Genomic DNA, 41,908 nt, shown 5'->3' with positions numbered 1-41,908 from the left:
AGTTTATAATCTAAAAAAATCGCCAATAAGAATAAAAGATGTCAATTAATATGAAATTAGGGAACTATTTATTATTTTTTGCGTATTTATCTTATTGAATGACAAAAAAATCGTTGTAAATCAATAAAATAATTTATAGATAATTACATAAAATCCCATAAAGTAAAAACTAGGAGAATATTAGTTATCTCTCGTGCAAGGAGAACAGAAATTCTGTTTAAGCCGCATCGGAAATGCAGTCGAAAAAATATGTAGGAGGTCGCGATAAGACAGAAAAATGTAATTCATATCATGGAAGAACATTCCTTGTTTCAAGGAGGGACTGTTTTTTACAAAACGTTAATAAAAAAATCATGTCATTACAAAAAAAGACGCATATCAGAAAACAAAACGGCGAGTCAGGTGGTAACAATAAGCATACCGTGAACGGTAATAAATCCGTCAAGGCAGGCTCTATTTTACAAGCTACTGGCGGAGCAAAAATCCAACTAATTTTAAGCTCCGGCAAGTCTCATTGATGACGCCATAACTTACTGATTAAAAAGGATAAGATATGGACGATGCAAATCTATCAGTCGGGAAACGCATTCAAACCAAGAGGAAAGAACAGGGTATCACTGCAACAGCATTAGCGAAGCAGATTGGTATCAGTCAACAACAACTTTCACGTTATGAAAGGGGAACAAACCGAATTAATATAAACCATCTTGTTGATATTGCTAGAATATTAGATACTCAGATAGATTGGTTTTTCCAAGATTGTATAGAAGGTAAAAAAGAGGACAATACTGTTAATAAACTCACGGATCAATTTACTCCCATTGCTGAAACAACTATAGGGAAAAATGGTTGTTAAATGGGACAAGATAAATTCGTCAGAAGCCTATTGTGTCATTGATTTCAATTACCCAATCCGGCTTCTGACTCTTGTCAAATATCACTGTAAAATTATGCATTTCATTATCGGGTGTGTCCCATCATATCAGCGATATCGACAATAAATCGCTTAATGGTCATCAGCTCTTCCGCCGAGTAGTTTTCCAATAGTTTCAACCACCTTGCTTCTGCTTGCTGATGCAGTTTTTCATGAGCAGCAAAGATCCGCTTTCCATCATCAGTCAAACTAAAATAAGTTTCTTTCTGATTATCTGCCATTTTCAGTTTTTCAACGATAGAACGTTGGAGAAGTTTTGCACAGATTTTTGAGATCGCGCCCTTGGTCATCCCCATTGCTTGGCTGATACTCGTGATATTTAATAATCCCGATACCCCGATACTCTGAATCACATGTAATTCAGACAATGAGTAGTCACTGAGTCCATATTCACGGAGTGCCTCTTCATGATGTCCCCTCTTAGTACTGCCTCTTAAGTGTATCAAGTGGTTAACAGCAGTAAGAATCTCGCGTTGGTAAACTGTTCGGTTATTCATTTACAACGATTTCCAAGGAAAATATTTCGAACATCATACCCAAAAAAGATAAAAAAGATCTTTACAAAATCTACCCATTTATTAACCTCCATATTGTTTCCTTGGAAACAATATGGAGAAAAAAGATGAATAGATGTAGCTCAATCCGTAATATAAAAGTGATCTTCTACCTAGTGTGCTTTAGTGCCCTACTCGGCTCTCTCGCTCAAAATATCTATGCTCCCGTTATCCCTACTATAAAAGAGTTATTCAATACGTCCCTGCCTTTGGTAAACCTAACAGTATCAGCATTCACATTTGTTTTAGCTGTTATGCAAATCGTGTACGGCCCATTAGCTGATAGTAAAGGTCGAAAAGCCATTTTACTTCCTGCCCTTGCTATCTCCGTCATTGGATCTATTGGTTGTGCGATGACTTCCGATATTTATTGGCTGATTGCCTTTCGAATTGTTCAATCCATTGGAATTGCAGCTATTCCTGTTATTGCAGCGACAATCATTGGCGATCTGTATGAAGGTCAGCAACGTGCTAAAGCCATCAGTACTTATCAAATGTTGTTAACACTGTCGCCTGCTTCTGGGCCATTGATCGGCGGCTATTTAGCCGAATTAAATGGCTATGTTGCGATTTTCCAATTTATTGCTGTTATTGGCGGGTTAATGCTTGTCAGCAACTTGCTGTGGCTGCCAGAAACTAAGCCAAAAACCAAGCCGGAACAATCAGAACGTTCCCAAAGAATGTCCTTTCACTTCCGTGAAATTTTGTCAGACCGCATCGCACAATCCGTTTTCTGTATTGGCTTTATACTGTTCTATTGTTACTTCTGCTTTTTAACTTTTTTACCCATTATTTTAAATGAAGAATATGGCTTCAGCCCTGCCGATATTGGTTGGATGTACATTCCCATGTCATTGACAATGATTGTTGGCAGTTACAGTCACCGTTTACTTCATCATCGACTATCTGAGATAAATGGTCTTATTATCAGTAGCTTGTTAAATATGAGCTTCATTCTGTTATTTTCCATCACATATCGATTCGGTATTCCCACTTTAATCATTGTCACCGCTTTATACGGTTTCACTTTAGGGATATCGACACCTACACATACCTCTTTGCTGTTAGCAAAGTTTGTGGAAGAACGAGCAACTGTAATCGGGATGTATAATTTCATCAGATATATGGGAATGGCCGTTGGCCCAATGGTTGGCAGCCTCTTGTTATTTAATAATCGCTATGAATGGATATTCTTAGTAGGAGCACTGTTATTTACTGTATCTATTGGTTTTACTGTCATTATGACTCAACGACATGGTAAGACTGAGTAACCCAGTAATTAGGCATTTCTGACCGCTTTATTGGCTAGCAATGCCTTGCTTGTTCTTCCAAAACAATATGTCCGTTTTCGAGCATATAACCACAATCAGCTAGTTTCAGCGCTTGATTCGAATTCTGTTCAACCAGAAAAATGGTCATGCCCTCATCATGCAACTGCTGGTTGGTATCGAAAATCTGCATAATGATAGTGGGTGCCAACCCAAGAGATAGCTCCCCGCATAATGTACTGAGCAAGATAGACTGAAAAATCAAAAGAATTCAAAAATAGCATAGTATTCAACGAGAAATAGCCCAAACCGCTGCAATATTACGTGCTGTTACCTGCAAGTTATCAGCGCTATTGGCAAGGGCATCTGACAGGGAGCAAGCCTCTGGTATGATGGAAAAGACTGCATCCAACCCATGTTGATGCACAACGTGATAATCCCGGCTCATTCCCCCAACTAACGCAATGGTGGGAATACCAAATTTTTTCGCAACACGGGCAACACCAATGGGCGTTTTACCGTGTATGGTCTGACTATCTATACGGCCTTCCCCCGTAATGACTAGATCCGCGCCCTGAATGGCCTCTTCCAGCTTCAAGGTATCGATAACAATCTCAATGCCTGACTGCAATCTCGCCCCCAAACATCCCAATAAGGAAGCGCCCATTCCTCCCGCCGCACCTGCACCAGCAGTATCAATCACACTGTTCCCCGTTAGGGATTCTATTTTCATTCCATAGTGATGCAATGCAGAATCCAGCGATTTAACCATCTCCGGGGTCGCTCCTTTTTGTGGGCCAAACACCGCTGATGCCCCCTGTTCACCACATAATGGGTTATCCACATCACAAGCCACGGTGAGTTCAATTTGCCTGAGACGTAAGTCCAGATTCGTTAAGTCGATGCTTTCCAGACGGGTTAATGCTGCGCCGCCAAATGGCAGAATACGACCATCACCATCCGATAAATTCGCCCCCAGTGCCTGCATCATACCTGCGCCACCATCGTTGGTTGCACTGCCTCCAATGCCTAATATCAGTTTGCTCGCGCCGTGTTCCAATGCAGCCAGAATCAACTCTCCCGTCCCATAACTTGTTGTTACCAGAGGGTTACGCTGCTCCACAGGCACCAAATGCAACCCAGAGGCCGCCGCCATTTCAATTACTGCGGTTTTTCCGTCTCCAAGCAGGCCAAAAAATGCCTCAACAGGCTGTCCCAAAGGATCAGTAACAGTACATACGATACGTTGTCCTCCTGTGGCGGTGACCAGCGATTCGACTGTCCCTTCTCCTCCATCTGCCATGGGCAACTTAATATAGTCTGCTTGTGGATAAACTTCCTTAAAACCCTGCTCTATCGCCTGTGCCACTTGCAAGGCACTCAGGCTTTCCTTAAATGAATCAGGGGCAATCACAATTTTCATAATCAATTTCCTCGGCTCTCTGACGCATATTTTCTGGCGCCCCTAACCAGCAAAGCCAAATATTCCAAAGAGTAGCACTCAGAATTGGCAACAATGCCAGCAAGTGTTCCCGTTCCCAACAGCATAATGGCAACAGGTGACATACGGCTCAATCCATAAATAATAAATTTACACGAATTTGTACCACTACAATCTTCAAAAGAAGTCATCCGTGTCGCGGTATCCATAGCTCATCCGCTTAATGACTGTAATCCGATTGTTCATACCTCCCAAAACGCTTTAGTCATGATCATTGTCCGATTGCGGGCTACCAATTCCTCGTGACGCAAGGGCATCATGCTCTTCACTGTTCACTGCTAATATGAAGTCTGTTGGGATTAAAGCAGGACAGACAAAGCACTGCTGTTGCTAAGATTAAGCAATAAGCGATAATCGGCCAGGAAGTTGTGCTGGATAAAAGTGTAATGGCGAGTGTTCCGATGCTCCCTAACAATAACCCTCCCAAGCAGAAGTAGACTGCTGTAGCAGTCCCTGCTATATGATCGAAACCTCGAAGCGCACCATTAGGTGCCACAGAAACCGCAATAGCAATCCCAACACCGACAAGCCACATTGGGGCGATGAAGCCAAATACCGACTTAGGCATAAGTGTCTCTCCAGCAGCCAGCAACAGTGCTCCTGCTATCAGGCAGCACATTCCCGCCCGTAACATGTTGAGGCTTCCCCACCGGGCAATCAGACCTCCCACGATTCGTGAAGTAACTATCATTGCGATGGCCACTGTTGCAAATAGCAAGCTGAAGTTAAGCTGCGATAACCCTTGTCGGCCCATCATTAGCCAAGGGGCTGTCGAAAAAAAGACGAAGAAACTACCCATTCCTGCGCTGTAGCAGAGCGTATACAGCCAAAAATTCAGGCGTTTTACAGGAAAAAGTAGCTGCGACCACTGAAAGTCTGCCATCCGTTGCCGTCGAGTCTCTGGCCAAAGTTTCCAGGCTACAATAACAGTTACTGTCATTACGCCCCCTAGCAAACCAAAGATTGCTCGCCACCCCAGCCAAGTATCAACCAACACTCCTAGCAGTGGGCCTACTGCTGGAACCATCGCAAGCATAGAGCTAAGTAAGCCATAGATGATGTTGCCTTCCTCACGACCCGAATAGATGTCGCGTATAGTCGCGAAAGTGGTTACGAGGCATGCCGAAGCACCACAGGCTTGAATAACCCGGAAGCTCAGAAAAACTTCTGGTGATGAAGCTACAGTGAGGCCGAATGAAGCCGCAATGTAAGCAATCCCCCCACCAAGTAAAACAGGGCGACGACCAAGCCGATCTGACAGCGGGCCGAATAGAAGCTGACCGGCTCCTAACAGAACCAGATATGCCGTCAACGTTAGCTGGATAGTCCCAGCTCCTGCACCAAGTACATCGGCTATAAAAGGCACTACGGGTAGATACATATCCATGCCCAGTGATGCCAGTAAATCGAAAGGTGATAACAGTAATATTGTAGCGGTAAGAGAATATTGCCAGGAAAAATCTTTTGAGTGCATGAGTCCATCTCCTCAAGTTAAGGATTTGGCGGCGATCTCGTAGCTATGTGGTTCCTGAGAACGCCGCAACAACCGAAAAACTATGGTTGCTGCGGCTTATTTAATTGCTTTCTCGGTGGTACTCATATGCGGGGGGTCTCTCATGAATGAATCCATATCGTAACAACCTTCACACTAAGATGCGAAGAACCTAATAAAAAGCGATAAAACAAATTATCGCTTTTTAATCTAGCAAGTTTTACTCAACTCATTATATGCAACTAAATGGCATGCCATTAATAAGTCTAAGCGTTTACGCCTCAATAGCCAGTCGCAACTTCTTCATTGCATTTTTTTCTAGCTGTCGAACACGCTCGGCAGATACACCATATTTATCTGCCAATTCCTGCAAAGTGGTTTTGCTGTCATCATCCAACCAACGGGAGCGAATGATGTCTTGGCTACGCTCATCCAGTCCTTCCATCGCCACAGAAAGTTTATCCGCAGCGTGACTTTCCCAGTTATCTTCTTCAATGCCATCGGCAAAGTCAGAAGCTTTGTCTTGCAAATACAGCACCGGCGCCACCGGATGGCTATCGTGATTGTCATCATCAGAGGACATATCAAATGCCATATCCTGCGCTGACATGCGAGATTCCATTTCTCGGACATCTTTGCTGGTCACACCTAATTCTTTGGCGACCAGATCAACTTCATCCTGATTGAACCATCCCAGACGTTGTTTAGCCTTGCGCAAGTTAAAGAACAGCTTGCGCTGAGCTTTTGTTGTTGCAACTTTCACAATACGCCAATTACGCAATACATATTCATGGATTTCTGCCTTAATCCAGTGAACCGCAAAAGAAACCAGACGCACGCCTACTTCTGGATTAAATCGACGAACCGCTTTCATCAGGCCAATATTGCCTTCCTGAATTAAATCCGCTTGCGGCAGACCATAACCGGCATAACTGCGGGCAACATGAACAACGAAGCGCAGGTGAGAAAGAATCAGCTTTTTCGCTGCATCCAGATCTCCCTGGTAATGCAGCCTTTCTGCCAGTTCCCTCTCTTCCTCTGCGGAAAGCATAGGATAAGCATTGGAGGCACGGATGTACCCTTCCAAACTACCTTGTGGAACTAATGCCAAAGTTTGCATTTCTTTTGTCATTCAAATTCTCTCAAAATTAGATCCAAATTGATGGCTTTCAGATTTGCCTGAATTAACCAATGAGATTTATTTAAGTCAAAGATACGTCTATTTTACCACCGTAAAGATCATATTCAAATCGTCTCAATTGTGTGAATATCAGTACAAAGCCATAACTGTGAGTTAGGCAACGATTAAGCCTAAAAGTTCACTATCAGGCCTTGCAAACGCCTTTATTCCGGCCTAAAACGACGCAAATGCTGAATTGTCGCAAACCATGCCGCAGTCCAACCAATCATACCCGAAATAAGCACTAATAAGAGTGCTTCATCCCACCCCAAACCATACAGCCTAAAGCTTGTTCCAAAGACACTCGCGACTTCCGTAACCACATCAGAAAGTTTCCACACCAACAGAGAGGAAAGGATCAGCGAGAATATTGCCCCCAAAATCCCCAATAAGGCTCCACCATTAAGGAAAGGACGCAGAATAAAACCATCAGTTGCCCCAATCAGCTTCATGACGTTAATCGTCTCACGCCGGCTAAAGATGCTCAGCCGGACACTGTTACCAATGACCAAGAGCAATGCAACCACCATTAAAATACTTATCACAGCGGCAATTCTGCCAACAAGGGCGGTCAAGACAGTCAAGCGGGAAAACCAACTATCATCCATCCTGACTTCTTCAATACCTTTAATCTGCGCAACCTGATCTCGTAATGTCGTTAGTGTCTGAGTATTTTGGAAATTCAATTTGGGAGAAACGATGGCGACCGCCGGAAGAGGATTTTCCTCCAGCAGTTCCAGTGCGCTGGCAAACCCCGACCATGCACGGAATTCGTTTACAGCTTCTTCGCGGGAAAGATAATTCACCGATTTCACGCCATCCATGCCTTTCAACTGATCAATCACCTGTTTGGCGCTATTGTCATTCAGTGATTTATCCAAATAGACTGTGAGTTGTGGAACGGGATACCACTGTATCACTGCTTGGTTGACGTTTTTCCAAACAATATAAAACACACTCGGCAAGGTCAGGGAAATGGCTATCACCATAATGGTCAGCAATGTTGCCAGCGGTTGGCCAAACATATCAGACAGAGTGCTTTTCCATGCATAACGCCACTGTACACGCCACCCTCCTTTCAATGATTTGGACTTGGCTGTTTGGGACTGTGTTTTTTTCGCTGAATGACGGACATGCTTAGCCATGCTGTCTTCCTTGCATACGTCCCTGATTCAGGATCAAGGTACGGTAATTTCTTCGTTCAATATTTCTTCGTTCAATAAGAGCGATATCATGGGTAGCCATCAGAACCGTTACACCAACTCGGTTAAATTCTTCAAACAGACGCATGATCCCCTCTGATAATTCCCCATCCAAATTTCCCGTCGGTTCATCCGCCAACAGTACGGTTGGCTTGTTCACCACTGCGCGGGCGATCCCAACACGCTGTTGTTCTCCTCCAGAAAGCTGAATGGGGAAATTTTTCGCTTTGTCCAGCAAGCCGACCTTATCCAACGCCGCAGAGACTCGTCGACGAATGTCTTCAGCGCTTGCCCCTGAGATAATCAGTGGCATAGCAACGTTTTCGTATACCGTGCGATCCAAAAGCAGGTGATGATCCTGAAAAATCATGCCGATCTGACGACGCAGAAAAGGGATCTCCCGGGATTTTAGTCGGCTGATGTCATGACCAGAAAACCAAATATGGCCTGCGCTAGGGCGTTCGATACCACAGATAAGTTTCAAAAGTGTACTTTTACCAGCCCCTGAGTGACCGGTTAAAAATGCCATTTCTCCTGGAAGCAGATGAAAATCCACCCCTTGCAGCGCCTGCCGACCTCCAAGGTAGGCTTTACTGACCTGTTCAAAGCGAATCATTAATAGTTAATCCTCTCGGGCAAAAAGAGCCTCAATAAAGTCGTCTGCCTTAAATGGACGGAGATCTTCAATTCCTTCACCCACGCCAATGTAGCGGATTGGGATCTCAAATTGATCGGCAATAGCGAAGATAACCCCCCCTTTCGCAGTACCATCCAGTTTTGTCAGTGAAATACCCGTCAATCCCACAGCTTCATGGAATAGTTTAGCCTGACTTACTGCATTCTGACCTGTACTTGCATCCAGAGTCAGCATAATTTCATGAGGTGCTTCTTCGTCCAGTTTTTTCATCACCCGAACGATTTTTTTCAGTTCTTCCATCAGATGGGATTTGTTCTGCAAGCGCCCTGCGGTATCCGCAATCAGGATATCAACGCCTTTAGCCTTGGCTGATTGAATAGCATCAAAAATCACTGAGGCCGGATCTGCGCCCGTATGTTGGGCAACCACAGGAATTTTGTTGCGATCACCCCAAACCTGTAACTGCTCTACTGCTGCCGCACGGAAGGTATCCCCGGCCGCCAGCATGACTGATTTGCCCTGAGACTGATATTGACGCGCCAATTTACCAATAGTGGTCGTTTTGCCAACACCATTCACTCCCACCATCAAAATGACATAAGGCGATTTACCTTCAATTTCCAGCGGCTTATCAACTTTCGCCAAAATGTCTGACATCTCTTCTTTCAGTTTAGAGTAAAGCGCTTCTGCATCTTTCAGCTCCTTGCGGCTGGCGTGAGCTGTCAGGTTAGTAATGATCTTACGGGTAGTTTCGACCCCCACATCCGCAATCAGTAACTGCTCTTCCAGTTCGTCAAACAGATCATCATCAATTTTCTTACCACGGAATAGCCCTAAGAAACCAGAGCCAAGATTTTGACGGGTTTTAACTAAGCTACGTTTCAGACGAGCAAAAAAACCTTCTTTGGTTGGCCGTTCTTGTTCCTTCGGTAATGCTGCTTGTTCTTCTGCCTGACGGGTTGCTTCTTCCGCCAAACGTTGCTGCTCAGCTTCTTCAGCGGCACGATGGGCTGCTTCTTCCGCTAAACGCTGCTGTTCAGCTTCTTCCGCAGCACGATGGGCTGCTTCTTCCGCCAGACGTTGCTGTTCGGCTTCTTCCGCAGCACGGCGAGCCACTTCTTCCGCCAAACGTTGCTGTTCAGCTTCTTCCGCAGCACGGCGAACCACTTCTTCCGCCAGACGCTGCTGTTCGGCTTCTTCGGCAGCACGGCGGGCTGCTTCTTCCGCCAGACGTTGCTGTTCAGCTTCTTCCGCAGCACGGCGAGCCACTTCTTCCGCCAGACGTTGCTGCTCGGCTTCTTCCGCAGCACGGCGAGCCACTTCTTCCGCCAAACGTTGCTGTTCAGCTTCTTCCGCAGCACGGCGAGCCACTTCTTCCGCCAGACGCTGCTGTTCGGCTTCTTCGGCAGCACGGCGGACTGCTTCTTCCGTAGCTATTCTTTCTTGTTCAGCTTGTTCTTCTTGCTGCTTCTTATCTTGACGACCAAGTCCGAACCAAGAGAAGAAACCTTTTTTTTTCTCTTTTGCCATCGGCCACTACACTCCTCGCGGTTAATTATGGCGTTATAACAGCCTATCCCATGATATTTTCATCTTTCAAACCACAGCGCTGTTGGCTTCATGACAACCAGAAATCTATTAGATATATGCTGTTTTATCTACTGGGACAGGTTCTAACGGTGATAAAATCCAGTCTAACATTTTCATCACACCACAACACATATCTATAGCGGATTTCATGGTAAATTAATCAATGGATTTCTTCATTTTCACTCACTTTTTGTCTCCGCCAGATATTATTTAATAGCATCGGATGACAAATGATTAAGTTATGTAAATTATGATCAAAAAACCACAACGCGCGTCTTTGGGGCAAATTCGTATTATTGGCGGAAAATGGCGTGGGAGAAAATTGCCGGTTCCTGATAGTGACGGCCTGCGTCCAACAACAGATCGCGTCCGCGAGACTCTGTTTAACTGGCTGATGCCGATAATTCAAGAAGCTCGTTGCCTGGATTGTTTTTCCGGCAGCGGTGCTCTTGGGTTTGAGGCTTTGTCACGTTATGCAAGTCACGCTACCTTAATTGAATATGATCGCAATGTGGCGAAACAACTATCGGTTAACCTAGCCTCATTGAAAGCTGAAAATGCCGATGTGGTACAAGGTAGTGCACTACAATACCTCAACAAATCCCTTAACGGCGCAGAAACACCCTATGATGTGGTTTTCCTCGATCCCCCATTCCGTAAAGGAATGCTGGCTGAAACAATCAATTTATTGGAAGTCAATGGCTGGCTAGCAGAAGAAAGCTGGATTTATGTTGAAGCAGAAGCAGAATCTGCGGCAACAGAAGTTCCTCCAAACTGGAAACTGCATCGGGAAAAAATCGCTGGACAAGTTGCTTATCGGTTATATATTCGCCAGCGGTAAATATGACGTCTGAACAGTAAACATAATTTCGGAGTTAATGATGTTTATTCAATTAGGAAGAGTAATCATGATCTTGGTTTGGGGCATCATGATCTTCAATTTGCTTCATCCATTCCCTAAGCCATTGAAATATTTTATGGATATTGCAATGGTCTTTACAATAATCATGCATGCTTTTCAATTGCTTCTGCTGAAAAACTCCCAGCCTAAAGATCAAAAACTGCCTGCTTTTCTCCAAGCCAAGATCTTCTTTTTCGGCGTTTTTGAGCTATTGGCTTGGCAGAAAAAACAACACAAAGAGAAAGAAGGGGAGAAAAAGTAACGTCCCTTACCAAATGTTCCATTCTGTCTTCTTCCTATTGGAGGCAAACCAAATATCGTCAATGAGTAATTATGCTAATTACTCATTGACGTTCTTTGTTTTTGATAATAAAAATTATTTGTTCGTTAATAACGATGAATCAAGATACTCTCCGTAGCAACCCCATCAAAAATAAAATTGCCTGATAAAAAGGGCGTTAAACATATAGGAAAGGAAAAATATGAGTTGGCCGTTTCTTGCTGTGTTTTTCTCTGGATGGTTATATATTGATGCCGCCTATCGTGGCACCAACTGGCAGCAATGGGTTTTCCGCCCTGTCACTATGTTGCTCCTGTTATTATGGGCCTGGCAGGCACCCAATCTTGAAGTTTCAGGTTACTTCATCATTGCTGGCCTTCTTACTGCATTGCTCTCTGATTCACTCCGCATGCTCCCCAGTAAGTATTTACTCTTCTCATTCATCGCGTTATTTCTGAGTTACTTGTTATATACCATCAGCTTTGCTTTACATATGGGCTTCAATTTCTTCTTCCCACTCCCTTTGATCTTGCTGGTCGTAGGCATTATGGTCATGCTAACAATCTGGACTCGTCTGGATCATATGCGTTGGCGGGTGGTAGATAGCTTCGTTATGGTGCTGCTAATGGTTTGGGTTGCCGGAGAACAATATTTTTCATTCAGCAATGCAAGCCGGTTTTCTATTATGGCTGGTGCTATCCTGCTACTCCTTGCACATAGCATCAATATCATTACTCATTATCGCTTCCCTTTTAAACTGTCAAAAGCGATTGTTGCTGCCTGTGGTTTTATCGGACATTTTTTAATTATTCGTTCACTGTTCCTGTGATTGCTCGCTCTTATCGGGCAAAGGCTTAAAAAGCAGATAACATAAAGAGGGAGGAAGTTGATGATGAGAATCCACCTTAAATAGCACAAATTATCAAAAGAATTCCTCTTATTCGATTTGACTCTGGAGTTCACTCCAGAGTGTAGAGTGAATCTAAACTAATTTACCTTCACTCTCTCTAAGAGGTCGCCTATGTTATCCACTTCCCAAAAACATAAGCAATCACAGCACAGTTCTTCATCTTCCCAACGTTCTTTACCTTCCCAAAAGGAAGAACTTCAGGATGTCGCCAATGATGTAAGTGAGCATTCACATCAATGTCATGATCACAATCACGACCATCCGCATAGTTCCCATGAACATTCTTATGAAAATAGCTCTCATGAACATTCTCATAAACATAGCGGCGCACACTGTTCACACGATCATGCACATACTGTACAGGATAACACTCCCCCCGAATTAACCGCGAGACAGCGTTTTAATTGGATTATCCAAGGCATGGATTGCCCAAGCTGTGCAGGAAAGATCGAAAATGCTGTGAAAAAACTACCAGAAGCCAAGCAGGTCAAGGTTCTATTTACAACAGAGAAACTGGTTGTTGACGCTGATATTGATATTCGCGCCTCCGTCGAGCACGCGGTAAAACAGGCTGGCTTTGAAATCAAAGAGACGGATTCAACATCTAAACTGCCTCCGGCAGTCAATCACTGGAAAACATTCTCCCCAATTCTTATTCTGACTGCTTTGATGTTTGTCAGTTGGGGAATATCAAAGGTCAATGTTCCCGCAGGGCAGATCGCTTTCATCATTACTACGCTAATCGGGTTATATCCGGTTGCGACCAAAGCCATCAAACTGATTCGTTCCGGCACACCCTTCGCCATTGAAACGTTGATGAGTGTTGCCGCTATTGGTGCCTTGTTTATTGATGCCACCGCAGAAGCCGCGATGGTTATTCTTCTGTTCAAATTGGGGGAAATACTGGAATCCTACGCCGCCGGACGCGCACGCCGTGGCGTTAGTGCCTTGATGGCATTGGTTCCTGATCAAGCCCTGCTGATTAAGGATGGAAAAAAGAAAACTATATCAGCGGCTGATCTGCGCCCGGGCGATATCATTGAAATAGCTCCGGGTGCCCGCTTGCCTACCGATGCTGAACTGCTTAGCCCATTTGCCAGTTTCGATGAAAGTGCCCTGACCGGTGAATCTGTTCCGATTGAGCGGCAACAGGGAGAAAAAGTCGCCGCAGGCTGTCTTTCTGTCGATAGTGCTGTACAGATGAAGGTAATCTCTGAACCCGGACACAACGCCATTGATCGCATCCTTCAACTGATTGAAGAAGCCGAAGAACGTCGTGCACCCATTGAGCGTTTTATCGACCGATTCAGTCGCGTCTATACTCCGTTGATTATCTTGTTCTCAGCGCTGGTAGTCTTGATCCCACCACTGTTCTTTGCTGGCTCATGGGAAACTTGGATCTACCGTGGCCTGACTCTGCTTTTAATTGGCTGTCCGTGTGCGTTGGTCATCTCGACACCTGCCGCAATTACTTCCGCACTGGCCGCAGCAACGCGTCGTGGTTCCCTTATCAAAGGTGGAGCAGCATTGGAACAGCTTGGTGCCGTGAGTACAATTGCTCTGGATAAAACCGGTACATTGACCGAAGGAAAACCACAAGTTACTGAAATTGAACCCGCAGAAAATATCAGTGCAGAAACCTTACTGGCACTGGCGGGTGCTGTAGAAAGTGGCTCCCATCACCCATTAGCAAAAGCTATCCTGAATGCGGCAGAAAACAAAGGTGTGACAGTTGTTGAAGCTGAACATCGCAAGGCACTGGCTGGGATCGGCGTTGAAGGGCAATTGTCAGGACAGAAAATTCTCGTCGCAGCCCCTGGAAGATTGCCGGAAAATACCTTGTCCGAACAATGGAAACAGAGAGTCACTGAGTTGGAGAATGGTGGAAAAACAGCGGTTGCAGTCACTCGGGATAAGCAATTTGTGGGATTAATAGCAATGCAAGATACCTTGCGTCAGGATGCCATAGACGCTATCCGTCTCCTGAAAAAACAAGGTGTCGAAGCAGTGATGCTGACCGGTGACAACCCCCGAGCCGCAGCAGCCATTGCTGGTCAGCTAGGCATTGATTATCGCGCCGGATTGTTACCTGAAGATAAAGTGAAAGCCGTCACTGAGTTGAATAAAAAACACCGCACCATGATGGTCGGTGATGGCATCAACGATGCTCCAGCTATGAAAGCCGCCAGCATCGGAGTTGCCATGGGCAGCGGCACCGATGTTGCATTGGAAACGGCCGATGCAGCCCTAACACATAACCGACTGACTGGTTTACCTGAAATTATCGCTCTGTCTCGAACAACCCATTATAACATCCGTCAAAATATCACTATTGCATTGGGCTTAAAGGCGGTATTTCTTATTACGAGTTTATTGGGTATTACGGGGCTATGGATGGCGGTTCTGGCTGATTCAGGAGCCACTGCGTTAGTAACCGCGAACGCGATTCGGCTGTTGAGAGTCAAATCACAGAAGCAATAACAAAAACAATAAATGGAGTTTTAATCTACATCGCCACGGACAGGCAAATGGAAAAGTAATAAAGGAAATTAACAAACTGAAAAGGTGCAGAGCATTATCATGCACCTTTTCAAAATTATAACGACACAAGATTGCTATTTAAGGAAAAAAGAAACAAGGCATCCAGTAAGGTAATAGATAGCCAAACTCCATGCTAATAGCCTAGCATGACGCCTTTTTTCTGAGCAGATACCGATAAGGAGTTTGCTCTGTCTCTTGAGCGATCAATGCATGATCCATAAAACGACAGAATCCCGGAATATCACGGGTTGTGGCCGGATCATCCGCAATGATCAACAACGTCTGACCAGCAACCATATGGCGGACGGTCTTGCGCACCATCATTACTGGCTCCGGGCAACGTAATCCCAACGTATCAAGCGTTTTGTCGGGGTTGGTGAAAACATCGGACATAACAATCTCTGTAGGTTCAAACAATCTATGGCAATGGATTATATTACAAAATATCGTCAACTGCCGTACTTTACTTTTATTGCGCAACGCGCGTATGATCCGGCCACCTGATCTTCAGGTGCATTGATTTTTTGGGTTCCCTCACCCCATCCACCAAAAAGGTACAATATGTTCCGACTGACTGCGCAACAGCGGGCCACGGCATTGATCTGGCTTTCGCTTTTCCACATTTTGATCATTACTTCCAGTAACTATCTGGTGCAATTACCCATCTCCATTTTTGGTTTTCATACCACTTGGGGAGCATTTACATTTCCCTTTATCTTTTTAGCGACTGACCTGACTGTGCGTATTTATGGAGCACCTCTGGCACGCCGGATCATTATTTCCGTCATGCTACCGGCATTGCTGATCTCTTATCTGATCTCCGCTCTGTTTTTCCAGGGGACATGGCAGGGATTTGAAACATTGGGAACCTTTAATTTGTTTGTCGCCCGCATTGCGACAGCCAGTTTTATGGCTTATGTGCTCGGCCAGATATTGGATGTTGGTGTCTTCAACCGCCTGCGCCAGAAAAGTCGCTGGTGGATAGCTCCGGCTACTGCTATGTTTTTCGGTAATATGCTCGATACACTGGCCTTTTTCTTTATCGCATTTTACCGTAGCACTGATGCATTCATGGCAACGCATTGGGTAGAAATTGCTTTGGTAGATTATGCTTTCAAGCTGTTTATCTGCATGCTTTTCTTCCTGCCTGTTTATGGCATTCTGTTGAATTTAATCCTGAAATTTTTTTTCGCCCAAACGGCAGATAAAATCCCGGCCAAAGCCTAATGACGACTCTCCCTAATCGGGGGAGTCTTCCATTTTCCTCGCAATCATCCATTTCCTGCTTTTAACCATAACTTATCTATATATTTTGCCGTATAGTGTTGATGGGCAGGTAAACACAGACTTTGGTATGAAACTGTTCGTAGCCTGCTCCATGCCAGTATTGTGACACTCCATGCCTAATTTCCAGTGAAGAAGGAATATTTCTTATGCTGAAAGTGATCCAGTCTCCATCCAAATATATTCAGGGACCAGGTGCGTTATCTCACATTGGTCAATACACCAAAATGCTTGCTGATCACGTCTTCGTGATTGCTGATAATTTCGTCATGAGTCTTATTGGGGATACCGTCAGCAAAAGCCTAGAAGAACACGAAATCACCAGCCATTTCGAGCTTTTCAACGGTGAATGCAGCCGCAATGAGATCCATCGCTTGTCTGCCATTCTGTTGGAACATCAATGTCAGGCTGTTATCGGGATCGGGGGAGGAAAAACGCTTGATACTGCCAAAGCTGTTGCATACGAATCCAAAATACCCGTGATTATCTCTCCTACTCTTGCTTCAACGGATGCACCGACCAGTGCCCTTTCTGTCCTCTACACTGAACTTGGTGAATTTGATAGCTATCTGTTATACCCACAAAATCCCAATATCGTGCTGATGGATACCAATATCATCGCCAAAGCGCCGGTTCGTCTACTTGTAGCAGGCATGGGAGATGCACTCGCGACCTACTTTGAGGCGCGGGCCAACAGTGCAGCCCACAAACCGACCATGGCTGGCGGAGCAACCTCCACCACAGGTCTGGCATTGGCAAAACTGTGTTATGACACCTTACTGGCAGAAGGTTACAAAGCAAAATTAGCGGTCGAAGCAGGCGTCAGTACACCAGCAGTTGAAAATATTGTTGAGGCGAATACCTATCTCAGCGGCATTGGTTTTGAAAGTGCAGGCCTGGCAGCGGCTCACGCCATCCACAATGGCTTCACCGTGTTGGAAGAATGTCATCATCTCTATCACGGTGAAAAAGTCGCGTTTGGTACTCTGACACAATTGATATTGGAAAATAGCACAAGTGAAGAGTTGGAAACGGTACTCGATTTCTGTGTACAAGTAGGTCTGCCAGTCACGCTGGAGCAATTGGGCTTACGTGATAATGAAAAACTGAATCAGAAAATCATGCAAGTCGCCATCGCAAGCTGTGCCGAAGGTGAAACCATTCACAATATGCCATTTGCTGTGACACCAGAGCAGGTTTACGCCGCAATACTGGCCGCAGACCGAATGGGCAAGGATTGGCTGTATTAAGTAATTGTGAAAATAAATGATTGCGAAAATGATTCAGCGATTGCAGGGCGGGAAATTCTCGCCCTAAAGATTTCTCTCAATTCATCTTCCACTTTTTTATACTGCCGCTATTTTTTAATAATAGATTTAAATATGATGAATAATGTAACGTGTGCTACGACCACCAGCTTCAGTTTTTTCCAAGCAACTGAGTTCTATTAGATGATTTAAATGTCGGGTCGCAGTTGCACGACTAACTTTAGCAATTTTCTGATATTGACTACTATTGATACCTTGCTGAAAATCACCATCCAACATTCTATTCAATACTTTTATTTGTTCCTGACTCAATTGGCTTTGATCGACACGGCGCCAAAATCGGGTCTTCTTCACTGTACTCTCAATTTGCTGCAATTTATCAATAAGCGTGCTATTAAGTGTTTGCAGAAACCACACCATCCAATTGGTGATATCTAAGCCACTGCGCTGAGTTTGCTCCAGTATTTCGTAATATTGCTTACGACGTTCACAAATACTCACTGACATAGCATAAAACCGAATAGAACGGCTTTCTCCTTGTGCCAATACTAAATCAGTCAGGAATCGAGTAATACGTCCATTACCATCTTCCATTGGATGCAACGTAACAAACCATAAGTGTACGATAGCTGCGCGCAAGATTGGATCAAGATTGAATTCATGACGGGATTGATTGAACCAGACAAGAAATTTTGGCATTTCTTCCTGCAATTTTTCGGCAGGTGGAGCTTCAAAATGAACAATAAGATTATCTATTCTGCCGGAAACGACCTCTCTACTCACTTTATGAGGCAAATAACAACGCTATTCGCCTCACAAAATGAGGCGAATAGCATACCTAATTGACTCACTGGCTGAAATTATCTTGCTAAATCTAGCTCCGCCCGAGCAAACTTATCGAATACTCACATTTTTGGTGATCGGTATTGTTCACTTTAATCGGACAAAATAAACTTATCCCAATCCATTGAAAAAATTCATAACCTTCCACCTTAGATCCATACATATCACCAAATATCGCAACACTGGAGGTAAAAAATAATTAATTCAATAGGGTAGACTTGTAATGTTTATACGAACAACGGAAAATTTGGTTGACGGAGCCGCCTGAGGAGATAAAATCCTCAGAAACATCATTCTAGCCATATCCAAGATGAGCTGTTTAGTGACTATTCCTTCCGAAGCGGATAAAGCATTGTTGATCGTCCAGAAGCGATTAGCGGAATCGCTGATAGCTGTCTACCTTCATGGTTCGGCTGTGGTTGGTGGTCTTCGCCCCCTCAGCGACGTAGATTTGCTTGTGGTCATTGACCAACCGATGACGTCTGAGGTTCGGGAAAGTCTTGCTGCCGATTTAATGATGATATCGGGCCGATATCCTTTTGATCCTGATGGACGCCGCCCTGTTGAACTGATTGTTTTCTTGCGCGCCGATCTCACTGCATCGCTTTATCCTGCCCAGAGCGAATTCATTTACGGCGAGTGGCTACGCCACGAATATGAGATGGGAGAAATTCCCAAGCCTGTTTGTGACCCTGAACTTACCTTGGTGTTGGCTCAATCACGACAAGAAGCGATACCTCTGGTCGGTTCGAACGCAATCAGTCTTCTACCCGCTATTCCAAGATCAGACATTCGCCGGGCTATTAAAGATGCCCTACCGAATTTAATTGAGACGCTACAGGGAGATGAACGCAACGTTCTGCTAACGCTAGCGCGTATGTGGCGAACATTAGTTACTGGAGAATTTGTCTCTAAGGATGTTGCTGCCGATTGGGCTGCTGCTCGCCTTCCAGCCATACAGGCCGCAGTTTTAGCCAATGTGCGGGAGACCTATTTGAGAGGAGGTGAAGAAGATTGGCAAAATCGCCAGCAAGAACTTCAAATCACGGTAAATTCACTGCGCAATTATGTGCTAACGAATCTATGACATTCCAATAAAATGCAGAGCAAACGACAACGGTCGCAATCTCTCGCAATTCCTGCACTTGTCGCCCCCCGCCAATAATGATGACATCAGTTTCTGTTACAGGAGCGACATTCATTCAAGATGTTCCTCTTTTGCTTCTATGCCAGTCACGTATTCGGCTAGTCAATGTTTTGCAGGGATAGATAAAATATATACAACACCTGTATTTTTTGTTTGATAAGGAACAAAAACGAGTGAGAATCGCGCATGAAATGGCATAGAAAATGGGCATGTCCCGTAAGGACGTGCCCATAATTCACTTAACTATATTCTATTAACTATATTCGCTTAACTATGTCGACCAACGATATCTATTTTGTTGGCTCCGGCCAAATTTTAGCGATATGGCTCAAGCATTCTTCTTTTGTTCCTGTCTTGCAGATTGCCATCCATCCCATCGGGATCTCATACTCAACAGGCCAGACTGAATACTGCTTTTTATCATTAATGACAGCCATCCAATTCATGGCATCATTTCCGGTTAACCGTTCCATGCTATAGCCTCCTTTTTGAAACTTTCTGAAAGAGCAGCAGGCAAGAATCCAATACCAATCAGGTAACGCAATACCTGATGAACATACTCTGCGGTAATTGTTGGGCAACGGATATCACTTGCCGCTAACCCTGCCAGCGTATTCTTCAGTTCCAGTTCAGGATGGATTTCATCAACGTAAGCCGGATCTAACGCACGATAAGGTCTTTCTGTCATATCTCTGATCAGCGGGATCAAGGGATACAATGGATGAGTATCATCTAACGCAAGAATCTTATCTTTACCCTCATTAAATGGCACAGGGTTGAGGATATAACCAAAATCCTGCACCCAGTCGAAAAATTGCCGGATAGATACCTGCTCTGGATTAAACAGATTAAAGAATTTTCCATTGGACTCCGACTGCTTGGAGATGTGCACCAGTGAAGCTGCCACATAATCAACCGGCACGATATCAAGCAACAGAGCATGATCAGGATAAAAGCCCATTGCCAGATAACCTTTCAAAGATGCAATCAGATAATCATTCCCCTGTGCAGCTCCTGTACGGGTATGTCCGAGGATCAGCCCTGGCCGGTAAATACTGACGGGAACACCTCTTTGACGGGCAATATTGATGATCCCTTCAGATACCCATTTACTTCCCGAATAACCGGAAGGATCACGAACTGACTCACTCATGGCACGATCATCTTCCATATAAGGGCGAGGTGATTCTGTGGCAAACAGTGCGTTTACAGAAGAGACATAGTGAAAATGTTTCAAGCGTGTAGTACAGGCCAGATCCAACGCGGTTCGAGTACCATCAACGTTGATGCTTTTCAAGGCACTATAAGGATAGATGAAATTAACCAGTGCTCCGTTGTGGTAAATAACATCAACCTCTTCGGCCAATTGTGCCCATGATTCAGGCAATAAACCAAAACGCGGCTGTCCCAAATCACCGATAACAAAATCTACACGATCAAGCTTGTTACCTACATCAATATGGTAATTTTTGAATCCAGCCTTGATTCTTTCACGAGCATGTTCTGCATCAGATGCACGGCACAAACAAATGACTTTGGCCGAGGTTTGTTTCAGCAATTGCTCCAGCAAATGCAGCCCAAGATATCCAGTCGCGCCTGTCAGCAATACTTTTTCTGGCTGATACCAATTGGCATGAACCAATCCATCAGGACGAACTCCTTCTTTCAGGTAAACATCATTCCTGAGCGTCTCTGCATGCTGGCGAATTAATGCTTCACTGTGATATGTTCCTACAAGCTGAGCAGGATTTGCCTGACGTGCAACCATCATTTCATCCAAAATGGATGCTATTCTGGCAACGGTCGGCTCAACATAGATACCAGAAATCGGAATCCTCATTGAAAACGCTTTTTCAATGTGTTCTACCATGCGGGCGACAAGAATAGAGTGTCCCCCGATTTGGAAGAAATCATCATTGATACCGAATACATCCGTCGCCAGTAAGCTACTCCAAATATCATAAACGCGTTTTTCAGTTTCAGTTCGTGGCTGTACCACATCATGGCTGGCATTTAATCGTTCCGCGACTTCCTCCAACCGCTTTTTGTCTCTTTTGCCACTGCTTGTCAGCGGAATATAAGGGATGCGGTAATATTCGGTAGGTATCCAGGCCTCATGCAGTACTTCCCTGAGAGAAACCTGAGTTTCGCGCACCCAATCCCCTGACACAACCAGATTAGGCTTGAACAGTACAAACGCTTGGATCTTGGCAAAATCACCACTGCCAGAGACCCGGATAATGGCATCCTGTACGCCATTTTGTTTTCTCAATGCAATTTCTATCTCACCCAACTCGATTCGATATCCTCGCACTTTCACCTGATCATCTTGTCTCCCCATATAAATGAAGGAGCCATCTTCAAGCATGCGTGCCATATCCCCCGTCAAATAGGCCCTTTTGCCTTTTTGTGCCATGTCGGGGACATATCTTTTAGCAGTTTCAGTCGGGTTATTGCGATAGCCTGCGGTCACACCCAATCCACCGATGAGAATTTCTCCCACAGTTCCTTTGGGAACAGGTCGCAGGTGTTTATCCACAATCGTGATACTGGTGCCCGGAATAGGGCCACCCAATTGAACTTTATCACCTTTTTTCATGCAGAAAGCGGTTGACCAGATGGTTGTTTCCGTTGGGCCGTAGACGTTCCATAGTGTGCCTCCGGTCGCTATCAGTTGATCTGCCAGATCTTGTGACAACGCTTCTCCTCCGCAAAGCATGCCCATTTCTGGGCGAGGCTTCCAGCCGGCATTCAGGGCCATTGACCACGTCACCGGTGTTGCCTGGGCAAAAGTGAATCGTGAGTCCGACAGTATTTCAGACAACGCCATTGCATCACGTTGAGTATCAATTGAAGTAATGTAGATACTGCCACCATGAACGATGGTCAGCAGGAGTTCCAGAACGGAGATATCAAAAGAGAACGTCGTCAACGCCAACATATGGTCACGCTGACTGATTGACAACAGTTTGCCAAATCCGCAGAGACAAGCGGCCAGATTGTCATGCTGTACTTGTACCGCTTTTGGCAATCCTGTAGAACCGGAAGTGAACATCACATAAGCAGGGTGATCACCCAACACAGGGATATCACTGTTCTCTGCTACTTTGGCTTGAATTCTCTTATTTAAGATAGCATCCATAGGAATTAATGTTGATGCCTTAAGCTCCGCCGACACAGTATCATCAGATATCAGAATACTTTCCGGCAGACTGGCGAGAATATCATTCAGGCGTTTTTCCGGCATCATGGTATTCAGGGGAATATACACTGCCCCTATTCTCCAAATTGCCTGCATGGTTACAAACCATGAAATACCCCGCTGGGCTGCAATGGCAACATTGCTACCCATTTTGGCACCGTAGTAACGCAAAACATGTGCCGCACGCTCAATTCGCTGATCCAATTCACCAAATGTCAACGTTTCATCTGGATCAGAAACAGCTATGTCATTTGGTATACTTTTGGCCAACTCAGCTAACCGAGAAGGTACATTTTTAAACCACGGTTTTAGATCTGCTGTCATCTGACTGATATTACTATCGAATTCTGTTTCAACAGCAGGAGAGTTTTTTTGCCCAGTAGTAAATGCTGTGTGTAATATTGCCTTGTGTGTGTAAGTATTCATAATGAAGTTCTCATTCTGAGCCTCATAGATTCCATCATTTTTATTGATGAATGGAGGCATTGGTGCAGGTAGTCGTCATTTTCCAGTTGCTGCCTACATTCAGTATTTTCAAATACCTTACGTTGACATTAACTGAGATAGAAAAATAAATTGCAAAAAATTTCTTGCGAATTTAATAAATATATTAATTAGTATTAATTTGTAATCTTTTATTAATCAAACAATCAACTTATATACATCTAATTATTAATTGGAAGACAGAGTGTATTACGCCTATACAATCTGCAACCATACTTCTAACGCCTTGATATTATTATTTTTACTACATAAATAGTCATCCAACCCTACTTGAAAACTGCTGTCATGAGCATGAATAACTATTTATAGTAATATCCATTATTTTGAATTTTAATTTCAAACATTTTATTTATAACTGCGTTATAAAAAACGCCAAACATGTAAATAAGGCGTCAATTACATTAATAAATAAAATATTATTTAAATAACATCATCAGATAATTAGTACAACCTGTTAAAAAAAACAGGCAGGGGAACACTGCCATCTATTTTATTAGATCACATTTATAATAGTAATATTTTCGTGGATTACATTTATAATAGTAATGTTTTCGTGTATTACATTTATAGCATTAATGTTTATGTGGATTATATTTATATATCTATACTCATATAACTATGTTTACATAACTTATGTCCATATAAACCATATCCATATAAACTACGGTTGCTGCATCAGTAAAGACCCCTGAGTAATAATGGGGTTCTGTTTGATAAAGAACATAAACGAACTTTAAATGTACAAAAATAACAAGTAAAGCCATTTATTGTGACAAACTTCACGATATTATAAATAAATTATATTTAAAAAGTACTAAATCGCTCAAAATCGCCAACTTTACGAAATAATATCTATATGATATTAGCAATACCTCACAGTTATATAAGGTTACTTTAGCTAATATACTCTTCGATAAAGAAAATAAATAGCTTAAAATTTCATTTAACAACATCACTGTTTAATGGTGGTGATGCGCTCATACAAAAACAAAAGTCATGTGGAGACAAATATGTTAAGTATTTTCAAGCCGACGCCTCATAAGGCACGGTTGCCTGCGCAAGAAATAGATCCACTCTATCGTCGCTTGCGCTGGCAAATTTTTATGGGGATATTCTTTGGATATGCAGCTTACTACTTGGTAAGAAAAAACTTTGCGTTAGCTATACCGTCTTTGATCGAGCAAGGCTTTTCTAAAGGGGATCTTGGCTTCGCGCTATCAGGTATTTCAATTGCATACGGATTCTCAAAATTCATCATGGGTTCCGTTTCCGACCGCTCGAATCCACGTGTTTTCTTGCCTGCTGGCTTGATACTGGCAGCGGCAGTGATGTTGTTTATGGGCTTTGTACCATGGGCAACTTCCAGCATCGCCATCATGTTTGTCTTGCTGTTCCTCTGCGGTTGGTTCCAAGGTATGGGCTGGCCTCCTTGTGGCCGCACCATGGTTCACTGGTGGTCGCAGAAAGAGCGTGGCAGAATTGTTTCTGTCTGGAACTGTGCTCATAACGTTGGCGGAGGCATTCCACCATTACTGTTCATGTTGGGTATGGCTTGGTTCAATGATTGGAAAGCCGCGTTTTATATGCCAGCATTTGCAGCGATTCTCGTGGCAATAATCGTTTTCACTTTAATGCGCGATACACCGCAATCCTGTGGTTTACCGCCAATAGAAGAATACAAAAACGACTATCCACCTGATTATACGGAAAAAAATGAAAAGGAACTGACAGCAAAAGAAATTTTCATGCAGTACGTTTTGCCGAACAAATTGCTGTGGATGATCGCAATTGCCAACGTATTCGTATATTTGCTGCGCTACGGTATTCTTGACTGGTCACCAACTTACTTGAAGGAAGTAAAACACTTTGCCATGGATAAATCTTCCTGGGCTTACTTCCTGTATGAATATGCGGGTATTCCGGGGACGTTATTGTGTGGCTGGATGTCTGATAAAGTATTCAAAGGCAACCGTGGTGCAACTGGCGTATTCTTCATGATACTCGTCACTATCGCGACTATCGTGTTCTGGATGAACCCTGCGGGTAACCCGAATATTGATATGCTCTGTATGCTGGTTATCGGCTTCCTGATTTACGGTCCAGTCATGCTGATCGGCCTGCATGCTCTGGAACTGGCACCGAAAAAAGCGGCAGGGACAGCAGCAGGCTTTACTGGTTTGTTCGGCTATCTGGGTGGCTCGGTTGCAGCCAGTATCATCGTCGGTTACACCGTTGACTTCTTTGGTTGGGATGGCGGCTTTATGGTTATGATCGGCGGTAGCGCCCTCTCTGTTATCCTGCTTTTATTTGTCATGTTAAGTGAGAATAAACACAAGCAGGAAATTGCCCGTCAAGGTCAGTGATATAACAAAAAGACATTGATTAATAACTATATCAATCGCAGTACAATAAAATTGTACTGCGATTTCATTAGTAATACTGAACATTTTAAACCAAAGTAGTTAAGCATCTTATACATTGATAAATACGTTGCTTTCTTTCACCTTATAGATATTTTCTTCATTCCCATATCTTATTAATAAATTTTTTATCACCTCAGCTTTGCCTGGTGGTACATATATTTTCTTAAGGAAATAAATACTTAGCCTCCCCCTAAAAAAAGGATGTTCTCCTTCCAAATAAACAATAGTACTTTCAGGATGTTCAATCTTAAACCCAAGAATTACTGATATATTAGCGCCATTATTCATTCTATATTTCGCATAATTTACACATTGTTTTACATCACCTACTTTATAAAGTGATATTCCATCACATGCTCTATATCTATCAGGCTCATCTATCTGGTTATGATAACGGCTGGCCTTATATGACCATATTGTATTCCCATGCTCTCCTGAATGAAATGCTCTGTTTTTATATCTTGCAAACCAATGCTCTTCCATTAAATCTTTCATTGGTAGTAACGCGTTAAACCGAAAAATACCTAACAAAGCAGCACTGTTTGTACCATGAACATAATTAATTTCGTCCTTTTCCATTTCTTTGATATATTCAGATTTCAGAATGTTCAAGTGAAGTGATCGTGAAGGCTTCATATTGTCTCCCACATTAGGAAATGATAAGTATTCCTTACTTTATTACCGCCCATTTATATGATTTACTGTGACTATTCCACTATTGTTTAAATATAAAAAATCGATTCTATCTTATGATTTTGTTCATTTAATAACAGATAGGATAAGACTAATCATAAACAAAATCTAAAGAGCAATTTTTATGTCATAAAACTGTGACATGCTGCTGGTAAAACCAATATTCAGGATTGTATTACGCTATTATTTTATATAAAAAGCAATCTGAATAATCACCCTATTCTTCTGCCTGATGATAAAAAATCAGTGAAGCGATCAGCAGTATAATTTCTTGTTTAATATTTTTATTAGAATATGGAGAAACCCAATGCAGACCCCCATCAAGGCAATCATGGCAGGCATTCTGCTAGCATCATCAATGTCAGGCATTGCGTATGCTGCTGCTGATAAGATAGTTATCGCCCATCGTGGTGCCAGCGGTTATTTGCCTGAACATACATTACCCGCCAAAGCAATGGCCTATGCACAAGGTGCCGATTATCTTGAGCAAGATCTGGTAATGACTAAAGATGACCAGCTCATTGTATTACACGATCATTATCTTGATCGCGTAACCGATGTCGCAGAACGTTTTCCAAACCGTGCCCGTGCTGACGGTCGCTACTATGCCATCGACTTTACCCTGCCAGAAATTAAGTCACTGAAATTTACTGAAGGTTTTGATATCAAGAATGGCAAAAAAGTTCAAAGCTATCCTGGTCGTTTTCCGATGGGGAAATCAGATTTCCACATTCATACCTTTCAGGAAGAACTTGAATTTATTCAAGGTCTGAATAAGTCCACGGGCAAAGACATTGGCATCTATCCTGAGATCAAAGCACCGTGGTTTCATCGTCAGGAAGGCAAAGATATCACCAGCAAGGTGCTGGAAGTCCTGAAACAATATGGCTATACCAAAAAGAGCGATAAAGTTTATCTGCAATGTTTTGATACCAATGAACTCAAGCGCATCAAAAATGAGCTAGAGCCGAAACTGGGAATGGATCTGAAACTGGTTCAGCTTATCGCTTACACCGACTGGAAGGAAACTTACGAACAAAAATCAGATGGCACATGGCAGAATTATAGCTATGACTGGATGTTTAAACCTGGTGCGATGAAAGAAGTGGCAAAATATGCTGATGGAATTGGCCCTGATTACCACATGCTTATCGTCAGTGACTCTAAGCCAAACAACATTAAATTAACCAGCATGGTGAAAGAGGCTCACGCCAGCCATCTGGTGGTACACCCGTACACTATCCGTATCGATCAATTGCCGAAATATGCCACCAGCGGCGACCAATTATTCGATATTGTTTTCAACAAAGCTAATGTCGATGGCGCCTTCACAGATTTCCCTGATTTGGCAGTGAAGTTTCTGAAAAAACATCACGAACATAAATAATCAGTGCAGATAATATAAGAGCCAAATAATGTAAAAATAAAGGGGCAGTCCAAGACTGCCCCAATCGAGACTAACAGAGCTGGGTATATGACATAAATAATGTTGTCACGAGATCCCCACAGGAAAAGCAATCACTTCACTAATCCGATCAGCACCCAATGCCAACATAATCAGACGATCCACCCCCAATGCCACACCAGCGCATTCAGGCATTCCGTGTGCAAGAGCAGCAAGCAGGTATTCATCAATAAGCTGAACAGGCAACCCCATCGCTTCACGTTTACGGTTATCTTGTTCGAAACGAAGACGCTGTTCATCGCTGTCCGTCAGTTCACGAAAACCATTCGCCAGCTCCATGCCCTTGAAATAGACTTCAAAACGCTCCGCAACCCGGTGATCTTCCTTGCTGATTTCTGCCAATGCAGCTTGAGAAGTTGGAAAGTGATAGATAAATGTCGGTTTTTCAATGCCGATCTGAGTTTCTACGCCCATGACGAAAAGAAGTTGCAGTAAAGTATCCCGATCTTCTTCCTGATCAGCGATATTACTGAGATCGAGTTTCGCCGCCACTTCACGCAATTTTTCTTTGCTTGCAGTAAGAGGATCGATATTCAGATATCGAATGAAGGCCTGTTGGTAAGAAAGTGATTCGGCACTTTCGCAATCCAAAATCTGTTGCAACAAATCATCCACTTCATTCATTAAGCGGTACATGTCGTAATGCGGACGATACCATTCCAACATGGTGAATTCTGGATTATGATGACGGCCTGCTTCCTCATTGCGGAAACTTTTCCCCATCTGATAAATGGAACCACTTCCGGCTGCCAACAAACGCTTCATGTGATATTCAGGACTAGTCATCAGGTACAGAGTCAAACCATCTGCCGCTCCCGGCCCAACGAACTGTGTCTGGAAAGGTACCAGATGAACGTCGGTGACAGTCGCTTGACTCATGGCAGGAGTTTCAACTTCCAACACCCCACGTTCTGCGAAAAAGCGCCGTATTTCTGTTAGAATCTCCGCCCTTTTCAATAAATTGGCGATAGGAGCACTTGGCTGCCAATTCGCGTCTTCGTTCATGTTGTTATGACTCCAAAATAAAACAAAACGCGCAGTTTACCTGCATCAAGTCAGCCAGACAATTCATTGTCTTAAACTTATTGCCTGTAACTTCCCATTTTAATTTTTCATTACTTAAGATAAATTAATTATTTAAAAAGCATGTGCTATAAAATAATATATAAACAATATACAAATCAAAAAATATTTTGTTTTTTTATAAATAAGAGAGTTTTAAAATACATAAGAACATGAAAATAATTAATATAAATATAAATATAAAAAATAATTTTTATACAAAAGCCAAATCCACTCACTAGATTGACTAAAATAGCAAGCCAATTCGGATAATAAGTCTATTATCATCAGAAGAGTAAAAATAACTCAGCCAAATAATATTTCATAACCATGCTATATTCACAACCTAGCCACTGTAAAGAAATAAAATAGACTAGCTAATCACCATATACTTTTCATTAAGAAATCAAAAATCTGAATATATTAACATTATGTTGGTAGTGTAAAAATAAACCAAACTATATCTGAATGATTTATTTATAAAATATAAGCCCACTACATCCAAATCCATAAATTAATAGCTATTATTTATTACAGTTATAATACCACTGAGAAAAAACATGATATAACTCACATTTTATCGGCAAAATCCTGCAAAACCCGCATTCATATCAAATTTACACTCTCAACTATCCGTTATACTTAAACCATACAAAAAGTAATAGATATCGTCCCTAAATCATTAAGGTATAGAAAATTACCTTCAATACTTCGTTAAACAAGAAAAATTGTTTCACTTGAACAAGGGAGAAGAGCAGTGCAAACCTTCAATGTCGACCTCGCGATTATCGGAGCTGGTGGCGCTGGGCTACGGGCTGCCATCGCTGCTGCTGAAGCCAATCCTCAACTCAAAATCGCCTTGATCTCAAAAGTGTATCCTATGCGTAGCCATACTGTGGCCGCAGAAGGTGGATCAGCCGCAGTTACCCAATCGCACGATTCCTATGACTTTCACTTTAATGACACCGTATCCGGTGGTGACTGGCTGTGCGAACAAGATGTGGTGGAGTATTTTGTCAAACATTGCCCAACAGAAATGATCCAACTGGAACAATGGGGTTGTCCATGGAGCCGCAGGGACGATGGCTCTGTGAACGTGCGCCGTTTCGGCGGTATGAAAATTGAACGCACATGGTTTGCCGCCGATAAAACCGGCTTTCATATGCTCCATACATTGTTCCAAACATCCCTCAAGTACTCACAAATTCAGCGCTTTGATGAGCATTTTGTGCTCGATATTTTGGTAGATGAAGGACAAGCCCGCGGATTGGTTGCGCTGAATATGATGGAAGGAACGAAAGTTCAGATCCGCGCCAACGCGGTCATTATGGCGACAGGCGGAGCCGGTCGCGTATACCGTTATAACACCAATGGCGGCATTGTCACTGGTGATGGCATGGGAATCGCATTCCGTCACGGTGTCCCATTGCGCGATATGGAATTTGTACAATATCACCCAACAGGCCTGCCCGGTTCCGGCATTTTGATGACTGAAGGCTGCCGTGGTGAAGGCGGGATTCTGGTGAACAAGGATGGCTATCGTTATCTACAGGATTATGGTTTGGGGCCAGAAACACCTCTCGGAAATCCTGAAAACAAATATATGGAATTAGGCCCACGCGACAAAGTATCTCAAGCATTCTGGCATGAGTGGCGTGCAGGCCGCACCATCGCAACTCCGCGCGGTGATGTGGTACATCTGGATTTACGCCATTTGGGTGAGAAAAAGCTGCTCGAGCGCCTGCCGTTTATCTGTGAGCTGGCAAAAGCCTATGTCGGTGTTGATCCGGTCAAAGAGCCAATTCCTGTTCGCCCAACTGCGCATTACACCATGGGCGGAATCGAAACGAATCAGCAATGCGAGACCCGCATCAAAGGGCTGTTTGCGATTGGGGAATGTTCTTCTGTCGGCTTACATGGCGCAAACCGCCTCGGTTCTAACTCTCTGGCTGAGCTGGTTGTATTTGGTCGTTTGGCCGGTGAAGAAGCAGTCAAACATATTCAGGAAGTGAAACCTGCCAGTAATAGCGCTCTGGATGCCCAAGCCCGTGATGTCGAAGATAAACTCAATCAGTTACTGAACCAGAAAGGTGGTGAAAGCTGGGCGAAAATTCGCGATGAACTGGGGACTTCAATGGAAGAAGGCTGCGGAATTTACCGTACACCAGAATTGATGCAGAAAACCATCGACAAAATTGCCGAGTTGAAAGAACGTTTCAAGCATATCGAAATCAGCGACCGTTCCAGTGTATTCAATACCGACCTGCTCTATACCATCGAATTAGGTTTTGGCTTGGATGTTGCTGAATGTATGGCGCATTCCGCAATTAATCGTAAAGAATCACGTGGTGCCCACCAGCGTCTTGATGAGGGTTGTACCGAACGTGACGATGAGAATTTCTTAAAGCATACGCTGGCCTTCTATGATCCTGAAAGTGCCCCACGGCTGGAATACAGTGATGTGAAGATCACCAAATCTCAACCAGCGAAGCGGGCGTATGGGGGTGAAGCGGCTGCACAAGAGAAACAACAGAAGGAGCAAGCGAATGACTGAGATGAAAAACCTGAAAATGGAAGTCATGCGCTATAACCCGGAAATTGACAGTGAACCTCATTTCGTCACTTATGAAGTGCCTTACGATGAGCAAACTTCACTGTTGGATGCGTTGGGTTACATCAAGGACAATCTGGCGCCAGACCTTTCTTACCGCTGGTCTTGCCGCATGGCAATCTGTGGTTCTTGCGGCATGATGGTAAACCGTGTACCAAAATTGGCATGTAAAATATTTCTGCGCGATTATGCCCAAGGAATGAAAGTCGAAGCACTGGGCAATTTCCCAATTGAGCGGGATTTAGTGGTGGATATGACTCACTTTATTGAGAGTCTGGAAGCCATCAAACCCTATATAATCGGCAACGATCGCAAACCTGCTGATGGCCCGAATGTGCAGACACCAGCCCAGATGGCAAAATACCATCAATTTTCAGGTTGTATCAACTGTGGCTTGTGCTACGCCGCCTGTCCTCAATTTGGCTTGAATCCTGAGTTTATTGGGCCTGCTGCGGTTACATTGGCACATCGCTATAACCTTGATAACCGTGACCACGGTAAAAAAGAACGTATGCCGCAAATCAACAGTGACAATGGAGTCTGGTCTTGTACTTTCGTTGGTTATTGCTCTGAAGTGTGCCCGAAACATGTTGATCCAGCGGGGGCCATTCAGCAAAGCAAAGCAGAAAGTGCCAAAGATTTCATTATCTCCATGCTGAAACCACAATAAGGGAGGGAAAAGTAATGACGACAAAACGTAAACCTTATGTACGTGGCATGGAAGCTAATTGGTGGCAAAAACTGGGATTTTATCGTTTTTATATGCTGCGCGAAGGTACATCTATCCCTACTGTTTGGTTCAGCTTGCTAGTGCTTTACGGTTTGTTTGCTCTGAAAGATGGCCCGGAAAGCTGGGCGGGATTTGTTTCTTTCTTGCAACACCCTGCGGTGCTGTTGATTAATATCATCACCCTGCTGGCAACCTTGCTGCATACAAAAACATGGTTTGAGCTGGCACCAAAGGCTCTCAATATCATTGTCAAAAATGAAAAAATGTCACCTGGGCCGATTATCAAACTGCTATGGGCAACCACCATTATTGTTACTGCCGTGATTCTCGGCGTTGCACTGTTTTTCTAACCCCAAGGAGGATCTGATGAATCAAATACCCAAGCGTTCCGATGAACCCATTTTCTGGGGTCTGTTTGGTGCTGGTGGGATGTGGAGTGCCATTGTTGGCCCTGCAATAATTCTGCTGCTGGGCATTCTGATACCATTCGGTCTGGCGCCAGAAGCGCTTTCTTATGAACGTATCCTGACATTTTGCCAAAGTTTTATTGGTCGCATCTTTTTGCTACTGATGATCTGCCTGCCGCTGTGGTGCGGAATGCACCGCATCCACCACGGAATGCACGATTTGCAAATTCATGTCCCTGCCAGTAAATGGATATTCTATGGTGCTGCCGCGATTTTGAGTGTTGTTGCCTTGATTGGGGTTTTTACTCTGTAGTGACCGTTTTTACGCTGTCATTGAAACAAGCAGAAGTCATTTAAGAGAAAGTCTGCGGATAAACCGCAGACTTTTTACGAAATGTTGATTTGAAATACTTAAGGTATTTGCATTAGAACTTGTAAGAAACTGTCGCCTTATAAGTTCTCCCTTTCTCTTCTTGCCCTTGATATTGTTTCAAATAGTAAGAATGTTCGTTGTAACGTTTATCGAAGAGATTATCGATGCCAAACAGAAGTTCTGTATTTTTAAATACCCCTGTTTTTGGCGCCCAAGAGATATACATATTGCTTACGCCATATCCAGATTTATGGATGCCGACAATATTGTTTTTATTTGTACCTTTTGAATTTTTTGACAATATAAATCGGGAATTCCAACCGAGTTCAATGTCCGTTTGGTCAAAGAGGTAACTGGCACCCACCGTCATAGAGTCACCCACTGACGGCATAAACTCTGTTCCTTTGTTAAACAACGCATTACCATTAACAATCTTGTTATTAGCTTTGGCGTAAGTGGCTTTTAAAGACCAATTATCAAGTTTATAGCCAGTCGCTAATTCAAACCCTTCCAGTCTGGCTTTCGGGATATTGTGTAGTTCACTCTTAGCTAATGTTGTAGACAAGTTTTTGAAATTCGTCTGGAACACTTTACCCGATACAATCAATGAGTCATTGTCGGTAAAAATATTAGAGTAAGACCCGGCCAATCCGGTCTCTAAATTATAACCCGTTGCTTCTACTAAATTGTTTCCATGATCGGATAACCCCATCAGTTCTTTGCCCAATGGACCTCTAAAGAGTTCGGTATAATTGGCAAATAATGTGGTGGACACCCCAAGTTCGTATTTCAAGCCAAGTGCTTTTGAAACGCGGGCATACGTTCTATCAAAAGATTCATTATTTTTATTGGTGGTATGATATTTATAGTGATCCCATCGAATACCCGGTATCACATGAAAATCTGCAATCTGAATATCATCTTCTAAATAAAAAGAGGAAGCATCCGCTTTTTCTAACTCTTTATTATAGCTATTTTCATCTACATCAGTGTATCTCATTCTGGTATCAAAATATTCATACCCATAGGTTACAGCATGGAATACATTCGCCGTATCAAAACTAGAGGTATTACGAGCCTTAATTCCTTGGGTTTCTACAACGCTATCAAAGCCTTTTCCATTTCCACTGACAGGCTTCATATGGGTAGAGGTTTGTTCTGTGTGATAAGCCGATACTTTTAAATCAATCAGGTCATTATCCACTGACGTATAGCCATAAGTGATATTATGGGTATCGCGGTCTATCGCATACTTTGCCTTTTTCCCTTTATTTACATCCTGTCCAAAATTCAATCTGTTGCTGGTTTCTGCATCATTCTTATAATGTTCTTTTGATACTTTGATATATTGTTCATCTGTAAGATTAAATTTAGCTTTTAATAAATAGTTAAACAATTTTCCATCTGTAGGGATTGAGTCTCGCCCATTGCTGTCTCTGCCAGATTTGGAATTACTCATATTCCGATGGTTAAAGTAACCTAATAAGTCAACGGCTCCCAATCTTCCATATGTTGCTAAAGATTGTTGGAATTCAGAACCATTACTGATGTAATTCAATTTTCCTTTTGCGCCAAATAATTGGCCCGGCTCTAATAAATCACTAGCATCGACCGTTTCAAATTTCAACGCACCGGCAACAGCACCTGTATCGTAGGTAATACTGTTACTACCAACTTTGATATCAATCTGCTTTAACATTTCAGGGTCTATGCCGTAGTTCCCTGCATGATGGAAGTGATACCCTTCTTGTCTTGCGCCATCAATGGTCACATTGATGAATTGATCATCCATGCCACGAATTTTAAAACGTTGTCCTATAGCGCTAGGGTGACCTGCTTGTACTCCAGGAACATTCTTTAATATTTCTCCCACACTTTGTGGCTGTCTGACTTTTATTTCATTTTTGCTGACTTTTTGATCTACCTGTGCATCGTTATTGCTATTGTTATCCGCAATAACAACCAGAGTATCTCCAGTCGCAGGCGACTTTTGTTTGGTATTTTCAGTGATTGCAAATGCGTTAGTAGAAATAGCAATAAGCATAGAAGCTGACATCAAAGGTACACACAGACCATTTTTAGCCAAGCAAGTGTAAATTGGGGTAATTTTGAACATATATTTTCAAGGAGTAATATTATTGAGAAGCATTATTATTTACATTTCTATTAAAATGTAAATAACTTTAAAAAACTATCACGTTATGTATTTATATGTAGGAAGTAGGAACACATGAAGTTTATGATCTTAGCAACATCAAAAGGGTATCAATTAATTGATACCCTTTTGATTTTTAATGAATATTATTGCTCTATATTGGCCAGAGCACTTTCTGCGTCCAAATAATCTCCCGCCTGCGCACAGAAGGTGATTTTTCCCGAACAGTGAGCGCTGATCTGCACTTCCATTTTCATCACTTCCATAACCGCAATCACATCCCCTTCATTCACTGATTCATTCTCCGTGACTAGCCATGAATGCAAGATGCCGGAAATTGGCGCTTTTACCTGATGGAGATCTATCGGTGCTTTTTCCTTTGCAGTAGATTGAGCCTGAGAAAATGATTGCTCACCCGTAGGGGCTAACTGCACCAATCCTGCCAGTAAATTCGCTGGTAATCCCAACTCATGCCTGCGACCATCAATTTCAATAAAGGTACGAGTGATGTTTTTATCTTCCCTTATAGTCTGACGTGGTGAGCTTTCCAATTCATTGGCAAAATCTGTTTCGATCCAACGAGTATGGACATGAAATTCATCGTTCGAAATAAAGTCTGAATGCTCCAGCACCGCTTGATGAAATGACAATACCGATGCCACTCCTTGAATTTTGAATTCCTGCAATGCCCGACGGGCGCGGGAAATGGCCTGCTCGCGCGTTGTTCCTGTAACGATTAATTTCGCCATCAATGAGTCAAACGTCGCCGGAATGGTTGAGCCATTCACCACGCCTGAATCCAGACGAATACCGGGACCAGAAGGCGGAGTAAATTCGCTGATTGTTCCAGATGTCGGTAAAAAACCTTTACCAGCATCTTCCGCATTGATGCGAAATTCAAACGAATGCCCTCTTGGTATAGGCGTTTCTTGAATGCTCAACGGATAACCTTCCGCGACTCGCAATTGTTCGATAACCAGATCAATGCCCGTCGTCTCTTCTGTCACGGGATGCTCCACTTGTAAGCGAGTATTCACTTCCAAGAAAGAAAGGGTTCCATCTGCGCTGAGCAAGAACTCTACTGTACCAGCACCCGTATAATTAGCTGCTGCACAAATGGCTTTTGCTGATTGATGAATACGTTCTCTTTGTGCCTGTGTTAAAAATGGAGCCGGGGCTTCTTCCACCAATTTTTGGTTACGGCGCTGCAAGGAACAATCCCGCGTTCCCAAAACCACGACATTACCCTGTTTATCCGCAATCACCTGCGCTTCTATATGACGAGGTTTATCCAAGAATTGTTCAATAAAGCATTCGCCCCGCCCAAATGCGGCAATCGCCTCACGGACTGCCGAATGATAAAGTTCTGCCACTTCATCCAGTCGCCAAGCCACTTTCAAACCTCTGCCACCCCCACCAAATGCCGCTTTGATGGCAATCGGCAAGCCATGTTGTTCCGCAAACGCAATAACTTCCTGCACATCTTTGACTGGTTCTGAGGTTCCAACAACCAAAGGCGCTCCCACTTTTTGGGCTATTTTACGCGCCTTAACCTTATCACCCAGCTCATCAATCGTTTCAGGGTTAGGGCCAATCCAAATTAAGCCAGCATCAATCACTGCTCTGGCAAATTCTGACCGCTCAGACAAAAAGCCATAACCTGGATGCACCATTGTTGCTCCAGACCGTTTTGCCACATCCAATAAACGGGGAATATTGAGGTAAGTTTCTGCCGGGCTATTTCCACCCAAAGCATAAGCCTCATCAGACAATTGAACATGTTGTGCGTTGATATCAACATCCGCATAGACAGCAACCGTTTGTATTCCATAATCACGGCAAGCCCGAATGATCCGAACAGCAATCTCACCACGGTTGGCAATCAGCACTTTTTTAGAGGTGTTATTTAAATTATTTACAGTGGTGTTCATGGCAAGTCATGGCTCCCTTGAATTTCATGAAATTGGCAGATGGGATTAAAGCGAATTTTGGCATTGACGGGGATCTGACCAGCAAGATCGAGATGATAATCTGCAACTGAGGCAATGACCGGATACCCTCCTGTCAATGGATGGTCAGCTAAAAATAATACAGGTTGCCCACTGGCCGGAATTTGTATCGCTCCTGTACATGTTCCTTCGCTGGGCAATTCTTGTGGCTTAATTCGTGATAGTGAGCACTCACCATTTAGTCTCAGGCCAATGCGGTTGGATTGAGGCGTTACTTGCCATGTCTGTTTGCTCAATAAGTCGATGGATTCTGGAGTGAACCAGTCTGTACGAGGACCAAATATGATATCCAATACCACAATCTCATCTTTATTTGGCATGTCAAAAGCAGGCGCTTCAGAGAAAGATATCGCGGCACAATGAGATGTTTCGTTGATTGCTAATTTATCATTTATTTTCAACGGAGCAGGCCCGATATTGGACAGGCTATCAAATGAACAACTGGATAAGATAGCTGGAACTATGAAGCCTCCGCGCACCGATAGATAAGAGCGCATTCCGGCTACAGGAATACCCAACGAAATTTCATCACCATCGTTTAGATCAATCGGTTGGTAAGTACTTACATGAAGTAGTTCACCCGATGAGGTTTTTATTTCTATTGGACATAACGCTCCCGTAATGGCAATCAATATCTGTCCATGCGCGATCGCTTTAAATCCCCCCTGCACTATTTCCAGACAAGCTTGGTCAGAGGAATTACCAACAATACGGTTTGCACTGCGCAAGGCACTTTTGTCCATTGCACCAGATTCTGAGATCCCTGATTTTGCCTGACCAACGCGCCCCAAATCTTGGAGTAAGGTTTGTAATCCCACAGACAAAATTTCTAGCTGACAAGAAACCGCTGAAACAGGCGCTATGTTACTGATAGGCGTTTCGGGCAAACTGATCGTTGCTGGGCAACATCCGGCATCTCGAAAGTTAACACGGTAACCCGGTTGCAATAAGGCAGGAGATGAGCGGGAAAGATCCCACATGCGGTCGGTCGTAATACCGATAATCTGCCATCCTCCGGGACTCGCCTGCGGATAAATGCTGCTGAATTCCCCCGCCAGCGCAACAGCACCCGCCGGAATACGTGTTCTAGGTGTTTTTCGACGCGGTATATTCCATTGCGAGGTATTCGACACCATATAGGCAAACCCGGGAGCAAACCCGGTAAAGGCGACGGTATATTCATTTTCGGTATGTTGATGAATAACCTCTTGAACAGTACACCCCAATATTTCCGCAACCAGTGCGAGATCTTCGCCGTTGTAATGCACAGGAATTTCTATCCGTTTTCCCGTTGCATGACCACGCTCTTGTAAATCTCGACTACTGATTTCTGCCGCCAATTGTTGGGTTGATATTTTTGTCGGCCGAAAACGAATCATCAAAGTTCTCGCTGCCGGAATAATTTCTTCAATCCCCAAAACAGGTGCCATATTCAGTGAATCAAGCAGAGCCAGTGTTTCTGCCAATCCACTCAATTCAACCATTATGGTATTGCAATTAACAGGTAAAAAACGCAAGGCTATCTCCCTAAATAATTAACCGTATCAATGCGATCCATATTCATGGATGAATAAATGTTTGAATGGTAATTCCCGCCTGTTGCAAAACTGTTTTGACCTGTTTTGCCATCTCTAGCGCACCTGGGCTATCACCATGCACGCAAATAGAATCCGCCTGAATAGGTGTAAATTTGCCATCAATTGATTCAACTCCCCCATCTGTCACTAATTGCAACATACGTTGAGCAACGAGATCCGCATCATGCAAAACAGAACCTGCTTCACGGCGGGAAACTAATTCCCCTTGTGAGGTATAGGCACGATCAGCAAATGCTTCTGCTATGGTTCTCAGCCCTCTTTCCTGAGCCAATTTGAGAATTTTTGATCCCGCCAAACCAACCAATACAAGGTTGGGATCTATAGCAAGAATTCCTTCAATAACAGCAAGCCCTTGGTATTCATCATTCGCTATCGTGTTATAAAGTGCGCCATGAGGTTTGACATAACTCACTCTGGTATTTGCTGCCGCAGCTAATCCTTGTAAGGCCCCAATCTGATAAATAACATCGGCGGTAAGCTCATGACTGACTGTATCCATTTTACGCCGACCAAAGCCAACTAAATCGGGATAAGAAACATGGGCACCTATTGCTACATTATTTTTTTGTGCTGATTTTAGTGTCTGCAAAATCCCTACTGGATCACCCGCATGAAAGCCACAAGCAACGTTAGCGCTACTGACAATCCCCAATATTTCTTCATCGTTTCCCATACGCCATTGACCGAAACTTTCACCGAGATCACTATTTAAATCGATCGTTTTTATCATGATGATTTCCTTAAGCTGATTTCAAAAACTCAAAGATTGAATCGATAGACATGGCGCCCATGTACCATGTCAATACACAAGTAACCGCACCTGACCACAGCAACCAACGTGGGTAGACATACCCCGCCATCAAATCAGCGCGTTTCCAGCCAACATAAACAAAGATAGTCAAACCAAGAGGAAGGATAAGCCCGTTGAAGCCACCGGCGAAAACCAATAAAGCGGCTGGTGGTGTTCCTACTAATAGATAAACGACTAATGATATGGTAATAAAAAATAAAGTCGCAATGCTGCGCTGACGCTCAGTAAATTGCTTTCGAAAAACACTGCAAAAAGAAATGGAAGTATAAGCAGCACCAATAATACTGGTTATTGCTGCGGCCCAAACGATTAAACCAAAAACACGCAGTCCAAATTCACCAGCTGCTGCCTGAAAAGCTTGTGAGGCAGGATTTGCCGTTTCACTGGCAACATCAAGTGTAACGCCACTGGCAACCACGCCCAAGATGGCAAGAAATAACAAATATCGCATCAGGCCGACAACTAAGATCCCTTTGGTTGCTGCGCTGGAAACAACTTTGATGTTTTCGATGCCTACAGAACCTTTATCCAGTAAACGGTGAGCACCTGCATAACAGATATAACCACCAACAGTTCCGCCCACAATAGTGGTTATCGTCGCAAAATTGATTTCATCAGGTAGCACGGTTTGTCGTAAGGCTTCTCCTATTGGAGGATTGGAGACTATCGCAACAAATAAAGTCATTCCTATCATGATCAACCCTAATATCACGATAATGCGATCAATAGCGGCGCCAGCTTTATGAGAGGTAAAAATGCCAATAGCCATCAATGCACTGAATAATCCGCCCCATTTTGGGTCCAATCCCATCAAAGCATTAAGCCCCAGTCCAGCTCCGGCAATATTCCCAACGTTAAAGACTAATCCACCAAAAATCACTAAAATAGCCAATAAATAGCCACTTCCTGGAATAGCAGCATTGGCAATATCAGCTGATTGCATTTTGGTTAATGTGACAATTCGCCAAATATTTTGCTGCACCACGAAATCGATCAGAATAGACGCTAAAATGCCGAAAGCAAAAGCAGCCCCCATTGTCGCGGTAAATGTAGCAGTTTGAGTGATAAACCCTGGCCCAATCGCTGATGTCGCCATCAAAAAAACCGCAGCAATCAAAGAAGAACGCCGATTTGATACAAAATTTATTGTGTCTTGTTTTGCTGTGTCCTGTATAGCCATAAGCAGTTTTCCCCTGTCATCTTTATATTTATCGTTTTCTAAGCAATATTCGTACCATTGTGGAACTAAAAAAAAGAATTGTTTGGTTAAAATGAATATATTGTTGAACAATAAATAAGACTTGATGAGAAAATAAGCAAATAAAATTGTGTTATCGATCCTTAAAATCCAATAAAGATCACTTTATTAACATTTTCTGTTGAATTGAACGCCAAGATGCACAATTTAAGTGCAATAGGCACAATAATATTGCCTCATGTTGGTTCAAGCTCTGTAACTTGCTGGTTATCAGGTAATATGTGAAGATTCGTTTTTATACGCTTTGAAGGTGTTTGTTATCAGCCATTAAATCTAACGGATGACTATGAAAAAAAACCACTCTCCCCAGATTTTGAGCAAAAGAATTGCTGAAACTATAAGAAATAAACTGGTTGTTGGGGAGTTATTACCTGGACAACGGCTATCTGAAGCCGTGCTTAGTGAACAACTTGAAATTTCACGCAATACGTTACGTGAAGTGTTCCGCCTTCTCACGCAAGAGGGATTGCTGAAACATGAACCCAATCGGGGCGTGTTTGTTGCTACTCCCGATATTGCATCTATTATTGATATCTATCGAGTTCGGCAGCTAATTGAGTGTCAGGCTCTGGCTCAGGCTTATCCAATGCACCCCAGTATTACCAAAATGAAACAAGCCGTTGAAGTCGCCCAGCAGTGCCGCGAACAACAAGATTGGGTTGGTGCCGGAACAGCAAATATGCGCTTTCATGCTGCGATCGTGGAATTAACTGATAGTGAAAGATTAATCACTTTCTACCACAATATCTCCGCAGAACTCCGTCTGGCTTTCGGTATTTTGAATGATCCTGAACTTTTGTATGCGCCTTATATTGATAAAAACGCGCATATTCTGGAACTGCTTGATTCAGGAGAAAATGAATTAGCGGCTAAAAAAATGAAGAATTATTTGGAATTATCAGAAAGGGCGATACTGGCTGCTTATACACGAAAAAATAACCAAATATAATACAAAAACCTCTCAATACGGGCTTATTTGTATTTATATTTTAACTATCTATTCGTTTTAATTATTTACTCGTTCTATTCGCTGGAATAAGCAGCAATAAAATTGCACGGGCATAAAATCCCCAAA

The 41,908-nt window shown here is 43.3% G+C and carries 35 protein-coding genes and 3 pseudogenes; 17 read left to right on the top strand and 21 right to left on the bottom strand.

The genetic code is table 11. The features are described from left to right. Positions 1 to 233: 233 nt before the first annotated feature. Entirely contained in the window at positions 234 to 518 is a 285-nt protein-coding gene (locus PSI14_RS16815) for a hypothetical protein (RefSeq protein ID WP_273576999.1), read from the top strand. Between the two features lie 35 nt (positions 519 to 553). Continuing rightward, a complete protein-coding gene (locus tag PSI14_RS16810) occupies positions 554 to 856 on the top strand; it encodes a helix-turn-helix domain-containing protein (protein WP_273576998.1) in 303 nt (100 codons plus the stop codon). A gap of 104 nt (positions 857 to 960) precedes the next feature. Here PSI14_RS16810 and PSI14_RS16805 read toward each other — a convergent pair whose 3' ends face one another. Continuing rightward, positions 961 to 1,431, bottom strand: coding sequence for a MarR family transcriptional regulator (locus PSI14_RS16805; RefSeq protein WP_273576997.1), 471 nt, complete (start codon positions 1,429 to 1,431; stop codon positions 961 to 963). Between the two features lie 125 nt (positions 1,432 to 1,556). On the opposite strand from PSI14_RS16805, the gene PSI14_RS16800 reads away from it, so the two are divergent. Beyond that, positions 1,557 to 2,759 (top strand): MFS transporter, encoded by a 1,203-nt coding sequence (locus PSI14_RS16800; protein ID WP_273576996.1) that lies wholly within the window; start codon positions 1,557 to 1,559, stop codon positions 2,757 to 2,759. Positions 2,760 to 2,767: 8 nt separating this feature from the next. Here the strand turns inward: PSI14_RS16800 and PSI14_RS16795 are convergent. The 9 genes and pseudogenes from PSI14_RS16795 to ftsY all read right to left on the bottom strand — a co-directional run. Beyond that, positions 2,768 to 2,991, bottom strand: a pseudogene (locus PSI14_RS16795) (branched-chain amino acid ABC transporter ATP-binding protein); the annotation flags it as partial. Positions 2,992 to 3,045: 54 nt separating this feature from the next. Next, positions 3,046 to 4,179 (bottom strand): glycerate kinase, encoded by a 1,134-nt coding sequence (locus PSI14_RS16790; protein WP_273576995.1) that lies wholly within the window; start codon positions 4,177 to 4,179, stop codon positions 3,046 to 3,048. A 2-nt stretch (positions 4,180 to 4,181) separates the two neighbouring features. Next, the gene (locus PSI14_RS16785; RefSeq protein ID WP_273577000.1) at positions 4,182 to 4,406 is read right to left on the bottom strand and encodes a hypothetical protein; all 225 of its coding nucleotides are present in this window, start codon (positions 4,404 to 4,406) and stop codon (positions 4,182 to 4,184) included. Further along, complete coding sequence (locus PSI14_RS20290; protein WP_370688875.1) at positions 4,375 to 4,443, bottom strand: hypothetical protein; 69 nt, start codon at positions 4,441 to 4,443, stop codon at positions 4,375 to 4,377. Before PSI14_RS20290 ends, PSI14_RS16785 begins: the two co-directional genes overlap by 32 nt. Before the next feature lie 15 nt (positions 4,444 to 4,458). Continuing rightward, a pseudogene (gene cml, locus PSI14_RS16780) lies at positions 4,459 to 5,731 on the bottom strand (CmlA/FloR family chloramphenicol efflux MFS transporter). A 292-nt stretch (positions 5,732 to 6,023) separates the two neighbouring features. Then, positions 6,024 to 6,881: an RNA polymerase sigma factor RpoH gene (rpoH, locus tag PSI14_RS16775; protein WP_273576994.1), complete on the bottom strand. Its 858-nt coding sequence runs from the start codon at positions 6,879 to 6,881 to the stop codon at positions 6,024 to 6,026. Positions 6,882 to 7,093: 212 nt separating this feature from the next. Further along, positions 7,094 to 8,074, bottom strand: a complete 981-nt coding sequence (ftsX, locus tag PSI14_RS16770) for a permease-like cell division protein FtsX (protein WP_273576993.1) — start codon at positions 8,072 to 8,074, stop codon at positions 7,094 to 7,096. Continuing rightward, the gene (ftsE, locus tag PSI14_RS16765; RefSeq protein WP_273576992.1) at positions 8,067 to 8,747 is read right to left on the bottom strand and encodes a cell division ATP-binding protein FtsE; all 681 of its coding nucleotides are present in this window, start codon (positions 8,745 to 8,747) and stop codon (positions 8,067 to 8,069) included. The genes ftsX and ftsE overlap by 8 nt, the downstream gene beginning before the upstream one ends. Before the next feature lie 6 nt (positions 8,748 to 8,753). After that, complete coding sequence (gene ftsY / locus PSI14_RS16760) at positions 8,754 to 10,298, bottom strand: signal recognition particle-docking protein FtsY (RefSeq protein ID WP_273576991.1); 1,545 nt, start codon at positions 10,296 to 10,298, stop codon at positions 8,754 to 8,756. Between the two features lie 310 nt (positions 10,299 to 10,608). On the opposite strand from ftsY, the gene rsmD reads away from it, so the two are divergent. The 4 genes from rsmD to PSI14_RS16740 all read left to right on the top strand — a co-directional run bounded on the left by rsmD (position 10,609) and on the right by PSI14_RS16740 (position 14,930). Then, positions 10,609 to 11,199 (top strand): 16S rRNA (guanine(966)-N(2))-methyltransferase, encoded by a 591-nt coding sequence (gene rsmD / locus PSI14_RS16755; RefSeq protein ID WP_273576990.1) that lies wholly within the window; start codon positions 10,609 to 10,611, stop codon positions 11,197 to 11,199. Between the two features lie 40 nt (positions 11,200 to 11,239). Beyond that, the gene (locus tag PSI14_RS16750) at positions 11,240 to 11,521 is read left to right on the top strand and encodes a DUF1145 family protein (RefSeq protein ID WP_273576989.1); all 282 of its coding nucleotides are present in this window, start codon (positions 11,240 to 11,242) and stop codon (positions 11,519 to 11,521) included. 220 nt (positions 11,522 to 11,741) lie between these two features. Next, complete coding sequence (locus PSI14_RS16745; protein ID WP_273576988.1) at positions 11,742 to 12,368, top strand: lysoplasmalogenase; 627 nt, start codon at positions 11,742 to 11,744, stop codon at positions 12,366 to 12,368. Positions 12,369 to 12,560: 192 nt separating this feature from the next. Continuing rightward, complete coding sequence (locus PSI14_RS16740; RefSeq protein WP_273576985.1) at positions 12,561 to 14,930, top strand: zinc/cadmium/mercury/lead-transporting ATPase; 2,370 nt, start codon at positions 12,561 to 12,563, stop codon at positions 14,928 to 14,930. A gap of 201 nt (positions 14,931 to 15,131) precedes the next feature. Here the strand turns inward: PSI14_RS16740 and tusA are convergent, their stop codons facing one another. Continuing rightward, on the bottom strand, positions 15,132 to 15,383 hold the full coding sequence (tusA, locus tag PSI14_RS16735; RefSeq protein ID WP_273576983.1) for a sulfurtransferase TusA: 252 nt from the start codon (positions 15,381 to 15,383) through the stop codon (positions 15,132 to 15,134). Between the two features lie 168 nt (positions 15,384 to 15,551). Between tusA and PSI14_RS16730 the strand changes: the two genes are divergently transcribed. Together PSI14_RS16730 and PSI14_RS16725 are read left to right on the top strand one after the other, a co-directional pair. Further along, positions 15,552 to 16,217, top strand: a complete 666-nt coding sequence (locus PSI14_RS16730) for a 7-cyano-7-deazaguanine/7-aminomethyl-7-deazaguanine transporter (RefSeq protein ID WP_273576981.1) — start codon at positions 15,552 to 15,554, stop codon at positions 16,215 to 16,217. Positions 16,218 to 16,423: 206 nt separating this feature from the next. After that, on the top strand, positions 16,424 to 17,524 hold the full coding sequence (locus PSI14_RS16725) for a glycerol dehydrogenase (protein ID WP_273576979.1): 1,101 nt from the start codon (positions 16,424 to 16,426) through the stop codon (positions 17,522 to 17,524). 126 nt (positions 17,525 to 17,650) lie between these two features. Here the strand turns inward: PSI14_RS16725 and PSI14_RS16720 are convergent. Further along, positions 17,651 to 18,316 (bottom strand): annotated as a pseudogene (locus PSI14_RS16720) (Fic family protein); the annotation flags it as partial. A gap of 379 nt (positions 18,317 to 18,695) precedes the next feature. On the opposite strand from PSI14_RS16720, the gene PSI14_RS16715 reads away from it, so the two are divergent. Beyond that, entirely contained in the window at positions 18,696 to 19,472 is a 777-nt protein-coding gene (locus tag PSI14_RS16715; protein ID WP_273576977.1) for an aminoglycoside adenylyltransferase family protein, read from the top strand. A gap of 350 nt (positions 19,473 to 19,822) precedes the next feature. On the opposite strand, the gene PSI14_RS16710 is transcribed toward PSI14_RS16715, so the two are convergent. Together PSI14_RS16710 and PSI14_RS16705 are read right to left on the bottom strand one after the other, a co-directional pair. Continuing rightward, on the bottom strand, positions 19,823 to 20,005 hold the full coding sequence (locus PSI14_RS16710) for an MbtH family NRPS accessory protein (protein WP_273576975.1): 183 nt from the start codon (positions 20,003 to 20,005) through the stop codon (positions 19,823 to 19,825). Further along, positions 19,993 to 23,160, bottom strand: coding sequence for a thioester reductase domain-containing protein (locus tag PSI14_RS16705; protein WP_273576973.1), 3,168 nt, complete (start codon positions 23,158 to 23,160; stop codon positions 19,993 to 19,995). The genes PSI14_RS16710 and PSI14_RS16705 overlap by 13 nt, the downstream gene beginning before the upstream one ends. A gap of 1,088 nt (positions 23,161 to 24,248) precedes the next feature. Between PSI14_RS16705 and glpT the strand changes: the two genes are divergently transcribed. Next, the gene (gene glpT / locus PSI14_RS16700; RefSeq protein WP_273576971.1) at positions 24,249 to 25,601 is read left to right on the top strand and encodes a glycerol-3-phosphate transporter; all 1,353 of its coding nucleotides are present in this window, start codon (positions 24,249 to 24,251) and stop codon (positions 25,599 to 25,601) included. A 108-nt stretch (positions 25,602 to 25,709) separates the two neighbouring features. Here the strand turns inward: glpT and PSI14_RS16695 are convergent, their stop codons facing one another. Next, positions 25,710 to 26,297, bottom strand: coding sequence for a hypothetical protein (locus tag PSI14_RS16695; protein ID WP_273576970.1), 588 nt, complete (start codon positions 26,295 to 26,297; stop codon positions 25,710 to 25,712). Between the two features lie 364 nt (positions 26,298 to 26,661). Here PSI14_RS16695 and glpQ point away from each other — a divergent pair, with 364 nt between their 5' ends. Then, positions 26,662 to 27,741 (top strand): glycerophosphodiester phosphodiesterase, encoded by a 1,080-nt coding sequence (glpQ, locus tag PSI14_RS16690; protein ID WP_273576969.1) that lies wholly within the window; start codon positions 26,662 to 26,664, stop codon positions 27,739 to 27,741. A 105-nt stretch (positions 27,742 to 27,846) separates the two neighbouring features. On the opposite strand, the gene epmA is transcribed toward glpQ, so the two are convergent. Next, positions 27,847 to 28,824, bottom strand: coding sequence for an elongation factor P--(R)-beta-lysine ligase (epmA, locus tag PSI14_RS16685; RefSeq protein ID WP_273576968.1), 978 nt, complete (start codon positions 28,822 to 28,824; stop codon positions 27,847 to 27,849). Positions 28,825 to 29,638: 814 nt separating this feature from the next. On the opposite strand from epmA, the gene frdA reads away from it, so the two are divergent. The 4 genes from frdA to frdD are packed head-to-tail and all read left to right on the top strand — an operon-like array spanning position 29,639 to position 32,942. Next, positions 29,639 to 31,435 carry a fumarate reductase (quinol) flavoprotein subunit gene (frdA, locus tag PSI14_RS16680; protein WP_273576966.1) on the top strand — a complete coding sequence of 599 codons (1,797 nt, stop codon included), beginning with the start codon at positions 29,639 to 29,641 and terminating at the stop codon, positions 31,433 to 31,435. Further along, positions 31,428 to 32,162: a succinate dehydrogenase/fumarate reductase iron-sulfur subunit gene (locus PSI14_RS16675; protein ID WP_273576965.1), complete on the top strand. Its 735-nt coding sequence runs from the start codon at positions 31,428 to 31,430 to the stop codon at positions 32,160 to 32,162. The genes frdA and PSI14_RS16675 overlap by 8 nt, the downstream gene beginning before the upstream one ends. A gap of 14 nt (positions 32,163 to 32,176) precedes the next feature. Then, entirely contained in the window at positions 32,177 to 32,572 is a 396-nt protein-coding gene (frdC, locus tag PSI14_RS16670; RefSeq protein ID WP_273576964.1) for a fumarate reductase subunit FrdC, read from the top strand. Between the two features lie 16 nt (positions 32,573 to 32,588). After that, positions 32,589 to 32,942, top strand: a complete 354-nt coding sequence (gene frdD / locus PSI14_RS16665; protein WP_273576962.1) for a fumarate reductase subunit FrdD — start codon at positions 32,589 to 32,591, stop codon at positions 32,940 to 32,942. A gap of 112 nt (positions 32,943 to 33,054) precedes the next feature. Here the strand turns inward: frdD and PSI14_RS16660 are convergent, their stop codons facing one another. From PSI14_RS16660 to PSI14_RS16640, 5 genes are all read right to left on the bottom strand, one after another. Next, positions 33,055 to 35,118: a TonB-dependent receptor domain-containing protein gene (locus PSI14_RS16660; RefSeq protein WP_273576961.1), complete on the bottom strand. Its 2,064-nt coding sequence runs from the start codon at positions 35,116 to 35,118 to the stop codon at positions 33,055 to 33,057. Positions 35,119 to 35,303: 185 nt separating this feature from the next. Further along, complete coding sequence (locus tag PSI14_RS16655; RefSeq protein ID WP_273576959.1) at positions 35,304 to 37,088, bottom strand: ATP-binding protein; 1,785 nt, start codon at positions 37,086 to 37,088, stop codon at positions 35,304 to 35,306. Next, positions 37,085 to 38,683 carry a 5-oxoprolinase subunit B/C family protein gene (locus PSI14_RS16650; RefSeq protein WP_273576958.1) on the bottom strand — a complete coding sequence of 533 codons (1,599 nt, stop codon included), beginning with the start codon at positions 38,681 to 38,683 and terminating at the stop codon, positions 37,085 to 37,087. Before PSI14_RS16650 ends, PSI14_RS16655 begins: the two co-directional genes overlap by 4 nt. Positions 38,684 to 38,726: 43 nt before the next feature. Continuing rightward, a complete protein-coding gene (locus PSI14_RS16645; RefSeq protein ID WP_273576957.1) occupies positions 38,727 to 39,494 on the bottom strand; it encodes a LamB/YcsF family protein in 768 nt (255 codons plus the stop codon). Between the two features lie 10 nt (positions 39,495 to 39,504). Further along, positions 39,505 to 40,755 carry an NRAMP family divalent metal transporter gene (locus PSI14_RS16640; protein WP_273576956.1) on the bottom strand — a complete coding sequence of 417 codons (1,251 nt, stop codon included), beginning with the start codon at positions 40,753 to 40,755 and terminating at the stop codon, positions 39,505 to 39,507. Between the two features lie 364 nt (positions 40,756 to 41,119). Here PSI14_RS16640 and PSI14_RS16635 point away from each other — a divergent pair, with 364 nt between their 5' ends. Continuing rightward, on the top strand, positions 41,120 to 41,782 hold the full coding sequence (locus PSI14_RS16635) for a GntR family transcriptional regulator (protein WP_370688873.1): 663 nt from the start codon (positions 41,120 to 41,122) through the stop codon (positions 41,780 to 41,782). Positions 41,783 to 41,908: the final 126 nt, after the last annotated feature.

This window comes from Xenorhabdus anantnagensis (assembly GCF_028598555.1).
In the GTDB taxonomy this organism is placed as follows: domain Bacteria; phylum Pseudomonadota; class Gammaproteobacteria; order Enterobacterales; family Enterobacteriaceae; genus Xenorhabdus; species Xenorhabdus anantnagensis.
Note: the sequence above shows the minus strand (reverse complement) of the source record. Positions and strands in the feature narration are given on the sequence as shown.

Excerpts from the sequence above, each read along its gene's own strand:
- PSI14_RS16710 (WP_273576975.1), bottom strand. The coding sequence starts at position 20,005 with ATGGAACGGTTAACCGGAAATGATGCCATGAATTGGATGGCTGTCATT.
- PSI14_RS16745 (WP_273576988.1), top strand. The coding sequence starts at position 11,742 with ATGAGTTGGCCGTTTCTTGCTGTGTTTTTCTCTGGATGGTTATATATT.
- PSI14_RS16815 (WP_273576999.1), top strand. The coding sequence starts at position 234 with ATGCAGTCGAAAAAATATGTAGGAGGTCGCGATAAGACAGAAAAATGT.
- PSI14_RS16695 (WP_273576970.1), bottom strand. The coding sequence starts at position 26,297 with ATGAAGCCTTCACGATCACTTCACTTGAACATTCTGAAATCTGAATAT.
- PSI14_RS16660 (WP_273576961.1), bottom strand. The coding sequence starts at position 35,118 with ATGTTCAAAATTACCCCAATTTACACTTGCTTGGCTAAAAATGGTCTG.
- PSI14_RS16790 (WP_273576995.1), bottom strand. The coding sequence starts at position 4,179 with ATGAAAATTGTGATTGCCCCTGATTCATTTAAGGAAAGCCTGAGTGCC.
- PSI14_RS16715 (WP_273576977.1), top strand. The coding sequence starts at position 18,696 with ATGAGCTGTTTAGTGACTATTCCTTCCGAAGCGGATAAAGCATTGTTG.
- PSI14_RS16800 (WP_273576996.1), top strand. The coding sequence starts at position 1,557 with ATGAATAGATGTAGCTCAATCCGTAATATAAAAGTGATCTTCTACCTA.
- PSI14_RS16635 (WP_370688873.1), top strand. The coding sequence starts at position 41,120 with ATGAAAAAAAACCACTCTCCCCAGATTTTGAGCAAAAGAATTGCTGAA.
- frdC (WP_273576964.1), top strand. The coding sequence starts at position 32,177 with ATGACGACAAAACGTAAACCTTATGTACGTGGCATGGAAGCTAATTGG.
- glpT (WP_273576971.1), top strand. The coding sequence starts at position 24,249 with ATGTTAAGTATTTTCAAGCCGACGCCTCATAAGGCACGGTTGCCTGCG.
- ftsX (WP_273576993.1), bottom strand. The coding sequence starts at position 8,074 with ATGGCTAAGCATGTCCGTCATTCAGCGAAAAAAACACAGTCCCAAACA.
- ftsE (WP_273576992.1), bottom strand. The coding sequence starts at position 8,747 with ATGATTCGCTTTGAACAGGTCAGTAAAGCCTACCTTGGAGGTCGGCAG.
- epmA (WP_273576968.1), bottom strand. The coding sequence starts at position 28,824 with ATGAACGAAGACGCGAATTGGCAGCCAAGTGCTCCTATCGCCAATTTA.
- PSI14_RS16675 (WP_273576965.1), top strand. The coding sequence starts at position 31,428 with ATGACTGAGATGAAAAACCTGAAAATGGAAGTCATGCGCTATAACCCG.
- rsmD (WP_273576990.1), top strand. The coding sequence starts at position 10,609 with ATGATCAAAAAACCACAACGCGCGTCTTTGGGGCAAATTCGTATTATT.
- PSI14_RS16725 (WP_273576979.1), top strand. The coding sequence starts at position 16,424 with ATGCTGAAAGTGATCCAGTCTCCATCCAAATATATTCAGGGACCAGGT.
- ftsY (WP_273576991.1), bottom strand. The coding sequence starts at position 10,298 with ATGGCAAAAGAGAAAAAAAAAGGTTTCTTCTCTTGGTTCGGACTTGGT.
- PSI14_RS16750 (WP_273576989.1), top strand. The coding sequence starts at position 11,240 with ATGTTTATTCAATTAGGAAGAGTAATCATGATCTTGGTTTGGGGCATC.
- PSI14_RS16640 (WP_273576956.1), bottom strand. The coding sequence starts at position 40,755 with ATGGCTATACAGGACACAGCAAAACAAGACACAATAAATTTTGTATCA.
- frdD (WP_273576962.1), top strand. The coding sequence starts at position 32,589 with ATGAATCAAATACCCAAGCGTTCCGATGAACCCATTTTCTGGGGTCTG.
- PSI14_RS16645 (WP_273576957.1), bottom strand. The coding sequence starts at position 39,494 with ATGATAAAAACGATCGATTTAAATAGTGATCTCGGTGAAAGTTTCGGT.
- PSI14_RS16785 (WP_273577000.1), bottom strand. The coding sequence starts at position 4,406 with ATGGATACCGCGACACGGATGACTTCTTTTGAAGATTGTAGTGGTACA.
- PSI14_RS16705 (WP_273576973.1), bottom strand. The coding sequence starts at position 23,160 with ATGAATACTTACACACACAAGGCAATATTACACACAGCATTTACTACT.
- PSI14_RS16740 (WP_273576985.1), top strand. The coding sequence starts at position 12,561 with ATGTTATCCACTTCCCAAAAACATAAGCAATCACAGCACAGTTCTTCA.
- PSI14_RS16805 (WP_273576997.1), bottom strand. The coding sequence starts at position 1,431 with ATGAATAACCGAACAGTTTACCAACGCGAGATTCTTACTGCTGTTAAC.
- tusA (WP_273576983.1), bottom strand. The coding sequence starts at position 15,383 with ATGTCCGATGTTTTCACCAACCCCGACAAAACGCTTGATACGTTGGGA.
- PSI14_RS16655 (WP_273576959.1), bottom strand. The coding sequence starts at position 37,088 with ATGAACACCACTGTAAATAATTTAAATAACACCTCTAAAAAAGTGCTG.
- glpQ (WP_273576969.1), top strand. The coding sequence starts at position 26,662 with ATGCAGACCCCCATCAAGGCAATCATGGCAGGCATTCTGCTAGCATCA.
- rpoH (WP_273576994.1), bottom strand. The coding sequence starts at position 6,881 with ATGACAAAAGAAATGCAAACTTTGGCATTAGTTCCACAAGGTAGTTTG.
- PSI14_RS16810 (WP_273576998.1), top strand. The coding sequence starts at position 554 with ATGGACGATGCAAATCTATCAGTCGGGAAACGCATTCAAACCAAGAGG.
- PSI14_RS16730 (WP_273576981.1), top strand. The coding sequence starts at position 15,552 with ATGTTCCGACTGACTGCGCAACAGCGGGCCACGGCATTGATCTGGCTT.